Genomic DNA, 57274 nt, shown 5'->3' on the forward strand with positions numbered 1-57274 from the left:
CCCGGTGGAGCGGATGATGCGGGACGCGAAGATCACGCAGATCTACGAGGGCACCAACCAGGTCCAGCGGATCGTGATGGCCCGCAACCTGCCGTAACGGTCGCGGGCGGGGTGCCGCGGGCACCCCGCCGCACACCTGGCCCGGCTGTTCGAAGCCGGTGCTATGTTCCGGGAATGAGCGAGAAGGAAGAGCAGGACCAGCCCATGAACGACGGTCCGCCGAAGCCGGCGATGCGTGAAGCGCTCGTCGCCGCCGCCTTCGAACTCTTCCTGGAGCGGGGCTTCGAACAGACCACGATCGACGACATCGTCTCGCTCGCCGGAGTCGGCCGGCGCTCCTTCTTCCGCTACTTCCCGGCCAAGGAGGACGTGGTCTTCCCCGACCACGAACGCAGCCTCGCCGAGATGACGGAGTTCCTGGAGTCGGGCACCGGCGAGGAGGACCCGGTCCGGCACGCCTGCGACGCCGCCCGCCTCGTCCTGCGGATGTACGCCGAGCAGCCGTCCTTCTCCGTCCAGCGCTACCGGCTCACCCGCAAGGTGCCCGGCCTGCGGGCGTACGAGCTGTCGGTGGTCTGGCGCTACGAGCACATGCTCGCGCACTACCTGCGCGGGCGTTTCGCCGCGCGGGCCGACGGGGCCCTGCGCGCCGACGTGATCGCGGCCGCGGTGGTCTCCGCGCACAACCACGCGCTGCGCACCTGGCTGCGCTCCGGCGGCGAGAGCGACTGGACCACCGAGGTGGACGCGGCGATGGCCTTCGTCACCGGCACCTGGAGCGACCGGCCGGCCGAGGCGGTGCCGGACGGCGAGGCGGACGACGTCGTGGTGCTGGTCGCCAGTCGGCGGGCGCCGCTCTGGCGGATGGTGCAGGGCATCGAGAGCGCGCTGGAGGAGTCCCGGCAGGTCCCGCAGGCCTGACGGGCCGCGGCCGCGGCCCCGGCGCGCGGCGCCGACCGCGGACCGACCCGGGCGCCCGCTCGTCCGTACGGCGCCGACCCCGGGCGCCCGCTCGTCCGTACGGCGCAACCCGCTCGGGGCGCGCCGCGCCGGAACGCGGACCACCGCGCGGGCGCCGGTACCGCGGGCGAGACTCGGTCCCAGGACGGGACCGGGCAGCGGCCGGCTCCGGTGAGCGCGAAGGAGCGGGCATGCCCGAGCAGACCGGTCGGCCCGTCGGCGGACCCGAGGCCGTGCGCGCGGTACTGCTGAAGAAGGGCTACCTGGTCCTCCTGCTGATCTCGGCCGTCGTCGGCATCCCCGTCTCGCTCGCCGCGTTCGGCTTCGTCAGCCTGGAGCACGAACTCCAGCACTGGGTCTGGGAGAGCCTTCCGGACAGCCTCGGCCTGGACCGGGCGCCCTGGTGGTGGCCGCTGCCCGCGCTGCTGCTCGCCGGCCTGCTGCTCGCCCCGATCGTCACCCGGCTGCCCGGCCGCGGCGGCCACGTCCCGGTGGACGGACTCGGCGGTCCGCCCACCCTCCCGGTCGCCGTACCCGGCGTGGTGCTGGCGGCCCTGGCCTGTCTGCCGCTCGGCGTCGTGCTCGGTCCCGAGGCGCCGCTGATGGCCCTGGGCAGCGGCCTCGCCCTGCTCGCCGTCCGGCCCGCCTGGCTGACCGCCAAGCCCCAACTGGGGCCCGTGCTCGGCGCGGCCGGCTCGGCGGCGGCGATCTCCACCATCTTCGGCAGTCCGCTGGTCGCCGCCGTGATGATCATCGAGGGCGCCGGCCTCGGCGGGCCGCAGCTGACGGCGCTGATCCTGCCGTGCCTGCTGGCGAGCGGCATCGGCGCGCTGGTGTTCACCGGCTTCGGCCACTGGACGGGGCTGTCGATCGGGGCCCTCTCGCTGCCCTCGGAGCCGCCGTCCGGCGTCCCGGACCCGGGTGACTTCCTCTGGGGGGTCCCGCTCGCGGTCGGGGTGGCGGCGATCTGCGTGACCGGCCGGCTCCTCGGCACCCGGGTCAAGGGGTACGTCACCGGCCTCCCGGACCGGCCCGCGCCGACCCGGCGGGCGACGGCCGTCCGGACGGTGCTCTGCGCCGTCGCCGTCGGCGCCTGCATCACCGCGTACGCGCTGCTCACCGGGCGCTCGCCGGAGGAGGCCGCGCTCTCCGGACAGGCCACCCTCGGCGAGCTGGCCGCCGATCCGGCGTCCTGGCCGGTCGGCGCGCTGTTGGCGCTGCTGGTCTGCAAGGCGCTCGGCTGGGGCATCGCGCTGGGCAGCCTGCGCGGTGGTCCGATCTTCCCGGCGCTCCTGATCGGCGCGACCCTCGGGATCGCCTGCGGGCCGCTGCCCGGTTTCGGCTTCGCCCCGGGGCTGGCGGCCGGCCTCGCCGCCTCCGCTGCCGCGGTCACCCGACTGCCGGTCACCAGCACCGTGCTCGCGTCGGCACTGCTCGGGGCCGACTCGGCGAACTCGATGCCGCTGCTGATCGTCGCCGCGGTGACGGCCTTCGTGGTCGCCGAGACGATCCACCGGCTCGGCCGCCGCCGGGCCGGGGCCGCGCCCGCCGGCGGGGCCCCGCCGGAGCGGCCGGCCGAAGGCTGACGGGCGCCCGCCCGCGCCCCGGCGCCCGTCGTCCATCCGGGTGAGCCCCGGATTCACCGGCCGAGACCTGGGCAGTCTCGCTCCGTGACCACTTCTGCTCCCCGCCGCCGACGCCGCCGCTCGGCCGCCCCGCACCGGACGCCGGCTCCGGCGCACACCTTCGCCCCGAAGCACACCTCCGCCCCGGCCACCGTGCCGGGCCCGAGCGCGCCGGCCTCCTCGCGCGGGCCCGCGACCGCCACCGCGGCACCGCGCTGCTGCGCGGTCTCCACCACCGAGCACCGCTCCCTCGGCGGGACCATCATCCGCACCCACCGCCACCACCCGGCCTGCCCGGTCTGGGCGGCCCGTTGAGGCGACCGAATCCGGTCGGCCGGCCGGTGCCGTTTGCTTGAATGACAGGGTGACGAGCAGCGCCGGATTCACCGAGGACGACCTGAGCGGCCTGGCCGGGCCGCGCTCCTTCGAACGGGGCCGGGGCTACCGGGACGCGGTCGCCGAACTCGACGTCGGGGCGGAGCGGTTCACCGCGGTCGTGAGCGGCACCGAGGCCTACGAGGTGGTGCTCGAACTCGACGCGGAGTACGGGCTGTCGGGCGAGTGCGACTGCCCCTACGGACTCGACGGCAACTTCTGCAAGCACTGCGTCGCGGTGGGCCTGGTGGTGCTGGAGAAGTGGCACGAGCTGCCCCGGCTCAAGGCCGAGGCGACGGCGCGGGCCGGCAGCCTGGAGTCCTGGCTGGGCTCGCGCTCACGCGAGGACCTGCTGCTCCTGGTACGCGAGTTGATGGACGGCGACCGGACCCTGAGGCGTCGTCTGGAGCTCCGGGCCGCGACCGCGCAGGCCGATCCCGCCCAACTGCGCTCCCGGATCACCGATCTGCTCGCGGTGGGCCGCTTCAGCCGCTACGGGTACGTCGAGTACGCGGACGCGCAGGCGTACGCCCTCCAGGCCGGCGAGGCGGTGACCGCCGTCCGCGCGCTGACGGCGGAGGGGCAGGCCGGGCAGGCGATCGCCCTGGCGCGGGAGGCGATCCGGCTGCTCGGCCGGGCGTACGACCGGATCGACGACTCCGCCGGGTGCGTCGGCGGGGTCGCCGCCGATCTCGACGAGGCCCACTTGGAGGCCTGCCGGTCGGCGCCGCCGGACCGCGCCGAGCTGGCCGACTGGCTGGTCGACCGGCTGCTGGGCGGCCACGACCACCTGGTGGAGGCGGAGCTGGCGGACTACCGCGACCTGCTGGGCGGGCCCGGTCTGCGCCGGGTCCGGGAGCGGGCGGAGGAGGCAGCCCGGCGCAGTCCCGCCGGCCGGGCCGAGAAGGACCTGATGAAGCAGCTGGCCAAGGCCGAGCGTGCCCTCGCACGGGCGGCCGGCAAGGGCGTCCCGGGCCCGAGGCCGCCGGCCGGACCGGGCCCCGGCGACCCCGGCCGGCCCGGGGACGCCCTGGAGGGGTACCGCCGCGCGATCGAGCGGCTCGGTCCGCTCACCGGCGACGCCCGCTACCGCGAGCTGGCCCGGCTGCTGCTGGAGGTCCGCTCCTGCCACCGGGCCCTGGGGACGGAGCCGGCGTTCGCGGCCGAACTCGCGGCCCTGCGGGCCGACCACCGGCGCAAGCGCAACCTCCTGCGGATCCTGGACGAACACGGCCTCTGACCAGCCATGGCGGCCGCTCCGGTCCGGCGGCGCGGGCGAGGCCCGGCGGCGGACGCGGAAATCTCACGCGGTGACCGCCCCGCCGGGCCGGGGGGCCCACCGCGCTCGGGAAACGCAGAAGACCCCTGATCAACAGGGGTCTTCGTTGGTGTCCGAGGGGGGACTTGAACCCCCACGCCCGATAAAGGGCACTAGCACCTCAAGCTAGCGCGTCTGCCATTCCGCCACCCGGACCGGGTGTTGTCTCCGCGGCCTCGTCGGCCGCGCTGACAGATGTAACTGTAGCAAAGATCGGCTTGCGCTCCCAAAACGGCCCCGGATCGTTGGGCAGGGGCGGTGACCTGGGCAAGGGGTGCTCTGTGGCGGGGGTGTGACCAGCGGATTTCGCCTCGGTTCCCGGGGGCCCGCGGGGTGGATACGGCTGGGGGCCTGGGGGAGGATGGGCGGACGTGCTCGTACGCCCGGGTGCAGGTCCCGGGGGTAAGGCGCCGGTGCGTCGGTGCGGGCCAGAGACGAGGAGTGACCGTGAGCGAGCGGAGCGAGTCGACGGCGGGGCGGGCGGCGGCGCCGAAGGTGACGGCCGAGTCGGAGGTCGCCGGGATCTGTCGCGACCTGATCCGGATCGACACCAGCAACTACGGCGACGGCTCGGGCCCGGGGGAGCGCAAGGCCGCCGAGTACGTCGCGGAGCAGCTCGCGGAGTTCGGCATCGAGCCGCAGATCTTCGAGTCCGCCAAGGGGCGGGCCTCGACGGTCGTCCGGATCGAGGGCGAGGACCGTTCGCGTCCGGGCCTGCTGATCCACGGGCACACCGACGTCGTGCCCGCCAACGCGGCGGACTGGACGTACGACCCGTTCTCCGGCGAGATCGCGGACGGCTGCGTCTGGGGGCGCGGCGCGGTCGACATGAAGGACATGGACGCGATGACGCTGGCCGTCGTGCGCGACCGGCTGCGGACCGGGCGCAAGCCCCCGCGGGACCTGGTGCTGGCCTTCGTGGCGGACGAGGAGGCGGGCGGCACCTACGGCGCCCGGTACCTGGTCGACAAGCACCCGGACCTCTTCGAAGGGGTGACCGAGGGCATCGGCGAGGTCGGCGGCTTCTCGTTCACCGTCAACGACCAGGTCCGGCTCTACCTGGTGGAGACGGCGGAGAAGGGCATGCACTGGATGCGGCTCACGGTCGAGGGCCGGGCCGGGCACGGGTCGATGGAGAACGACGACAACGCCATCACCGAGCTGTGCGAGGCGGTGGCCCGGCTCGGGCGGCACACCTTCCCGCTGCGGATCACCAAGACCGTCCGCGCCTTCCTGGACGAGCTGTCCGACGCGCTCGGCGTGCGGCTCGACCCGGAGAACATGGACGAGACGCTGCGGGTGCTGGGCGGCATCGCCAAGATGATCGGCACCACGCTGCGCAACACCGCCCAGCCGACGATGCTCGGCGCCGGCTACAAGGTCAACGTGATCCCCGGGCAGGCCACCGCCCACGTGGACGGGCGCTTCCTGCCCGGCTACGAGGAGGAGTTCCTGGCCGAGCTGGACAGTGTGCTCGGCCCGCGCGTGAAGCGCGAGAGCCTGCACTCGGACAAGGCGATCGAGACCAGCTTCGACGGTGCGCTGGTCGAGGCGATGCAGAGCGCCCTGCAGGCGGAGGACCCGATCGCGCGGGCCGTGCCGTACTGCCTGTCCGGCGGGACGGACGCCAAGTCGTTCCAGGACCTCGGCATCCGCTGCTTCGGCTTCGCTCCGCTGCAGCTGCCGCCGGAGCTGGACTTCGCCGGGATGTTCCACGGCGTGGACGAGCGGGTGCCGGTGGACGGGCTCAAGTTCGGCGTGCGGGTGCTGGACCGCTTCATCGACGCCTGCTGAACGACCCTCCCGCCCGCGGGACGACGGCCCGCTCCCGGGGTTCCGGGGGCGGGCCGTCCGCATTGTCCGAGCTAATGATTTGGGACCGGGAAATGGAGATCGAGAGAAACGATTCTGCCGGTATCCACGGATCGATCATCCGTGCGGGTCATCACCGTTGCGGGTGAATGGGGAAAAGGTTCCGTACCCCGTTTGCCACACCGTCGTTCATTCCTATGCAGCCCGCCGAACGGGTTGCGCTGCTCATACAGGAGGAATGATGAAGGTCAAGAAGATCGCTGCCGTTGCCGCCGCCACCGGTGGCCTGGTGCTGGCCGCCGCCGGTGTCGCGTCCGCCCACGGCGGCGCCGCCGCCAACGGTGTGGCCGCTGGCTCCCCGGGCGTGGTCGCGGGCAACCAGGTTCAGATTCCCGTGCACATCCCGGTGAACCTCTGCGGCAACACCGTCAGCGTGATCGGCGTGCTGAACCCGGCGTTCGGCAACCACTGCGCCAACTTCTAAGGCGCCCGCGCGCTGAGCGCGCGATGACCGGATGACCGGATGACCGGTCGACGGGTCGACCGGCCGGTGGGGCACCGGCCGACAGGTCGACGGGCCGATCACCGGAACGACTCACTCGGCCCCCGGGTGGCGGACGCGCCACCCGGGGGCGCTTGTGCGTCCGGACACGGCCGGGAATCGGCGGGCCGTCAGCCTGTTGTCGCGCCTCACTCGATCGGGTGAATAGGGTTCTTTCGGCTCAACCTCGCCGCTTGCGCCTCGTTGTCTCCTGTGCACTCGAAGACCTTTCCCGTTCGTCGGAAATTCCGACTTTCGGATAGGTCATCACGTCGTCTCGATACGTCAGGGGAAAATATGAGGAATGTAGCCAAGAAGGGGCTCCTCACGGCCGTGGCCACCGGCAGTGTCCTGGCCTCGACCGCCGGCTACGCCTACGCGGGCGCCGAGGCGCAGGGGGGCGCCGCCGGTTCGCCGGGCGTGGCCTCCGGCAACTCGGTGCAGGTACCGGTCGAGGTGCCGATCAACGCCTGCGGCAACACCGTCGATGTGATCGGCGTGCTGAACCCGGCGTACGGCAACCACTGCGCCAACGTCAGCGGGCACCCCGGCGGCGGCCACAGCGCCTCGGGGTCGTCCGCCTCCGGTGCGGCGGCGGGCTCGCCCGGCGTGGTCTCCGGCAACAGCGTCCAGGCGCCTGTGCACGTCCCGGTCAACGCCTGCGGCAACTCGGTCGACGTGGTCGGCGTCGGCAACCCGGCCTTCGGGAACGCCTGTGGGAACGAGGGCTCGTCGGTGGCCACCACCCCGCCCGTCAAGCCGGACGAGGACTGCCCCGAGGAGCACGGCTCGCACAACCCGCCGCCGCCCACCGTTCAGCCGTCCACACCGCCGTCGCACCCGGGCGGCGGTGAGACCACGCCCGGCAACCCCCGGACGGGCAGCCCGTCCGCCACCACCCCGGCGGCGCCCGGTGCGACCACTCCCGCGATGACCACCGCGGCCGGCGGCGGCCAGAGCGGTCAGGCCGTGCCGGCATCGGCGCGCACCGCCGCTCCCGAGGCGGCCGGCAGCCAGCTGGCCTCGACCGGTGCGGGCGGCACCGAGCTGCTCGGCGCGGCCGGCCTCGCCCTGCTGCTCGGCGGCGGCGTGCTCTACCGCCGCGCCCGCGCCGGCGCGCGCTGAGCGTCGACCACGTGCCCGGCGTCGACCACGTGCCCGGCGGGTCGCTCCTGCCCGGGGCGGCGGGGCGGACGCCGGAGCGGGCTCCGGCCTGAGTGAGCGGCCGTGCCGCCGCGGCACCCCGGGTCGAACCCCGGGTGCGGCGGCGGTGGGCGCCGTGCGAGCCCGGGTGTGGACGCGTGGTGCCCGCGGCCGTCCGTGGTTCGGACGGCCGCGGGCACCACAGACGGACGGCTCCGGACCGGCGGGAGCGCACACGCCGACGACCCGCTCGGCCACGCAGCGTGAACGGCGGCACCAGGCCGGGTCGTGCGCGACGCCCCGGCCCGAGGAGGCGTGCGGAGGCGGCAGCCCGTACCGGTCAGCGGGAGGGGCCCGTCACCAGCTCCGCACCTGCCGGATGATTCGCCGCCGCAGCAGCACCGTCCGGCTACCGTCCGGGAACAGCCGCAGCCTGTCCAGCTCCCAATGCCCGTATTCGGCATGGTCGGTGAGCAGCTGGCGCGCCGCGTTGCGGGAGGTACCGCGCGGCATGCGCAACGACTGGTACTCGTACTCCGGCTGCCGGACCGGCTTCGGTGAAGTCAAAACGCTCCTCCTGAGGGTCACCTGCGAGCAAGCCTACGGCCTGCCTCCGACAACGGGCCCGGGTATTTTCGGCCGCCCTCCCGGCGGGGCCCCGCCCGTACGCCTGACAGCTCATCAGTTCCGTTTCCGCTGTGGACGGGATACCCCGATCAGGGCCCGTGGAAGCGGCACGCGGGCGGCCCCGCCGTGCCGGATCCGCGCGCTCCGCGCGGGCGTGCGCGGGTACAGAACCACGCGGATCGGACATCAGGGGGGAAGTTGCGGTGAAATCGCGGGTGTAGGTGACAACCGCTGTGCGTACCGACACCGAGGGGAGATAGCGTCTGCACCATGTCTGATGCCGCGCAGCCCACCATTGCCGAGGTACGCGCCGCCGCCGAGGCGGTCAAGGCCGCCATCGACCGTCATCTGGAAGCGGTGTCAAGCCCCAGCGCAGCGGACGATCCCGCTGTGTTCACCGCCTACGAGCAGCTCGCGACGGCGGCCATCGCCTACGACCAACTCCTCTACGAGGTCTACGACGAGGTCACCCCGTTCGAGGTCCCCGGCGACGAGGGACCGGGCGGGTACAACGGCCCCGAGCAGCCCGAGGCGATCAGCGTCCTGATCCGCCGCGACTACCACGTGGTCGATCCGAAGCGGCTGCGCGCCCAGGCCGAGCGGCTGGACGACTCGCTGACCCCGGGCGGGGGCGGGTCGGGCGAGGTGAACGCCGCGATCGGTGTGCTGTTCGGCGAGTACGAGCCGGACGAGATCGCCGCCCGGAGCGAGGAGTTCGGCCTGGAGGAGGGCGACTCCACGCTCTGGGTCGCCGCCGCCGAGCCGACCGAGCCGGGGGAGTGGCTGCCGGAGCCCTTCGAGCACGCGGACCCGCAGCTGCTGATCTGCCGGTTCGACGTCAGCGAGGTCTACGACGACGAGGACCCGGACGAGTGACCTGAGCTCCGCCACCGCCCGCTCCGCCGCCCCGCCTGCCCGGGGCGGCGGAGCGGGACGCCGGGGTGGGGAGGACGGCCCGGGCCCCGCAGCTCCCGGCCGGCTGCTCGAACGCTTCTGCGAGCGCATGGTTTCGGACATTCCCGTCGGCCCCCGGGGTCGGCACTCCGGGGGCTCTCCCGCCGCGTGGCGCGGCCCTCAGGACGTGGCGCCGAAATCGACGTCCTCGGTGCCCACCGTGCCGCCCGTCCGGCCGGGTGCCGTCTGGTACGTCCAGTACAGGTTGGTGTGGGCGATGACCTGGGCCGGCGGCGGCGCGCCCCAGGCGGTCTGGTCCTCGGTGGTGTGGGCATCCGCGACCAGGACCGCGTCGTAGCCCCGGACGAGGGCGCCGTGCAGCGTCGAGCGGATGCACTGGTCGGTCTGCGCGCCGGCGACGACGAGCCGGCCGACGCCGAGGCCCGCCAGGACGGTCTCCAGCTCGGTGTCCTCGAAGGAGTCGCCGTAGGTCTTCCCGACCAGCGGCTCGGTGTCGCCCGGCGTCAGCTCGGGGACGATCCGCCAGCCGTCGCTCCCCGGCTCCAGGTCCGGGTCGGAGTGCTGGACCCAGACGACGGGGACCTTCTCGTGGCGGGCCTTCGCGACCAGGCGGCCGATGTTGGCGACGACGGCGTCGCGCTCGTGCGCTTCCTCGACGACGCCGTTCTGCACGTCGACGACGAGCAGCGCGGTCCGCGGACGGCCTTCGAGTGTGGTCATGCTCTCCCCTTGCTCGTACCCGGCCACGGTGGTGGCCCCGGAGCACGCTAGACCCACCCTCCGACAGCGGACCGGCCCCGGCACCGAGGGGGGACCGGCCCGGTCCCCCCTCCGCGTCCGCGCGCTAGGGGGTGTTCGCCAAGTCCCGCCGGGTCCGCGCGCGACTTGGCGAACACCCCTCAGTACGCCTGGGCGGCGTTCTCCGCGAGGATCGCCCGCAGCCGGGTGGTGCGCGGCGCGGCCGGGCGTTCGGCGACGGCCTGGGGCAGGGCCGGGCCGGCCGCGTGGACCACGGAGAGGTGGCGCTCGCCGCGGCCGAACGCGGTGTAGACCCACTGGCGGGTGAGGGCCGCGCCCGCGTCCTCGGGGAGGACGACGACCGCGCCCGGCCAGCGGCGGCCGACCGCCTGGTGGACGGTCAGTGCCCAGCCGTGCCGCAGCCGGCCGGCCTCGGCCGGCGGGACGCTGCGGCGCGAGCCGTCCGGGTACTCCAGGTGCAGGCCGGTGGCGTCGCCGTCGAGCACGCGGGCGGGGCGGACGACGCCGGGGGCGGGGGAGTCCACCACGCGGTCGCCCGGGTCGAAGCCGCCGAAGCGGCCCGGGCCGGGGTTGAGGGCGGCCTTGGCGGCGGCGTTCAACGCCCGGGTGCCGGCCGAGCCGCCGTGGCCGGGGGTCAGCAGCACCACCTGCTCGGCGGGGATGCCGAGCGCGCGCGGGATGGAGTCGGTGAGCAGCTGGATGGCGCGGTGGACGGCCTCGCCGCCGTCCTTGGCGGTCAGGATGACCACCTCCTTGTCCGGCGCCTCGACCGGCTGCAGCTCGCCGATGCCGATGCCGGAGACCAGTTCGCCGATCGGACCGAAGTCCGGGGTGCGGGAGGCCACGGAGGGGCAGACCTTGGCGGTCAGCAGGTCGGCGAAGAACCGGCCCGGCCCGGCCGACCAGAGCTGGCCCGGGTCGCCGCTCAGGACCAGCCGGGTGCCGTCGGCGAGCGACTCCAGCAGGGTCGCGGCCAGCTCGACGTCCAGCAGCGGGGCGTCCAGCACGACGAGGACGTCGAGGGCGAGCGTGCCGTCCGAGGACCGGCCGGGGCCGGCCGTGCCGGACAGCAGCTCGGCCAGGGTGGCGGCGGGCAGCGGCTCGTCGGCCGGCCCGGCGAGGGCGTCCCGGCCCTGCTCGGTCCAGGTGGCGGCCCAGGCGCGCAGACCGAGGCCGGCGGCGGCGCGGACCAGCGCGACCGGCTCGGCGCGGGCGGCCTCGCCACCGGTGTGGGTGACCAGGGCGCTCTCCGCGGCGGCCCGGATCAGGGCGGTCGCCGAGGAGGACGGCGCCGCGGCGGCGGCCGCCTCCCAGGCGGCCGGGCCGGGGGCGGCGGGTGTACCGGGAGCGTCGGCGCCGTCGGCCGGGCCCTCGACGGCCGGGCTCTCGTCGACGCCCTCGGCGGAGGGGTCTTCGGTGGCGTCCTCGGCGCAGGGGTCCCCGGCCGGGTCTTCGGAGGCGTCCTCGGTGGCGTCCTCGGCGGCCGGCGCGTCCGCCGCCGGAGCGGGCTCGGCCTCCTCGCCGCTCCCGCCCTCGCCGCCGTCCGCCTCGGCCGCCTCGTTCACCTCGCCAGACCCGTCCACGCCGGGGACGAAGGTCGACATCAGCCGGACCAGGCCGTCGGCCAGGCTCTCCTCCGCCAGGGCCAGCCGCTCCAGCGCGAGCACGGTGCGGGTCGGCGGCTCGTCGTCCTCGTCGCCGCCGGCGGAGTGCGCCTCGGCGCCGGTCAGCTCCTCCTGGAAGGGCATCGCCCGGCCGTCGACCACGGCCGACTGCAGCGCGGCGGCGGCGTCCGGCAGGCCGAGGCGGTCCAGCCCGGCCGTCACCTCGCCGATCTCCACGGCGGAGTGGCCGCGCAGGGCGGCCTGCTCCAGCAGCCAGGGCACCAGCGCCTGGGCCCGGCGGGGGTCGCCCGGGCCGGCGGCGGGGCCGAGCAGCCCGCGGGCGAAGCCGTCGGCGTGCTCGGGGCGGACGCCGGGCAGGGTCAGCACGGCCCACGGGTCGGCGCGCAGCTCCTCGGCGGCGCCGTCACCGAAGGCGGCCACGGCGGCGGGCGCGAGGTCGGTGGGCGCACCGCCGGCGGCCAGCACCTCGGCGGTGGCCCGCAGGGCCTCCGCGCGCTGCTCGTCGGTCTCGGCCTGGTACCGGGAGGGGCGGGCGGCGGCCGGTGCCGCGGCCGGGGCGGCTTCACCCGCCGGGGCGTCTCCACCCGCCGGGGCGTCCGAACCGCCGGAGGCGCCCGGGACGCGCGGGGTGTTCCCGGAGGCCGGCGCGCCCGGGCGGGCCGACTGCTGCCCGACCACCCGGATCGCCTCCGCCAGCGCCGCGACGGCGGCCGCCTTGTCGGCGCCGTCCGTCCCCGCGGCCGCCGGGGACTCCTGCGGAGCGCCGTTCTCCGTGTCACTCATCGTTCGCTCCAAAAGATCACTCCACTGCTGGGGCGGCGGCCGCTCCGCGCCCGGAGCGGCCGCCGCTCGCGGCCGCCACCGGCGGCGCGCGGGGTCGGGCCCGACCGTGCCGGGGCCGAGCCGGCCCGCGTCGGGGCATCACGTCCGTCGTCGGCCGTCAACCCTCAGTGTGTCGGTCGTCGGTCGTCGAGATCCGGCCCGCCCGGCGGCGGCGCGAGCCCTAGAGCTCGGTCCACCCCTGGTCCGGATAGCGGTGGACCGGCGACGAGATGTCGTCGAGCGCACCACGGATCTCACCCGGAAGCGTAAGCGCCTCCACTGACAGCGCCGACTGCAGCTGTGCCACCGTGCGTGCCCCGACCAGCGCGCTCGCCACCCCCGGCCGGTCCCGCACCCAGGCGAGCGCCACCGCGAGCGGGCTGCTGGCCAGCCCGTCGGCGGCGGTGGCGACGGCGTCCACGATCCGCCGCGAGCGCTCTCCGAGGTAGGGCTGGACGAAGCCGGACAGGTAGGGCGAGGCGCCGCGCGAGTCCTGCGGGACGCCGTGCCGGTACTTGCCGGTGAGCACGCCGCGGCCGAGCGGCGAGGAGGCGAGCAGCCCGACGCCCGACTCCCGGGCGGCGGGCAGCGCCTCCCGTTCGAGGCCGCGCTGGAGCAGCGAGTACTCCAGCTGCGCACCGGCCAGCGGCACCCGGCCGTGGTGGGCGCGCTGCCAGGTGGCGGCGCGGGCGAGCTGCCAGCCGCTGTAGTCGCAGACGCCGACGTACCGGGCACGCCCGGAGGTGACGGCGATGTCCAGGGCGCTGAGCGTCTCCTCGACCGGGGTCGCCGGGTCGAAGGCGTGCACCTGCCAGAGGTCGACGTAGTCGGTGCCCAGCCGGCGCAGCGAGGCGTCGAGGGCGGCGAGCAGGTGGCCGCGCGAGCCGTCGAAGCGGCGGGCGGAGTCGGGGACGCTGCCCGCCTTGGTGGCGATGACCAGGTCGGAGCGGGGGATCAGGTTGTCGGTCAGCCGGGAGAGCAGGTACTCGGCGCCGCCGTCGCCGTAGACGTCGGCGGTGTCGACCAGGTTGCCGCCCGCGTCGACGAACTCCTTGAGCTGCTCGGCGGCCTCGTGCTCGTCGGTGTCGCGGCCCCAGGTCATGGTTCCGAGGCCGAGCCGGGAGACCTGCAGCCCGGTACGGCCGAGGTGACGCTTTTCCATCGGACGGGCCCTCCACTGGCCGACAACACCGCTGATACCGCTGATACCGCTGAAACCACTCGTCCTGCTGAACCCGCCGGAACCGCGCGCGCCCCCGGCGCCGCCGGTGCCGCCCGCGCCCGGGCCGCTCGCCCCGTCCGCGCGGGCCCGGCAAACGCGCAGGTGGGGAGAGGCGTCCCCACGTCGGCTGAGCGTAGCGGCCGGTGCCCGGGCAGATGCGCAGACCCGCAGAACGATCAGCACCCGGGTGGCGGGTCCGAATGTGGCCCAGCCCACAGCTACCGGCCAGTAGCATGTCCGCCGGACGTGCGGTTACCCTCACGGACAACCCGACTGGAAGGCATGGCAGATGCGACTCGGTATCAACCTCGGCTACTGGGGCCTCGGCATGGACGCCGACAACATCGCCGTCGCCCAGGAGGCGGACCGGCTCGGCTACTCGGTCTGCTGGGCCGCCGAGGCCTACGGCTCGGACGCGGCCACCGTGCTGTCGTACGTCGCCGCCAAGACCGAGCGGATCGACGTCGGCTCGGCCATCTTCCAGATCCCGGCCCGCACGCCGGCGATGACCGCGATGACGGCGGCCACCCTGGACACCCTCTCCGGCGGGCGGTTCCGGCTCGGGCTCGGGGTCTCCGGCCCGCAGGTCTCCGAGGGCTGGTACGGCGTGAAGTTCGACAAGCCGCTGGCCCGCACCCGCGAGTACGTGGAGATCATCCGAAAGGCGATGTCCCGCGAGCGGCTGGTCCACGAAGGAGCGAACTGGACGCTGCCGCTGCCCGGCGGGCCCGGCAAGCCGATCAAGCTCACCGTGCACCCGGTGCGCGAGCACATCCCGCTGTACATCGCCGCGATCGGGCCGAAGAACCTGGAGCAGACCGGCGAGATCGCCGACGGCTGGCTCGGCATCTTCTTCGCGCCCGAGCAGGCCGCGCTCTCCCTCGACCCGCTGCGGGCCGGCCGGGCCAAGGCCGGGAAGACCCTGGACGAGGGCTTCGACCTCTGCCCGACCGTCACCATCGCGGTCGGCGAGGACATCGAGGCCGGGGTCGACGCCCAGCGTTCCTACGCCGCGCTCTACATCGGCGGCATGGGCAGCAAGGAGAAGAACTTCTACAACCAGCTCGCCCGGCGGATGGGCTACGAGCAGGCGGCCGACGAGATCCAGGAGAAGTACCTGGCCAGGGACTACGAGGGTGCCGCGGCGGCCGTGCCGCACGACCTGATCGACGCCACCTCGCTGGTCGGCGACACCGCCCGGATCGCGGACCGGATGCAGGCGTACGCCGACGCGGGCGTCACCACGCTGACCCTGGCGCCGGCCGGCTTCAGCCTGGAGGAGCGGGTCCGGGCGCTGCGCACCGGCGTCGAGGCGATGGAGCGCGCCGGTCTGGCCTGATCCGGCGACGGGGCACGGGCCGGCCGCTCCGTGCCCCCCGCGCCCCGCGTACGGACGGACGGGCGGACGGGGTCTACAGCCAGTCGTGCCGCTTGAACACCCGGTGCAGCACCAGGCAGACCAGCACCATCAGCGCCACCGCCGCCGGGTACCCCCAGACCTGGTGGAGTTCGGGCATGTGGTCGAAGTTCATCCCGTACACGCCCGCGATCATGGTCGGCACGGCGGCCAGCGCGGCCCACGCCGAGATCTTCCGCATGTCGTTGTTCTGCTGCACGCTGACCTGCGCGAGGTTGGCGCTCAGGATGTCGGAGAGCAGCCGGTCCATGCCCTCGACCTGGTCGTTGGCCTTGGCGAGGTGGTCGGCGACGTCCCGCAGGTACGGCAGCGCCTCGGGGCGGACGAACGGCACGCCGCCGCGCTCCAGCCGCAGCATCGGGTCCAGCAGCGGGCCGGTGGCCCGGCGGACGGTCACCAGCTGGCGCTTGTAGCCGTAGATCCGGCCGGCGGTGTCACGGCCGACCCTGTTGGGGGCGAACACGTCGGCCTCCAGCTCGTCCAGGTCGGCCTGGAGCCCGACGGCGACGTCGACGTACCCGTCCACCACGGTGTCGCAGACCGAGTGCAGGACGGCGCTCGGCCCGTACCTCAGCACCTCCGGCCGGGCCTCCAGCTCCGCCCGGAGCTCGCCGAGCGGGCTGTCGGCGCCGTGCCGGACCGTCATCACGAAGTCCTCGCCGACGAACATCATCACCTCGCCGCTGGTCACCGCGTGCCCGCCCGGGTGGTAGCCCAGCGTCTTGAGCGAGACGAACAGCGAGCCCTGGTAGGCCTCCACCTTCGGGCGCTGACGGGCGCTGACGGCGTCCTCCACGGCCAGCGGGTGCAGCGAGAACTCCTCGCTGACCCGGTCGAGTTCCTCGACGCTGGGTTCGAAGAGGCCTATCCAGACGAAACTGCCCTTGCCGGCCGCCCGCGCGGCGGCGAGGGCGCCGGTGTGGTCCTCGGGCGCCTCGATCCGGCGGCCGTCGCGGTAGATGGCACAGTGGACGATCATCGGGCCATTGTGGCCCCTCGGCGGGAGCGGTGGCGGCACAACGCCTCGCTCTGCACGGGCGCTCCACACGACCCGGCCCCCTCCGCCGCGCCACCGGTCCGCCGCTCGCCCGCCACCCGCCGCCGCGACCCCCACCCCTCGCCCGCGACCCGGCCGGGAGGCCGTACGCTGGGCTCCATGCCCACGCTGCTGCTCGTCCGTCACGGCCGGTCCACCGCGAACACCGCCGGAATCCTGGCCGGTTGGACACCCGGCGTGGATCTCGACGACACCGGGCGCGAGCAGGCCGCCGCGCTGGCCGGCCGGCTCGCCGCGATCCCGGTGGCGCAGGTCGTCAGCAGCCCGCTGGAGCGCTGCCGGCAGACCGTGGAGCCGCTGCTCGCGGTCCGCCCCGAGCTCGGGGCGGCGGCCGAGGACGAGCGCCTCGGCGAGTGCCACTACGGCGACTGGACCGGCCGCCCGCTGTCCGAGCTGGCCAAGGAGCCGCTCTGGCGCACCGTCCAGGACCACGCGGCCGCCGCCGCCTTCCCCGGGGGCGAGTCGCTGCGCGAGCTGAGCCACCGCACGGTCGACGCGGTCCGCGAGTGGAACGCCAAGGTCGCCGCCGAGCACGGCGAGGACGCGGTCTGGGTCGCGTGCTCGCACGGTGACGTGATCAAGGCGGTGGTGGCCGACGCGCTCGGCCTGCACCTCGACCACTTCCAGCGGATCTCCGTCGAGCCCTGCTCGGTCACCGCGATCCGCTACACCCCGCAGCGCCCCTTCGTGCTGAGAATGGGCGACACCGGCGACCTCTCCTCGCTCGCGCCGAAGCCGGGCGCCGGCGGCCACGGCGACCGGGGCGGCGACGCGACCCCGGCCGGGGACGCGGTGGTCGGCGGCACCGCCTGACCGACCCGCCCCGGCGCCGGCACCCGCGCCGGCACCCGCGCCGGCCGCCGTCGCCGCGGACCGGCCCTGACCGGCGCGGACCCCGGCGGACCCGCCCCGGGTCACCGGCTCGGCTCCCCGGGCCGGGCCCGGAGGTCGTAGGGTGACTAGCGAGCCTGCCGGGACCGGCCCACCGGTGTCCGGGCGGGCGGTGGCGCCCGGACGGTCCGGCTGTCCGAGCGCCCCGCACCACAGGCAGACGACACACACCCGTCAGACGTACGACTACGCGACACCCACGCAACACCCGACATACGACGATCGAAACGATCCGGAGCGAGAGCGTGCCCCGTCAGGTCTTCTTCTACGACCAGCCCGAACGGTTCGTCGCCGGCACCGTCGGCCAGCCCGGCGCCCGGGCCTTCTACCTGCAGGCCAGCGCCCGGGGGCGGATCACCAGCGTGCTGCTGGAGAAGACCCAGGTCGCCGCGCTCGCCGAGCGGATCGAGGAGGTCCTCGACGAGGCCCTGCGGCGCAGCGGCGGCGACTCCGCGATCCCCGCCGCCGCCCCGGTGGACCTGCTCGACACCGCCCCGCTGGACCTGCCGCTGGAGCAGGAGTTCCGGGTCGGCACGATGGCCCTGGCCTGGGACAGCATCGACAGCTGCCTGGTGGTCGAGGCACAGGCGGTGATCGAGGAGGACGAGGGCGAGGACGCCGCCGAGGCGGTCTTCGAGGACGACGAGAACGGCCCGGACATGCTGCGGGTGCGGCTCTCCGGCGCGATGGCCCGGGTGTTCGCCAAGCGCGCGCTGGACCTCGTCTCGGCCGGTCGCAAGCCCTGCCCGTTCTGCAACCTGCCGCTCGACCCGGAGGGCCACCTGTGCCCGCGCGCGAACGGGTACCGGCGCTGAACACCGAGACCCCACCGCAGGCGGACCCGGTGGCCGGCGCCGCCCTGGCCGCCGACGTGCCGACCGCGCTGCGCCTGCTGCGCGAGGGCGGCCTGACCGTCCACGGCCGGCTGACCGACGCCTCCAACGCCGCGCTCTACTGCAGCGTCACGCTGGACGGCCCGCAGGGGCTGACCGCCCAGGCCGTCTACAAGCCGGTGGCCGGCGAGCGCCCGCTCTGGGACTTCCCGGACGGCACGCTGGCCGGCCGCGAGGTCGCCGCGTACGAGCTCGCCGCCGCCACCGGCTGGGCGCCGATCCCGCCCACCGTGCTGCGCGACGGTCCGCACGGGCCCGGCATGGTGCAGCTCTGGGTGGAGCCCGACCCGGAGGCGGACCCGCTGCTCGCCCTCCAGGACCCGCGCGGACCGGAGGACGGCTGGCTGCCGATCGTGCGCGCCGACGTCGGTGACGGGCGCACCGCGCTGCTGGTCCACCCGGACGACGAGCGGCTGCGCCGGCTCGCCGTGCTGGACGCGGTGCTCAACAACGCCGACCGCAAGGGCGGCCACCTGATCGCCGCCGCCGACGGCCGGATCTACGGCATCGACCACGGCGTCACCTTCAACACCGAGGGCAAGCTGCGCACGCTGCTCTGGGGCTGGGCCGGTCAGCCGCTGCCGCAGGACGCCCTGGCGGTGCTGGGCGGCCTCGCCGAGCAGCTGGACGGCGCGCTCGGCGAGCGGCTCGCCCCGCATCTGACCGCAGCCGAACTGGGTGCCACCCGCGCCCGGGTGGCCGAGCTGCTCGGCACCGGCCGCCACCCGCTGCCCTCGCAGGACTGGCCGTCCATCCCCTGGCCGCCGATCTGACCCGCACCGCCCCGCGCGGGGCCGGACCGGCGCCCGCCCGGGGCGCCGACCTGCCGACCCTGTAGCAATGGTCTGGACCGGTGCGGCGGTTCGGCCGCAGACTGCTCCGATGGACGAGCGACGGACCACCCCCCACCTGGACCTGCCGCTGCATCGCTTACAGGTCCCGCTGCCGCACCTGCTCCCGTTCGCGATCGGCAGCTTCGACGCCATCGGCCCGCTCTCCCGGGCCGCCTTCCCCCACCGGCACTCCTTCTACGAGATCGTCTACGTCACCGGCGGCCGCGGCGCCCACGTCCTGGACCTGGTCCACCGGACGCTGCAGCCGCCGCAGTTGTGCGTGATCGTGCCCGGACAGGTGCACTACTGGGCCGACGCCGACGATCTGACCGGGCAGGTGGTGCTCTTCAACGAGGACTTCCTGCTCTCCCGCCCCGACGACCTCGCCGCGCTCCGCGGCCTCTCCTCCCGGCCGGCCCTGTCCCTGGGCGAACACGCCGGGCCGATCGCCGCCTTGCTGGCCGACATGGAGCAGGAGTACCGGGCGCTGCCGTCCGGCTACCTGGGCGTGCTGCGGGCCAGCCTGCACATCCTGATCGTCCGGGCGCTGCGTGCCTGCGCCCCCGGCCCGGGTCCGGCGGTGCCCGGGCGGGGGAGCGAACTGGCCACCGCCTTCACCCGGTTGATCGCCGACCCGGGCGGGCTGCACCGCTCGGTGGCCTCCTGCGCCCAGGAGCTGGGCCTGTCGCCCGGCCATCTGCAGACGCTGGTGAAGCAGGCCACCGGGTGCACACCCGGCCGGCTGATCCGCCAGCAGCAGACGCTGGAGGCGAAACGGCTGCTGGCCTCCACTGACCTGACGATCCGTCAGGTCGCCCGGGAGGCCGGGTTCGCCGATCCGGCGTACTTCTGCCGCTTCTTCCGGCGGGAGACCGGGATGACGCCGGGGGAGTTCCGGGCCGGAGTCGGAGGAAATCACCACGATCCCCGGATCACGTCCATCGCGGCCGTCCCGGGCGCCCCGTAGGTTGGCTGCTGGCCGCCGGTGACCGGCCCGTACGGAACGGGTGGGCCGCCGGCCCGGTCCTTGTCATGCCCCCACCATGACAAGGGCCGCCCCCACTTCCCCCCACACCCCCCACTGAAGGAGTCGGCGCATGCCAGCGTCCCAAGAGCCCACCGGGCCGGAGGGCCTGATCGACCGCCGGATCAGCCGCAAGACCGTCCTCAAGGCGGCCGCCGTCCTCAGTGCCACCCCGCTGCTGATCGGCGGCGGTGTCGCACTGGCCCGCGACCGGGTCGGCACCGGCGAGGCACCCGGCCTCACCCCCGCCTGCCACGACGGCGACGAGCCGACGATCGAGCAGACCGAGGGCCCCTACTTCAAGCCGAACTCCCCGCTGCGGACGTCGCTGATCACCGACAGCACCCCCGGCACCCGGCTCACCGTGAGCGGCTACGTCTTCGGCCGGGCCTGCCTCCCGATCGCGAACGTCCTGCTCGACTTCTGGCAGGCCGACGTCAACGGCGCCTACGACAACACCGGCTTCGCCTTCCGCGGCCACCAGTTCACCAACGCCCAGGGCGCGTTCACCCTCACCACCATCGTGCCGGGCCTGTACCCGGGCCGCACCCGGCACATCCACGTCAAGCTCCAGGCGCCCGGCCGCCCGGTGCTCACCACTCAGCTCTACTTCCCCGGCGAGCCGCGCAACAGCACCGACACCATCTACGACGCGCGGCTGCTGATGAACGTCCGCCAGGTCGGCTCGGCGAAGGAGGGCACCTACGACTTCGTCCTGAACGTGCCGCAGACCCCCACCACGCCGCCGACCAGTCCGAACCCCACCACGCCCACCACCGCACCCCCGACCTCCCCGCCCGGCGGCTCCTGGACCGCCGGGACCCTCTACAACGCGGGCGACCGCGTCACCTACGCCGGCGCCTCCTACCGTTGCCTCCAGGGGCACACCGCCATCACCGGCTGGGAGCCGCCGAACGTGCCGGCCCTCTGGCAGCGGTCGTAGCGGCTCCGACCGCGTCCCCCAGGGGCCGGGCGCCCGGTCGGCGGCAGGGCCGACCGGGCGCTCATCCGCGCGCCCGGAAACCGCCCCCGTACCGGGCGGACCACGTCGGGAGCCGGTCCCTATCAGTCCGGAACCGCTCAGGCAACGTCGGAAACCGAATCCAGTCGATCTTGTGTACTGGTTAGGCTTTCAAATGTTCGCGCGGTTAAAGTGATTCCCATGCATGCCTGGCCCGCCTCCGAGGTTCCCGCCCTGCCTGGTCAGGGGCTCCCCCTTCGTATTCACGACACCGCCGCGGGCGGTATCCGCGAGGTCGTCCCGCAGGACGGCACCGCCCGGATCTACGTCTGCGGCATCACCCCCTACGACGCGACCCACATGGGCCACGCCGCCACGTACAACGCGTTCGACCTGGTGCAGCGCGTCTGGAAGGACGCCGGTCACGACGTCCTGTACGTCCAGAACGTCACCGACGTCGACGACCCGCTGCTGGCGCGGGCGATCGAGACCGGCCAGGACTGGGTGGCCCTCGCCGAGCGTGAGACCGCGCTCTTCCGCGAGGACATGACCGCCCTGCGGCTGCTCCCGCCGGCCCACTACATCGGCGCCGTCGAGTCGATCCCGTGGATCGTCCCGCTGGTCCAGAAGCTGCTGGCGAGCGGCGCCGCCTACAAGGTGGACGAGGACATCTACTTCTCGGTCGAGTCGGAGCCGCACTTCGGCGAGGTCTCCGGCCTGACCCGGGAGGCCATGCGCCCGCTCTTCGCCGAGCGCGGCGGCGACCCGGACCGCCCCGGCAAGCGCCACCCGCTGGACGCCCTGCTCTGGCTCGCGGCCCGCCCGGGCGAGCCCGCCTGGGACACCGAGCTCGGCCACGGCCGCCCCGGCTGGCACATCGAGTGCGTCGCGATCGCCCTGCGGTTCCTGGGCATGTCCTTCGACATCCAGGGCGGCGGCAGCGACCTCTCCTTCCCGCACCACGAGATGGGCGCCGCGCACGCCCAGGTCGCCACCGGCGGCCACCCGTACGCCCGGGCCTACGTGCACGCGGGCATGGTGGGGCTGGACGGGCACAAGATGTCCAAGTCCCGCGGCAACCTGGTCTTCGTCTCGGCGCTGCGCCGCGAGGGCGTCGACCCGGCGGCGATCCGCCTCGCGCTGCTCTCGCACCACTACCGCGAGGACTGGGAGTGGACCAAGGCCACCCTGGACGAGGCCGTCGAGCGCCTCGCCCGCTGGCGTGCCGCGGTCTCCCGCCCGGACGGCCCGCCGGCCGAGGCGCTGCTGGCCGAGGTCCGGGAGGCGCTCGCGCGCGACCTGGACGCGCCCGCGGCGCTCGCCGCGGTGGACCGCTGGGCGGCCGGCCAGGAGGCCGACGGCGGCACCGACATCGGTGCGCCCGGCCTGGTCTCCCGCACGGTGGACGCGCTGCTCGGCATCGCACTGTAGGACGGCGAACGCCGGAGGGCGCCGGGACCAGCTGGTCCCGGCGCCCTCCGGCGTTCCCGCTGCCGCGGGGTCAGTCCTCCTCGTTGCCGTCCTGGCTCTCCCGCGCGGCCGGCGGCTCGGGCTCGCTCGGCCGCTCCGCCGTGGCGTGCCCGGCGACCGGCTTCTCACCGGCCGGGCCGACGTTCTCCCGCCGCCGCAGGTAACGCTCGAACTCCCGGGCGATCGCGTCGCCCGAGGCCTCCGGCAGCTCGGCGGTGTCCTGCGCCTCCTCCAGCTGCTGGACGTACTCGGCCACCTCGGTGTCCTCGGCGGCCAGCTGGTCCACGCCGAGCTGCCAGGCCCGGGAGTCCTCACCGAGCTCGCCCGGCGGGATCCGCAGGTCCAGCAAGTCCTCCAGCTTGTTGATCAGCGCCAGCGTGGCCTTCGGGTTCGGCGGCTGCGCGACGTAGTGCGGCACCGCCGCCCAGAGCGTCACGGCGGGCACCCCGGCGTGCGTGCAGGCCTCCTGGAGCACCCCGACGATCCCGGTCGGGCCCTCGTAGCGGCTCTCCTCCAGGTCCAGCCGCTGGGCCAGCTCCGGGTCGGAGGTGACCCCGCTGACCGGGACGGGACGGCTGTGCGGGGTGTCCCCGAGCAGCGCGCCCAGGATCACCACCAGCTCGATGCCCAGCTCGTGCGCGAAGCCGAGCAGCTCGTTGCAGAACGAGCGCCAGCGCATGCTGGGCTCGATGCCGCGCACCAGGACGATGTCCCGGGTCGCGGGCTCCGTCACCCGGACCACCGAGAGCCGGGTCGTCGGCCAGGTGATCCGGCGGATGCCGCCGTCCAGCCAGACCGTGGGGCGGTTGACCTGGAAGTCGTAGTAGTCCTCGGCGTCCAGGGCGGCGAACACCTTGCCGCCCCAGGTGTCGTCCAGATGCGCCAGGGCCGCGGAGGCCGCGTCCCCGGCGTCGTTCCAGCCCTCGAAGGCGCAGACCATGACCGGGTCGATCAACTCGGGAACATCTTCCAGCTCGATCACCCAGCGTCTCCCTCCGGTCGGCGGTCGGACGTGCCCGCCCCGGCCGGCCTGCCGAGGCGCCGGCGGTCCGGCTGCCGACTGTCGAACCTCTCGTCACCCATGGAACGCCTCGCTCCATGGTTCCCTACCTGCCCAGCCTACGGGCTTTGATGCGCCTCCCGGCGGGGCACCGGGACAGTCTGGGGGAGCGGGGCGCCGGGATCCAGCGGTTATCGCCGCGCCGGGCCCTGGGCGCCCCGGAAAGGACCGCGGGGCGGCCGCCGGGCGCCGGGGGGTCAGCGCGGTCCGGTCGCGGCGGTGACGGCCGGCAGGTAGCCGAGGGACTGCCCCTCGGGCATGGGGTGGAAGGACTCCCAGAGCCGGGGGAGCACGATGCCGGTGATCCACTCCCGCCCCGCGCCCGCACAGACCCCGGCGGCGTAGGAGTCGCCCAGCGCGGCGTAGCGGGGCGGGGCGTCGGCGGGCGCGGCGGCGGCCGGCGCGGCGCAGAGCAGGAGCGGGACGGCGGCCAGGGCGGCGCGGAGCGGGTGGCGCTGCACGGCGGTTCTCGGGGGTCCGGTGGCCGGGCGCGGTCCGCCTCGGCCCATCGGGCACGGATCGTATCGGAGCGGGGACGCAGAGTCATGGCGCGCCCGCGCGGCGGGGCGGCGCGATGATGGGGGAAGGGGCCGGACAGGGCGTGAGGAGCCGGGCGGATGGACGGACGGTGGTGGATCGGCATCGGCGTGGTGGCGGCCGCCGGGGCCGGCGCGGTGGTGCTGGCGGCCCTGGCGGCGGGCCGGCGCCTGCCGGTGGAGCACGTGACCGAGGGCGGCCTGGAGCTCGACCAGCCGCCGGGTGCGGTGTGGGACGTCGTGACCGACGTCGACCTCTATCCGGCGTGGCGCCCGGGCCTGTCCCACGTCGAGCGGCTGCCGGAGGGCGCGGGCGGCCGGCCGCGCTGGCGCGAGTACGGCCCGCACGGCCACGCCACCTACGAGGTGCTGGAGAGCGAGGCCCCGCACCGGCTGGTGACCGGCGTGGCCGACCCGGACCTGCCCTACGGCGGCACCTGGACGCTCGTGCTGACGCCGGCCGGGCAGGGCTGCAGCCTGACGGTCACCGAGCGCGGCGAGGTCCACCGGCCGCTCCACCGCGCCGTCTCGCACTACGTGCTGGGCGAGGACGCCACCGTCCGGCGCTACCTGGGCGCCCTCGCGCACCGGATGGCGTGACGGCGGCGCCTCAGCGGACCCAGCCGCGCCGGTAGTCGGCCCAGTTCTGCTCGGTGGCGGCGAAGTCCACGTACAGCCCGACGCCGAAGTTCTCCCGCCGCAGGTCGTACCGGCCGAGGCCGAGCCGGATGCCCCGGATGCCGGCGTCCACCGTCTCGGCGTGCCCCCAGTGGCCCCACTTGTCCTCCCAGTAGAACGGCAGGCCCATCAGGAGGTCCACGTCCTCGGGGGTGGCCTCCAGGGCCAGCTCGGTCTGGTAGGCGTTGTAGCCCCCGTAGAGCGACGCGGTCGGCATGCTGGAGTCGTAGGTCATCACCGCGATCTGGTCGACCCGGCGGGCGGTCTCGGCGAAGTACGCCTGGTCCCACCACTTGCCGTGGTCGGTGAGCGCGATGGCGATGTCGTGCTGGAAGGGCAGCGGGTCGATCTGCGGCGCGGCCACCGAGAGCCGGGCGCCGCGGCCGGCGGTCACCGGGCGGACCTGGTCCAGCAGCGCGAGCCAGCCGGCCGAGCCGGGGCGGATCGGCTCCATGTCGAAGTGCACCCCGTCGAAGCCGAGGTCCAGCACCTGGCGGGCGGCGGCGGTGAGCCGGTCCCGGGTGGGCGCGTCCTCCAGGTCCAGGGCGTCCTTCTCGGGCTTGACCTCGTCGCCCAGCCAGCCCTGCACCCGGATGCCGGGCAGCGCGCGGTGCGCGGCCTCGGCGAACCACTGGGCCCGGGGGTGGACGGCGGGCGGCAGCGAGCCGTCGTGCTCCAGCGGGCCGGTGTGGACGTAGAGGTCGCGCACGCCCGTCCCGGCGAGCCGCCGGGCGAGGTCGGCGACGTCGGCGTCACCCTTTCGGCCGTCCACCCAGGCATGGCCCAGCCAGACCGCGTCCTTGCCGCGGGTCCGGGCCTCGGGGGAGGGCTCACCGGCGTACTGGAGCCGCAGGGCGAGCGCCGCGGAGCCGATCGGCAGCAGGGCGACGGCGAGGACGACCAGCGTCACGGCAAGGGTTCTGCGCCAACGGGACCACCCCCGCCAGCGCGTCCGCAGCGCCCGTGGCGCCGTCCCCAGGGCCCGTCCGAGCCGTCGTACCCGTGCGCTTCGACCCGCCATGCAGTCGCTCCCCCGTCGCGGCGAGTGCTCAGGATACGAAATGGTCACCCGATCCATGCCACCGGCCGGATACCCTGGCGACGTGCGTGCCCGATTCAGCGGGCGTGCAAAGCCGACAGCCGTCGCACCCAGGGAGAAGCCCCATGGCCACTGCAGCCGACCCGTCCGTCACCCAGCAGAGCCGCGCGAACGCGCTGCGTGAGTCGCTCGCCACCAGGGTGGTGGTGGCCGACGGGGCGATGGGAACCATGCTCCAGGCCCAGGACCCGAGCCTGGAGGACTTCCAGAACCTGGAAGGCTGCAACGAGGTCCTCAACATCACCCGGCCCGACATCGTCCGCTCGGTCCACGACGCGTACTTCGCGGTCGGCGTGGACTGCGTGGAGACCAACACCTTCGGCGCCAACTTCTCGGCGCTCGGCGAGTACGACATCCCCGAGCGGATCTTCGAGCTGTCCGAGGCGGGCGCCCGGATCGCCCGGGAAGCCGCCGACTCCTTCACGGACGGCCGCACCCGCTGGGTGCTCGGCTCGATCGGCCCCGGCACCAAGCTGCCCACCCTCGGCCACGCCCCGTACGAGGTGCTGCGCGACGGCTTCCAGCTGAACGCGGCCGGCCTGATCGCCGGCGGCGCCGACGCGCTGCTGGTGGAGACCAGCCAGGACCTGCTGCAGACCAAGGCCGCGATCCTCGGCTCCAAGCGCGCGCTCGCCGAGGCGGGGCTGGACCTGCCGGTCCTGGTCCAGGTGACGGTCGAGACCACCGGGACCATGCTGCTCGGCTCGGAGATCGGCGCGGCGCTGGCCGCGCTGGAGCCGCTGGGCGTCGACTACATCGGCCTGAACTGCGCCACCGGCCCGGCCGAGATGAGCGAGCACCTGCGCTACCTGGCCAAGAACGCGAAGATCGGCCTCTCCTGCATGCCGAACGCGGGCCTGCCGGTGCTGGGCAAGGACGGCGCCCACTACCCGCTGTCCCCGGCCGAGCTGGCCGAGGCGCACGACGTCTTCACCCGGGAGTACGGCCTCTCGCTGGTCGGCGGCTGCTGCGGCACCACGCCCGAGCACCTGCGCCAGGTGGTCGAGCGCGTCCAGGGCCGCCCGGTGGTCGCCCGCACCCCGCGCCCGGAGCCCTCGGCCGCCTCGCTGTACCAGGCGGTGCCGTTCCGCCAGGACACCTCCTACCTGGCGATCGGCGAGCGCACCAACGCCAACGGCTCGAAGAAGTTCCGCGACTCGATGCTGGCCGGTGACTGGCAGGCCTGCGTGGAGATCGCCCGCGAGCAGATCCGGGACGGCTCCCACCTGCTGGACCTCTGCGTGGACTACGTCGGCCGCGACGGCGTCGCCGACATGAAGGAGGTGGCCGGCCGGCTGGCCACCGCCTCGACCCTGCCGATCGTGCTCGACTCCACCGAGCCGGAGGTCCTGCGGGCCGGTCTGGAGGCGCTCGGCGGCCGAGCGGTGCTCAACTCGGTCAACTACGAGGACGGCGACGGCCCGGACACCCGGTTCGGCCGGATCGCCTCGCTGGCCCGCGAGCACGGCGCCGGCCTGATCGCCCTCACCATCGACGAGGACGGCCAGGCCCGCACCGCCGAGACCAAGGTCGCCATCGCCGAGCGGCTGATCACCCAGCTCACCACCGAGTACGGCATCGACGAGGGCTCGATCCTGGTCGACTGCCTGGCCTTCACCCTGGGCACCGGCCAGGAGGAGTCCCGCCGGGACGGCATCGAGACCATCGAGGCGATCCGCGAGCTCAAGCGCCGCCACCCGGACGTGCAGACCACCCTGGGCCTGTCCAACATCTCCTTCGGGCTGAGCCCGGCGGCCCGGATGGTGATCAACTCGGTCTTCCTGAACGAGTGCGTCGAGGCGGGCCTGGACTCCGCGATCGTGCACGCCTCGAAGATCCTGCCGATGGCCCGGATCCCGGAGGACCAGCGCGACGTCGCCCTGGACCTGGTCTACGACCGCCGCAGCGAGGGCTACGACCCGCTGCAGAAGCTGCTCCAGCTGTTCGAGGGCGTCTCCTCGACCTCGATGAGGGCGTCCAAGGCGGAGGAGCTGGCGGCGCTGCCGCTGGAGGAGCGCCTGCAGCGCCGGATCATCGACGGCGAGCGCAACGGCCTGGAGGCCGACCTGGACGAGGCGCTGGCGCAGCGCCCGGCGCTGGAGATCGTCAACAGCACGCTGCTGGCCGGCATGAAGGTGGTCGGCGAGCTGTTCGGCTCCGGCCAGATGCAGCTGCCGTTCGTGCTCCAGTCCGCCGAGGTGATGAAGACCGCGGTGGCCCACCTGGAGCCGCACATGGAGAAGTCCGACGACGAGGGCAAGGGCACCATCGTGCTGGCCACCGTCAAGGGCGACGTCCACGACATCGGCAAGAACCTGGTCGACATCATCCTGTCCAACAACGGCTACACCGTGGTCAACCTGGGCATCAAGCAGCCGGTCTCGGCGATCCTGGACGCCGCCCAGGAGCACCGGGCGGACGTCATCGGGATGTCCGGCCTGCTGGTGAAGTCCACCGTGATCATGAAGGAGAACCTGCAGGAGCTGAACCAGCGCAAGCTGGCGGCCGACTACCCGGTGATCCTCGGCGGCGCCGCGCTCACCCGGGCCTACGTCGAGCAGGACCTGCACGAGATCTACGAGGGCGAGGTCCGCTACGCCCGGGACGCCTTCGAGGGCCTGCGGCTGATGGACGCGCTGATCGCGGTCAAGCGCGGCGTGCCCGGGGCGGCCCTGCCGGAACTCAAGCAGCGCCGGCACGCCCGGGTCGAGGTCGAGGAGCCGGAGGAGGTCAACCTCGGCCAGGTCCGCTCGGACGTCTCGGTCGACAACACCGTGCCGGAGCCGCCGTTCTGGGGCGACCGGATCGTCAAGGGCGTGCCGTTCGCCGACTACGCCTCCTGGCTGGACGAGGACGCGCTGTTCAAGGGCCAGTGGGGCCTGAAGGCCGCGCGCACCGGGGAGGGCCCCTCGTACGAGGAGCTGGTGGAGACCGAGGGCCGGCCGCGGCTGCGGATGTGGCTGGACCGGCTGCAGACCGAGGGCTGGCTGGAGCCGGCCGTGGTCTACGGCTACTACCCGGCCAACTCCAAGGGCGACGACCTGATCGTCCACAACGAGGACGGCACCGAGCGGACCCGCTTTACCTTCCCGCGCCAGCGGCGCGGGCGCCGGCTCTGCCTGGCGGACTTCTTCCGCCCGGAGGAGTCGGGTGAGCGGGACGTGCTGGGCCTCCAGGTCGTCACCATGGGCAACCGGATCTCCGAGGCGGCGAACGAGCTGTTCGCCAACAACTCCTACCGCGACTACCTGGAGCTGCACGGCCTCTCGGTGCAGCTGGCCGAGGCGCTGGCCGAGTTCTGGCACGCCCGGGTCCGCTTCGAGCTGGGCTTCTCCGGCGAGGACCCGCAGGACGTCAAGGACATGTTCGCGCTGAAGTACCGGGGCGCCCGGTTCTCGCTCGGCTACGGGGCCTGCCCGGAGCTGGAGGACCGCGCGAAGATCACCGAGCTGCTGCGGCCCGAGCGGATCGGCGTGGTGCTCTCGGAGGAGTTCCAGCTGCACCCCGAGCAGTCCACGGACGCGATCGTGATCCACCACCCGGAGGCCAAGTACTTCAACGCGCGGTAACCCCCGCGTCGCGCACCGTTCGTTCCTTTCGGCGGAGCGGGGCGTATCCTGGATCATCCTGAACGGGCCGGTCCGCTCACCAGCGGGCCGGCCTGTGCCATCCCCAGGGGCAGCGCCCCGGGGCACGGACGGAAGGACCCGCGCCATGACCACCATCTCCACCGCCACCCGGACCCTCGACCACGGCGACGGCCGGGGCCTCCAGGCGGTGCTGCTGGACATGGACGGGACGCTGGTCGACACCGAGAACCTCTGGTGGCAGGCCGAGGCCTCGCTCTTCGCCGAGCTGGGCTACACGCTCGACGAGAACGACCGCGCCCACGTGGTCGGCGGCCCGATGAGCCGGGTGATCGACTACCTGGTGGCCGCCACCGGCGTGGACCTCGCGCCGGCCGATCTGACCGTCCTGATCAACCAGCGCTTCGTGGACCTGCTGGGCGGCGGCGTGCCACTCATGCCGGGCGCCGAGCGACTGCTCAACACCCTTGCCGCGCACGGCGTTCCGACCGCCCTGGTGTCCGCCTCGCACCGGCACGTGATCGACATCGTGCTGCGGTCGCTGGGCGCCCACCACTTCGCCTTCACGGTCGCCGGGGACGAGGTGCCGCGCACCAAGCCGCACCCGGACCCGTACCTGGAGGCGGCGCGGCGACTGGGGGCGGAGCCGGGCCGCTGCGTGGTGGTGGAGGACGCGCCGACCGGTGTCCGCGCGGCGGAGGCGGCCGGCTGCCCGGTGATCGCGGTGCCGTCGGTGGCGCCGATCGAGCCGGCCCCCGGGCGGCTGGTGCTGCCCTCGCTGGAGGGCGTCGATCTTGAACTGCTCCGCTCGCTCGTCGCCTCGCGAGTGTGATTGTCGTCTCATTGCGGAGACCGCTTACCGCCCGGTACGTGGTCGGCCCCGTCCGCTCACGGCGAGACCCCAGGGAGAAAACGGGCATTGCCTGACAACTCGTCGAATGGTCGCGCCCACACCGTCCCCTCGTGTCCCAACTGTCACCTGTACGGGTATCGGTGGGGTCTGTTCGATATGGCACGCTACTCCAGTTCGTTCCCCACCCCCGAGCCCTGCCATCGCCGCTGACGGGCAACCCCGTCCTGCCCGCGGTCGCACGGCGCCCGGTCCGTGCACGACCTCCACGACCCCGGAGGATCAACCGAGCGCGGGCCGCCGGCCCCCGGCCGGACCGCACCCGAAGGACGCGACCCGTGAAGACTTCAGCTGAACGACTGGCAGTGCTCGGCTGCGCCGGCCTGGTGGCCGTCTCGGTGGCCGGCTGCGGCTCGGTCACCGACGCCGTCAAGGGGGACGGCGACAAGGCGATCACGATGGGGACCACCTCGGTCACCAACACGCTGGACCCGGCCGGCGCGTACGATGCCGGCTCCTGGCTGCTGCTGCGCAACACCTTCCAGTCGCTGCTGTCCTACCCGGCCGCCTCCAGCACCCCCGGCCCGGACGCCGCGCAGTCCTGCGAGTTCACCGCGGGCGACGTCACCCAGTACCACTGCACGCTCAAGGGCGGCCTGAAGTTCTCCAACGGCCACGCGCTGACCGCCGCCGACGTCGCCTTCTCCATCGACCGGACGAAGAAGATCGCCGACCAGAGCGGCCCGGCGGGCCTGCTGGAGTCGATCAAGTCGGTCGAGGCCAAGGGCGACACCGAGGTGGTCTTCCACCTCTCGGCGCCGGACGCGACGCTCCCCGCGAAGCTCGCGGGCCCGGCGGGCGCCATCGTCGACCAGGAGGTCTTCCCGGCCGACAAGCTGCTCGGCAACGACAAGCTGGTCGGCTCCGGCCCGTACAAGATCGACTCGATCGAGACCACGACCATCGAGGGCGGCGCCAAGGTCCCCGGCAAGGTCGCGCTGTCCCCGAACGACAAGTACACCGGTGACGCCAAGCTCCGGAACAAGAAGTTCACCCTCCGGTACTTCGACAAGCCTGCCGAGCTGAAGGCCGCGCTCGACAAGGGCGACATCGACCTCGCCGACAACAGCCTGGAGCCCAACACCGCGGCCCAGGTCCTGTCCGACCAGCAGGGCGGCAAGAGCGACCTGCAGGTCGTCGAGGGCGACAGCAACGACACCCGCTACCTGGTCTTCAACACCAAGGACGCGACCGGCGGCAACGTCGCCGTCCGGCAGGCCGCCGCCCAGCTGATCGACCGCAAGTCGCTCGCCCGCGACGTCTTCGCGCGCACCGTCCAGCCGCTGTACTCGATGGTCCCGGCCGGTGTCGCCGGCCACAACACCGCCTTCTTCGACAAGTACGGCGACCAGGACGTCACCAAGGCCAAGGCGATCCTCACCGCGGCCAAGGTCCCGATGCCGGTCAAGCTGAACCTCACCTGGTCGCGCTCGCGCGCCGAGGGCGCCGAGGCCGACGCGCTGAAGAAGCAGCTGGAGGCCGGCGGCGTCTTCCAGGTGACCGTCCAGCACGAGGCGGACTGGGACGTCTACAAGAAGGGCTGGGTCGAGGGCAAGTACCAGGCCTACACCATCGGTTGGTTCGCCGACTACCCGGACGCCGACAACTACGTCGCGCCGCTGATCGTCGAGGGCGGGGCCTACCACCACGGCTGGGACGACCCGCGGATCAGCCAGAAGCTGGTGCCCGAGAGCCTCAAGCAGGCCGACCGCGCCGCCGCCGCCGCCACCTACGCGCAGATCCAGGGCATCGTCGCCGACAACGCGCCGCTGATCCCGCTGTTCCAGAACAAGGCCTTCTTCGCCTCGCGTTCGAACATCACCGGCGTGGAGTCGACCGTGGACACCACCGGCTTCTTCCGCTTCTGGGAGATCGGCCGGCTCGGCAAGTGACCCGTTCCACCGGGTGACCCTCAGCACGGTGGCCCGTCCCTCCCCCAGGGTGCAAGGGGAGCGGACGGGCCACCGTCATGTCCGGACCGGTCCGGGCTCAGAGCGCGCCGGGGCGCACCAGCCCGCTCTCGTACGCGTAGACCGCGGCCTGGACCCGGTCCCGCAGCTGAAGCTTGGTCAGCACATGGCCGACGTGCGTCTTCACCGTGGTCTCGCTGACGAACAGCTCCGCCGCGATCTCCGCGTTCGACAGGCCGCGCGCCACCAGCTTCAGCACCTCCAGCTCACGCTCGGTCAGCGCGTTTAGCGCCTGCGGCGGCGCCTCCTCGCCCGAGGGCAGCTTGGTGGCGTACATGTCCAGCAGCCGCCGGGTGATGCTCGGCGCGAGCATCGCCGCGCCGTCCGCGACCACCCGGATCGCCTGCACCAGCTCCTCGGCCGGCACGTCCTTCAGCAGGAAGCCGCTGGCGCCCGCGCGCAGCGCCTCGACCACGTACTCGTCGAGGTCGAAGGTGGTCAGCACCAGGACCTTCGCCGGGCCGTCGCGGCCCGGGCCGGCGATCCGGCGGGTCGCCTCCACGCCGTCCATCCGGGGCATCCGGATGTCCATCAGCACCACGTCGGGCTGCAGTGCCCGGACCTGGTCCAGCGCCTGCTGACCGTCGCCGGCCTCGCCGACCACCACCAGGTCGGCCTCGGCCTCCAGGATCATCCGGAAACCGGTGCGAAGCAGCGGCTGGTCGTCGACCAGCAGCACTCGGATCGTCACCTAGGACTCCTTGCTCATCGGATCCCCCGTGGGATCGTCCTCGTCAGACGTTCGTGCCGTCGGCAGCGCCAGCGGCAGCGGGTACGGCGGGGGAGTGCCGCCGAACTCCGGGCAACTGGCCTGGTGGTCGCACCAGTCGCAGAGCCGGTTGCGGGTCGCGGGGAAGTCGCCGGTGGCCACCGCCTCGCCGATCCGCTCCCAGAGCGCCTGCAGCTTGCGCTCCACCGCGAGCAGGTCGGCCTCGTCCGGGTCGTAGCTGACCACGTCCCCGCCCCCGCCGAGGTAGACCAGCTGCAGCCGCTTGGGGATCACGCCCTTCCACCGCCACACCACCAGCGCGTAGAACTTCATCTGGAACATCGCCTTGCCCTCGAAGTCCCGCGAGGGCGCCCGGCCGGTCTTGTAGTCCACCAGCCGCACCTCACCGGTGGGCGCGACGTCGACCCGGTCGATGTAGCCGCGCAGCAGCAGCCCCGACTCCAGGGCCGTCTCCACGTAGAGCTCCCGCTCCACCGGATGCAGCCGGGTCGGGTCCTCCAGCCGGAACCAGCGCTCGACGAGCTTCTCGGCGTCCGCCAGCCAGCGGGTCAGCGCCGCGCCGTCCGGGTCCTCCGGGAACAGCGAGACCAGCTCCGGGCGCTCGCCCAGCAGCCGCTCCCACTGCGGCCGCAGCAGCCCCAGGGCCCGCTCCGGCGTCCGGTCGGCCGCCGGGCTGTCGAACAGCCGCTCCAGCACCGCGTGCACCAGGGTGCCCCGGGTCGCCGCCGCGCTCGGGGGCTCCGGCAGCTTGTCGATCACCCGGAGCCGGTACAGCAGCGGGCAGGTCAGGAAGTCCCCCGCGCGGGACGGGGACAGGCCGGTCGGCGGCGCCGGTGGACGCGCCGGGGCCACGACGGCGCTGCTGGTGTCGGTCTGCTGCATACCCCGACCCTATTGCCCTGAGCTGTCATCCCGCTGCCACGGTGCTGCCACACCGGCCTCCCAGTGGGTATGAACCCTGCGAGAGGGGCGCGCGACGGTACCCGGCCCTGATCACGTAGCGTGGGCGCACCGGCGCACGGCGCACGACAGTGAACCGACCGAAGGGATCACGGTGAGCGACAGCAGGGGGCGTCAGACCTCCGACCGGCCCCCGCAGGACGGCGACTCACGGCCCGGTCCCCGACCGCCCGAGGAGCCGGAGGGCCGCAACGGCATCCTGATGGGCCGGCCCTTCGGCGTACCCGTCTACGTCACCCCCTCCTGGTTCGTCATCGCCGCGCTGATCACCTGGGTCTTCGGCGGCCAGCTGGAGAACGTCCTGCCCGGGCTCGGCGCCAACCGCTACCTGGTCGCGTTCTTCTTCGCGGTGGCGTTCTACGGCTCCGTCCTGATCCACGAGCTCGCCCACACCGTGGTCGCGCTCCGCTACCGGCTCGGGGTCCGCCGCATCCGGCTGCAGTTCCTCGGCGGCGTCTCCGAGATCGAGAAGGAGGCCGAGAGCCCCTGGCGGGAGTTCTGGCTGGCCTTCGTCGGTCCGCTGCTCTCGCTGCTCCTCGGCGGCGTCTTCTACCTCGCCGTCCAGGCCGTCGAGCTCTCCAGCGTCCCCGGGGTGCTGCTCACCGGCCTGATGGTCTCCAACCTCGTCGTCGCCGCCTTCAACCTGCTGCCCGGCCTCCCGCTGGACGGCGGACGGATGCTGCGCGCCGTCGTCTGGGCCGTCACCGGCCGGCCGATGACCGGCACCGTCGCCGCCGCCTGGGCCGGCCGCGTGCTGGCCGTCGCCGTCCTGATCGGCCTGCCGCTGCTCGGCGCCGCCCGCGGCGCCGACCGGACCACCACCGACACCCTGATCGACGCCGTGCTGGCCGCCGTCCTGGCCGTGATCATCTGGAACGGCGCCGGCGCCGGCGTGCAGCAGGCCCGGCTCAAGGAGGTGCTGCCCGACCTGCGGCTGCGCGACCTCGTCCGCCGGGGCGTCGAGGTCAGCGCGGACACCCCGCTGGGCGAGGCGCTGCGCCGGGTCCGCGAGCAGCAGGCCGGCGCCGTCGTCGTGGTCGACGGCCGCGGCGACCCGATCGGCCTGGTCCGCGAGTCCCAGGTCCGCGAGGTCCCCGAGCACCGCCGCCCCTGGATCGCCGTCGGCGCACTGGCCCGCGACCTCGAACCGGGCCTGCGGCTGCCCGTCGAACTCGCCGGCGAGGACCTGCTGCGCGCCCTGCGGGCCCACCCGGCCACCGAGTACCTGGTGGTGGAGGCCGACGGCCGGGTCTACGGCGTCGCCACGCTCAGCGACATCGAGCGGCGGCTGACCGCCGCGATCGCCGGCCGGTGATCATCGTGGTCGGCCGGAGCGCCTGCTTCCCTTAGGATTGTCCGCATGTCCGAACCGACCGGTGCCACCCGCCGACGCGGGCCCTTCCAGGTCGGGGACCAGGTCCAGCTGACCGACCCGAAGGGCCGCCACTACACGTTCACGCTCCAGGCCGGGAACCAGTTCCACACCCACAAGGGTGCGTTCCCGCACGACGAGCTGATCGGCGCCCCCGAGGGCACGGTCGTGCGCACCACGGGGAACGTCCCGTACCTCGCGCTGCGCCCCCTGCTCCCCGACTACGTCCTGTCCATGCCGCGCGGCGCCGCCGTGATCTACCCGAAGGACGCCGGGCAGATCCTCGCCATGGCCGACATCTTCGCCGGCGCCCGCGTGGTCGAGGCCGGCGTCGGCTCCGGCGCGCTCTCCACCTACCTGCTGCGCGCCGTCGGCGACACCGGCATGCTGGCCTCCTACGAGCGCCGGCAGGACTTCGCCGACATCGCCCAGAGCAACGTCGAGCGCTACTTCGGCGGGCCCCACCCGGCGTGGAAGCTCACCGTCGGCGACCTCCAGGACAACCTGGTGGAGTCCGACGTCGACCGCGTCATCCTCGACATGCTGGCCCCCTGGGAGTGCCTGGACGTCGCCTCCAAGGCGCTCGTCCCCGGCGGCCTCATCTGCTGCTACGTGGCCACCACCACGCAGATGTCGAAGACCGTCGAGGCGCTGCGCGAGCACGGCACCTTCACCGAGCCGCAGGCCTGGGAGACCATGGTCCGCACCTGGCACCTGGAGGGCCTGGCCGTCCGCCCGGACCACCGGATGATCGGCCACACCGGCTTCCTGCTCACCTCCCGCCGCCTCGCCGACGGCGTCGAGCCGCCGCTGCGCCGCCGCCGCCCGGCCAAGGGCGCGTACGGCGAGGACTACGACAACGGCTCGGCCGAGCCGAGCCTGCAGGAGCGCGCCGCCGCCCGGGCCGCCGCCCGCACCGGCGACGTCGAGCAGCCCGAGCAGCTCGGCTGACGGTACGTCCACCAGGGGTGGTACAGCGGGTTTCGCGCCCGCGTACCACCCCTTCGTGCTACCCCCGCACCCGCGCCACCCCCCGTCCACGCCGGTGTGGGACGATGCTCGCTCACACCGACCCACTGGAGGGGACGCCTGGTGGAGACCGCGGTCACGGCGAGGGTTGAGCAGCAGACACCGCAGGCCCGCAGCGGGCCCGGACACGCCCGATCGGCCCCCTGGCACTGGGCCCTCGCGATCGGCGGCTGCGCCGCCGTGGTGGCCACCGTGCTCGCCGCGGATCCGGCCACCGGGACGCCGAAACCGGCCCGCCCCACCGTTAAGGCCCTCCCGGCCGCCGCCGCGCCCGATCCGGCCAAGGCCGAACTCCCGCTGGACTGCGGCCCGTTCCCGGTCAAGATATCCGTCAGTTTCGCCGCCGACCTCGGCGACGGCCGGCCCGGTACCGTCGCCGCCGCGCACTGCGCGGCCGAGAACGGCACCCCGCCGGACGCCGTCTACCTGCTCGGCACCGGCCCCGACGGCCGGCCCGTCGTGGTGGCCACCCTGCTCTCCGAGCGCGAGAACCTCACCGTCGGAAGGCTCGGCCTGCGCAGCGACGGCACCATCACCGGCCACGCGCAGGGGTACTCCGGCGACGACGTGCCGCGGTTCAGCCCGGACATCTCACTCGACCTCACCTGGACGCGCAAGGACGCCGGCTGGGACCGCTCCCAGACCACCGCTCCACTGGCGCAGGCCTGACTGCTATTCGCCCGCTCGCCTCGGAGGCGCTTCGGCCCGGCGCCGACGGTCGGCGCTCCAACGCCCCTCGTTCCTCGGGGCGTCCTCGCTTCTCCCTTTCGGCACCGGCGCGCCCCTTCGGCTCGGGGCGGGATCGCGGTCGCCTCGGGGCGGGTGGCCGCCGGGCTCAGGGGCCCGCCGGCTGGGGCTACTCGGCGTCCGGGCCGTAGACCTCGGCCCGGTCGGAGACCCGGCGCACGTGGATGCAGTCGCCCGGGCAGTCCTTCACCGAGTCCACCACGTCCTGAAGCAGCGTCAGCGGCACCGGCACGGTCTCGCCGGGCTGCTGGCGCAACTCGTCGTCCGAGCCCTTCACGTAGGCGAGGCCGTCGATGTCCAGCTCGAAGACCTCGGGCGCGTACTGCGCGCAGATGCCGTCGCCGGTGCACAGATCCTGGTCGATCCACACCTCCAGCGCTTCGCCGGCCGTCGCCTCTTCGGTCACCGACATGGTTCCCCTGCCGTTTCTGTCCCGGGTCGCCCCCAATTGGGAGGCAATCCCGCCATTCGTACAACGATCTGACCGCGACCCTCGGTCGCGATCGGATATCGACTCGTTCGACGATACATCTGGTCGGCTTTGGGTGGTGCGCGCTGGGTATCCCCTAAGCAGAGGGGAAGCACGCGAGGGCGAAGATCGGACACGCCCGTTCCATCTTTCTTGATCTAGGGGTTTACGGACCCCTGGTCCCAGGTAGGGTCTGGAAGCGTCCAGCTCCCCGGAGGAGGTGAGGACCGTGGCAGCCCACGATGACGACTACAACCGCAGCACCGGCCGGCCCGCTCGTGGTTCCGACGAGGCCGCTCAGGTCTCGTACCTTGAGCAGGAAATCGCCGTGCTGCGCCGCAAGCTCGCCGACTCGCCGCGCAATTCGAGAATCCTCGAAGAGCGGATCGTCGAGCTCCAGACCAACCTGGCCGGCGTGTCCGCCCAGAACGAACGGCTCGCCTCCACCCTGCGAGAGGCCCGCGACCAGATCGTGGCCCTCAAGGAGGAAGTGGACCGGCTGGCACAGCCCCCGGCCGGATTCGGCACCTTCCTCAGCCAGAACGAGGACGGCACCGCCGACATCTTCACCGGGGGGCGCAAGCTCCGCGTGAACGTCAGCCCCAACGTCGACCTCGACGAGCTGCGGCGCGGCCAGGAGGTGATGCTCAACGAGGCCCTCAACATCGTGGACGCGATGGCCTTCGAGCGCATCGGCGACATCGTCACCCTCAAGGAGGTCCTGGAGGACGGCGAACGCGCCCTGGTCATCGGCCACACCGACGAGGAGCGGGTGGTGCGCCTCGCCGAACCGCTGCGCGAGCTCACCATCCGGGCGGGGGACGCCCTGCTGCTCGAACCCCGCTCGGGCTACGTCTACGAGGTCGTGCCCAAGTCCGAGGTCGAGGAGCTCGTCCTCGAAGAGGTCCCCGACATCGACTACCGCCAGATCGGCGGCCTCAGCAACCAGATCGAGCAGATCCGCGACGCGGTCGAGCTGCCCTACCTGCACGCCGAGCTCTTCAAGGAGTACGAGCTGCGCCCGCCCAAGGGCGTCCTGCTCTACGGCCCGCCCGGCTGCGGCAAGACGCTGATCGCCAAGGCGGTGGCCAACTCGCTCGCCAAGAAGGTCGCCGAGGTCACCGGCCGGCCCCAGGGCAAGAGCTACTTCCTCAACATCAAGGGTCCCGAGCTCCTCAACAAGTACGTCGGCGAGACCGAGCGGCAGATCCGCCTGGTCTTCCAGCGGGCCCGGGAGAAGGCGAGCGAGGGCACCCCCGTCATCGTCTTCTTCGACGAGATGGAGTCGCTCTTCCGCACCCGCGGTTCGGGCGTCAGCTCGGACGTGGAGAACACCATCGTCCCCCAGCTCCTCGCCGAGATCGACGGCGTGGAGGGCCTGGAGAACGTCATCGTCATCGGCGCCTCGAACCGCGAGGACATGATCGACCCGGCGATCCTGCGGCCCGGCCGCCTGGACGTCAAGATCAAGATCGAGCGCCCGGACGCCGAGGCCGCGAAGGACATCTTCTCCAAGTACCTCAAGGGCTCGCTGCCGTTCCACCCGGACGACCTCAAGGAGCACGACGGCTCCGTCGAGGCCACCGTGGTGGCGATGATCCAGGCGGTCGTCGAGCGGATGTACACCGAGACCGAGGAGAACCGCTTCCTGGAGGTCACCTACGCCAACGGTGACAAGGAGGTCCTGTACTTCAAGGACTTCAACTCCGGCGCGATGATCCAGAACATCGTCGACCGTGCGAAGAAGATGGCCATCAAGGACTTCCTCGACCACGGCCAGCGCGGTCTGCGCGTCTCCCACCTGCTCGCCGCCTGCGTGGACGAGTTCAAGGAGAACGAGGACCTGCCCAACACCACCAACCCGGACGACTGGGCCCGGATCTCCGGCAAGAAGGGCGAGCGGATCGTCTTCATCCGCACGCTCGTCACCGGCAAGCAGGGCGCCGAGTCCGGCCGCTCCATCGACACCGTCGCCAACACCGGGCAGTACCTGTAACCGCACCACTCCGGGCCGCCGGCAGCGGACCCCGGACCAGCACGCACCCCGTCCGGCTGTGGCGCCTCGCGGCCCCGCAGCCGGACGGCGCGTCTCGGGGCCCGCCTGTCGGTGCCGCGTTCTAGGCTCGACCCACCGTTCGCGGGCACACGGCCCGCGTCGGTGTTGTTCAGCGGTACGTCAGCGTGTTCCGCCCGTGGGGGGCGGTACACCGGGCAAGGAGGGCCGCATGACCGTACGGCGCGTGATGGGCATCGAGACCGAGTACGGGATCTCCGTACCCGGGCACCCCAACGCCAACGCCATGCTCACCTCGTCCCAGATCGTCAACGCGTACGCGGCGGCGATGCACCGGGCACGGCGGGCCCGTTGGGACTTCGAGGAGGAGAATCCGCTGCGCGACGCCCGGGGCTTCGACCTCGCGCGCGACGTGGCGGACGCCAGCCAGCTGACCGACGAGGACATCGGCCTCGCGAACATCATCCTCACCAACGGCGCGCGGTTCTACGTGGACCACGCGCACCCCGAGTACAGCTCGCCCGAGGTGACCAACCCGCGCGACGCCGTGCTCTGGGACAAGGCCGGCGAGCGGGTCATGGCGGCCGCCGCCCAGCGCGCCCTGGAACTGCCCAACGGGCAGACGATCCACCTGTACAAGAACAACACCGACAACAAGGGCGCCTCCTACGGCACCCACGAGAACTACCTGATGAAGCGGGCGACGCCGTTCGCCGACATCGTCCGCCACCTCACCCCGTTCTTCGTCTCCCGCCAGGTGGTCACCGGCGCCGGCCGCGTCGGCATCGGCCAGGACGGCTCGGCGAACGGCTTCCAGATCAGCCAGCGCGCCGACTACTTCGAGGTCGAGGTCGGCCTGGAGACGACGCTCAAGCGGCCGATCATCAACACCCGCGACGAACCGCACGCCGACGCCGAGAAGTACCGCCGGCTGCACGTGATCATCGGGGACGCCAACCTCTCCGAGATCTCCACCTACCTCAAGCTCGGGACCACCTCCCTGGTACTGGCGATGATCGAGGACTCCTTCATCGCCGCCGACCTCGCCGTCGACCAGCCGGTGCGCACCCTCCACCGGATCTCCCACGACCCGTCGCTGAAGCACCTCATCACGCTGCGCAACGGGCGCCGGCTCACCGCCGTCCAGCTCCAGCTGGAGTACTTCGAGCTGGCCCGCAAGTACGTCGAGGACCGCTTCGGCACCGACGCCGACGAGCAGACGGTGGACGTCCTCGCGCGCTGGGAGGATGTGCTGGGGCGGCTGGAGCGCGATCCGATGTCGCTCTCCCGGCAGCTGGACTGGATCGCCAAGCGGGAGATCCTGGAGGGCTACCGCAGCCGCGACGCGCTGGAGTGGGACAACTCCCGGCTGCACCTGGTCGACCTGCAGTACAGCGACGTACGGCCCGAGAAGGGCCTCTACAACCGTCTGGTGGCCCGTGGGCGGTTCGAGCGGCTGCTGACCGACGAGGAGGTCGAGCGGGCCGTCTCCAAGCCTCCGGAGGACACCAGGGCCTACTTCCGCGGGCGCTGTCTGGAGCAGTACGCGGACCACGTGGCAGCCGCCTCGTGGGACTCGGTGATCTTCGACCTACCCGGCCGCGACTCGCTCCAGCGGGTCCCGACGCTGGAGCCGCTGCGCGGCACCCGCAACCACGTCAAGGAGCTGCTGGACCGCTGCCGCACGGCCGAGGACCTGCTCCGGGTGCTGGCCGGCGGGTAACTTTTCGATCACCACGGGTGAACGTCCGCCGAATGGGAATCATCCGGGGTGACAGCGGGTGTTGGACAGGAAGCGCCACGGCAAACCGGAAGCGGTAGCCGCGCCCTGTGTATAGGGTCGGTGCAGCAAGCAGCGACCAAACCGTGCCAGACAGATCGAGCGGGGTGAGGGAAATGGCGAGCAAGGACACCGACGGCGGCCAGCAGCGGGCGAACCGCTCCTCCGAGGAGGTCGAGGAGCAGGCCGCGGAAGCGCAGAATTCCGACGACCTCAAGGAGCGCCAGGAAAAGCTCGGCGACGACGTCGACGCGGTTCTCGACGAAATCGACGAGGTCCTCGAGTCGAATGCCGAGGATTTTGTACGCCAATTCGTGCAAAAGGGCGGCGAGTAGCCCCGTTCGGGCATTCAGGGAATTCACGGTCGCGACCGCCGAGGGCGGACGGGCGGCAACGGCCGCCCGTCCGCCCCGGTCCGGCCCACCACGCATGGACGGTGATCGTCGGCGGGTAGGGTGCGGGCAGCGTGCGCTTCAAGCTACCTGGAAGGAATCGTGTGGAAGCCAACACTCGTGGCACCGGGCGTCTACCGGCTGCCTTCCTGACCCCGGGGTCCTCGTCGTTCCTCGACTTCCTGGCCGACCACCAGCCGGAGCTGATTCCCGGGCGCCGCGAGCTGCCCATGGGAGCGGTCGTCGAGGCCCCGCACGGGACGACGATCGTCGCGGCGGTGTTCGACGGCGGTGTGGTCATCGCCGGTGACCGCCGGGCGACCATGGGCAACGTGATCGCCCAGCGTGACATCGAGAAGGTCTTCCCGGCCGACGAGTACAGCGCGGTGGGCATCGCCGGCACCGCCGGCCTCGCCGTCGAGATGGTCCGGCTGTTCCAGCTGGAGCTGGAGCACTACGAGAAGATCGAGGGCACCGTGCTCTCGCTGGAGGGCAAGGCCAACCGCCTCACCACCATGATCCGGGGCAACCTCGGCATGGCGATGCAGGGCCTCGCGGTCGTCCCGCTCTTCGCCGGTTACGACCTCGACCTCGGTCGCGGCCGGATCTTCACCTACGACGTCACCGGCGGCCGCTCCGAGGAGCGCGGGTTCGCCGCCACCGGCTCCGGTTCGGTGTTCGCCCGCGGCTCGATGAAGAAGCTCTACCGCGCGGACCTGACCGCCGAGCAGGCCGCCACCCTGGTCGTCCAGGCGCTCTACGACGCGGCCGACGACGACTCCGCCACCGGCGGTCCGGACCTCGCCCGGAAGATCTTCCCGATCGTCTCGCTGATCACCGAGGACGGCTTCCGCCGGCTCACCGAGGCCGAGGTCTCCGCGATCGCGGTCTCGATCACCGACGAGCGCCTGATCCGTCCCAACGGCCCGCAGGCCCCGCTGCTCTAGCCACACCTACCAAGGAAGGGACGACCGCCGGTGTCGACACCGTTCTACGTCTCGCCCCAGCAGGCCATGGCGGACCGCGCGGAGTACGCCCGCAAGGGCATCGCGCGTGGTCGCAGCGTGGTCGTGCTCACCTACGCCGACGGCATCGTCTTCGTCGCGGAGAACACCTCGCGGGCGCTCCACAAGGTCTCCGAGATCTACGACAAGATCGCCTTCGCGGCGGTCGGCCGCTACAACGAGTTCGAGAACCTGCGGATCGGCGGCGTCCGCTACGCCGACCTGCGCGGCTACTCCTACGACCGGGCGGACGTCACCGCCCGGGGCCTGGCCAACGTCTACGCCCAGACGCTCGGCACCATCTTCTCCTCGGTCGGCGAGAAGCCGTACGAGGTCGAGCTGATCGTGGCCGAGGTCGGCCGCACCCCGGACGAGGACCAGATCTACCGGCTCACCCCGGACGGCTCGGTCGTCGACGAGAAGAACTACGTGGTGGTCGGCGGCAACGCCGACTCGATCGGCAACTACCTGGGCCAGCGGCACCGCAGCGGGCTGTCCCTGACCGACGCGATCAAGGTCGCGGTGGACTCGCTCGCCCGGGACCCCAACGGCGGCTCCCCGCGGACCATGACCCCCGAGCAGCTGGAGGTGGCGGTCCTGGACCGCCAGCGCTTCCAGCAGCGCAAGTTCAAGCGCATCCTGGGCGGGCAGCTCGCCCGGCTGCTCGACGGCGACGAGTCCGCCGAGGCGGACGAGGACGAGAAGCCGGCGGCCAAGCCGCCGGCCGACCGGGCGGACGCGTCGGACGTGTCGGACGTGTCGGACCAGTCCGACTAGCAGTGCGGAGGAGTCCCGTACGGCGGCCGTCACCCGCCGCCGTACGGGCCCCTCCGGTGGCCCACGCAGAGAACGGACGCCTCGTGACTCCTCCCCAGCGGTCGAGACCGTGGGGCTCCACGCCGACCTGACGGCCGGCGCCCCCGGACGAGCCCTGCCCGTTGCCGAAGCAGGGGATCGGCCTACAAGGCCAGCTGCGGCCCGGTGCCGCAGAGTTCAGGATCCCGATCCGCGCACCGGCCGAAACCGGTGATTCCTTCGAGAGAAGGTGCCATGGACCGTCGAATTTTCGGGCTGGAGAACGAGTACGGCGTCACCTGCACGTTCCGGGGTCAGCGACGGCTGTCACCGGACGAGGTGGCGCGCTACCTCTTCCGCCGCGTTGTCTCCTGGGGCCGCAGCAGCAACGTGTTCCTGCGCAACGGCGCCCGCCTCTACCTCGACGTGGGCTCCCACCCCGAGTACGCCACTCCCGAGTGCGACGACGTCGTCGAGCTGGTGACGCACGACAAGGCGGGCGAGCGCATCCTCGAAGGGCTGCTGGTGGACGCCGAGCGGCGGCTGCACGAGGAGGGCATCGCGGGGGACGTCTACCTGTTCAAGAACAACACCGACTCGGCCGGAAACTCCTACGGCTGCCACGAGAACTACCTGGTGGCCCGGCACGGCGAGTTCTCCCGGCTGGCCGACGTACTGATCCCGTTCCTGGTGACCCGCCAGCTGATCTGCGGCGCCGGCAAGGTGCTGCAGACCCCGCGCGGCGCGGTGTTCTGCGTCAGCCAGCGCGCCGAGCACATCTGGGAGGGCGTCAGCTCCGCGACCACCCGCTCCCGCCCGATCATCAACACCCGCGACGAGCCGCACGCCGACGCCGAGCGCTACCGCCGGCTGCACGTCATCGTCGGCGACTCCAACATGTCCGAGACCACCACGCTGCTCAAGGTCGGCGCCACCGACCTGGTGCTCCGGCTGATCGAGGCCGGCGTGGTGATGCGCGACCTCACCCTGGAGAACCCGATCCGGGCGATCCGCGAGGTCAGCCACGACCTCACCGGCACCCACCAGGTCCGGCTCGCCAACGGCCGGGAGGCCAGCGCGCTGGACATCCAGGAGGAGTACTACAGCAAGGCGCTGGAGTTCGCCGACCGCAAGGGCATCAACACCGGCACCATCGCCCTGGTGCTGGACCTCTGGGGCCGCACCCTGGAGGCGATCCGCACCGACCGGCTGGACGGGGTGGCCACCGAGATCGACTGGATCATGAAGTACAAGCTCATCGAGCGCTACCGCGAGAAGCACCAGATGAGCATGTCCAACCCGCGGGTGGCCCAGATCGACCTCGCGTACCACGACATCCACCGCCGGCGCGGCCTGTTCTACCTGCTCCAGGGCAAGGGCCAGGCGAAGCGGATGACCACCGACCTCAAGACCTTCGAGGCCAAGTCCGTGCCGCCGCAGACCACCCGGGCCCGGCTGCGCGGCGACTTCATCCGCCGGGCGCAGGAGCAGCGCCGGGACTTCACGGTCGACTGGGTGCACCTGAAGCTGAACGACCAGGCCCAGCGGACGGTGCTCTGCAAGGACCCGTTCCGTTCGGTGGACGAGCGAGTGGAGAAGCTGATCGCGGGCATGTGAGGGCCCGTCCCGATGTGATCTTTGCGGTGTCCGGCCCCGGTGGTGTCTACCGGGGCCGGACGACGTCGGGGAATACGCTGTCCGTCGAGTCCGGAGAACCGACTTTGACCGACAGTTAGGAACGCCGTGCGCCGCACCGCCGGTTTGCTTCTCACCCTGCCCCTGCTGTTGGCGGTCGCCTGCAGCAGCTCCACCAAGGCGACCAGCCCGGCGACGCCCACGGCGTCCAGCGCGGCCCCCACGGTGCCCGCGCCGGTGAACGAGGCCTCGCCGATGCCGACCCTGTCGGGCGGCGGGTTCGGGAGCAAGGCCACCATCACCATCCCGGACGGCGCGCCGAGCGGTCAGTTCGTGGTGAACACCGTCAGTGAGGGCGACCGCTCCACGGTCAACAAGGGCGACTGGGTGACGGTGAACTACTCGGCGAAGGACTGGACGACGGGCAAGGACCTGCCCAGCTCCTACGACGAGGGCGGCAAGCCGCAGCTGTACCAGGCGGGCAGCGGGCAGCTGGTGCCCGCCTTCGACCAGAGCGTGATCGGCAAGAAGGTCGGCAGCCGGCTGCTGGTGGTGGCCCCGCCGGCCGCGGCGTTCGGCACCCAGGGCAACAACCAGCTCGGGGTGGCGCCGGGCGACACCGTGGTGTTCGTACTGGACATCATGGAGAGCCTGCCGCAGGACTCCACGCTCTCCGGCACGATGACCCAGCCGCCGGCGAACCTCCCGCAGGTGAAGGACAACGGCAAGGCCGCTGTGACGATCACCATCCCGCCCGGCCAGGCCGCGCCCACCGACCTCCAGCAGGCCGTGCTGATCAAGGGCGAGGGCAAGCCGGTGAAGTCCGGCCAGACCCTGGTCGTGCAGTACACCGGGGTGCTCTGGAGCAACGGCCAGCAGTTCGACTCGTCCTGGAGCCACGGCGGCGCGCAGGCGCTGCAGATCGGCACCGGCAGCGTGATCGAGGGCTGGGACAAGGGGCTGGTCGGCCAGACCGTCGGCAGCCGGGTGGAGCTGGTGGTGCCGCCGGCCCTCGGGTACAAGGACCAGGCGCAGGGCTCCGTCCCGCCGAACTCGACGCTGGTCTTCGTGATCGACATCCTTGAGGCGGTCTGACCGGGCGCCCCGGCCGGCGCTGGGTGCCGGCAGACCCTAGGAAGTGACGGGTGGGGTCCGTACGCTTGGGCGGGCGCTCGCACACGGAAGCGTCCGCCCTCATCCTGACCTGTCATACTGCCCTCGCACTGTGGTAGGCGCCGTCGGCGTCCGGGTTCCGGGCGGCAGTGCGACAGCACTCCGGCGCTCACCACGCCGGCCGAAGACCTCGAAGACCTCGTGGCGAGATGGATGGGGAGTCATGTCTGAGAAAGCGTCGAGCCCGGGCGGGGCCGGCACCGCGAACGGAAACTCCGCCGGTGACCCGGCTGACTCGCGGCCCGGTGGCCCGTTGCCCGGCGACGGTGAGTCGATCGTCGTCCCGCCGTCGATCCTGAAGCACTCGCCCGGCTGGGTGCGGCCGGACGAGGCCCAGGCGAAGCGGGCCGCGGGCGGGACGAAGACCGACGAGGCCCCGCAGATCTTCGCCTCGAACGTGCGCCGCCAGGACACCTCGGAGGCCGGGTACGACGAGAACCCGCCCGGGGTCGGCAGGCTGGGCGTGGTGCTCGGCACCGTGCTGGCCCTGCTGCTGGTCGGCAGCGGCATCACGCTGTACGTGGTGAACCGCGACGGCGGGTCCAAGTCGGACACCACCACGCAGGCCGACGCGGCCAAGTCCGCGCCGCCGACGCCGTCCGCCGAGCCGGTGCCGCCGATCAAGGACACCGCCAAGGTGCTGCCGACCATCACCGGCGAGTTCGGCAAGAAGGCCGGCATCGAGGTGCCCGGCGACCAGGCCGACGGCAGCTTCGTGGTCAAGGTCCTCTCCGAGGGCACCGGCCCCAAGGTCGAGAAGAACTCCTGGACCTCGGTCGACTACACCGCCAAGGACTGGACGACGGGCAAGGACATCCCGAGCTCGTACGACGACGCGGGCAAGCCGCAGATCTTCCAGGCCGGCACCGACGCGCTGATCCCGGCGCTCGACCAGGCCGTGGTCGGCAAGAAGGCCGGCAGCCGGGTGCTCGTGGTGGCCCCGCCGGCCGCCGCGTTCGGCGCGCAGGGCAACCCGAACATGTCGATCGGGGCCAAGGACAACCTGGTCTTCGTCATCGACATCCGCAACAGCAACGCGCCCGACGCGGTGCTCAGCGGCACCGTGACCCCGCCGCCCGCGGACTTCCCGCAGGTGAAGGACAACGGCAAGAAGCCGGCCGACATCACCCCGGTCCCCGGCGCCGCCGACCCGACCGAGCTGAAGTCGCACGTCCTGATCAAGGGCACCGGCCCGAAGGTGGAGAAGGGCGAGAAGGTCGTCGTCCAGTACACCGGCGCGCTGTTCAAGGACGGCAAGGTCTTCGACTCCTCGCTGAGCAAGGGCCAGGCGTTCTCGTTCCCGGTCGGTGGCGGCCAGGTCATCGCGGGCTGGGACCAGGGTCTGGAGGGCCAGACCGTGGGCAGCCGCGTCGAGCTGGTCATCCCCGCCTCGCTGGGTTACAAGGACCAGGCGCAGGGCGACATCCCGGCCAACTCCACCCTGGTGTTCGTCGTCGACATTCTCGATGCGGGTCAGGGCTGATCCACTTTCGGGTGACAATGGTGGGTGTATGACCTTCGGGACCGGCCGCGTGGCCGAGCCCGCACGGGCGGCGGGCGCCCGTACCGTGGTCCGGGTAACGGACCGGGTACGGGTGCCCGCCGCCTGGTCATGAACCGAACCAACCGCGAGAAGAGGCAGATGTGAGCAACAAGACGAAGCCGGAGATCGACTTCCCGGGCGGCGACGCGCCCACCGAGCTGCAGATCCGCGACATCGAGGTCGGCACCGGCGAGGAGGCCAAGCCGGGCCAGGTCGTCGAGGTGCACTACGTCGGTGTCACGTTCGAGTCCGGTGAGGAGTTCGACGCCAGCTGGAACCGCGGCAGCAGCTTCAAGTTCCCGCTCGGCGCCGGCCGCGTCATCAAGGGCTGGGACCAGGGCGTCGTCGGCATGAAGGTCGGCGGCCGCCGCGAGCTGGTCATCCCGGCGCACCTGGCGTACGGCAACCAGTCGCCGTCCCCGCTCATCCCGGCGGGCTCGACCCTGATCTTCGTCGTCGACCTGCTGGGCGTCTGAGCCGGTCGTGACCGAGGGCCGCACCCCCACCCCGGGGGTGCGGCCCTCGCGCGTTCGCGGACTCGGCTTTTGCAGTGCGTACCGCTACCGGTACGGTCGGTCCCGCCGGGTCGACCACTGCCCGGCGGGCGCACCCCGCGCGCGGCGCGGCACACCGGAAGGGTCAGCGATGGCGATCGCCAAGGCAGAGCGGCTGATGAATCTCGCCCTGTGCCTGATGAACACCAGACGTCCGCTCTCCAAGAAGGAGCTGCGGGAATCCATCGAGGCGTACCGCGAGGCCTGGCAGAACAGCAGCGAGGACGCCTTCAACCGGATGTTCGAGCGGGACAAGGACGACCTGCGCGAACTCGGTCTGGTCATCGACGTCGACGAGAACGCCCTGGACGGCGAGCTCGGCTACCTCGCCCGCGCCGACCGCAACCGGCTGCCGGAGATCGCCCTCGACGCCGAGGAGGCCGCCGCGCTCACCCTCGCCGCCCGGGTCTGGCAGCAGGCCAAGATGTCCGGCGCGGCCAGCGGCGCCCTGCAGAAGCTGCGCGCCGCCGGCGTCCCGTTCACCGAGACCGAGAGCCGCAGCGCCCTCGAACCGCGCATCCCCGCCCGGGAGGCCGCGTTCGAACCGCTGCTCACCGCCGCCCGCGACCGCCGCCCGGTCACCTTCGAGTACCGCAAGGCCGGCGCCGCCGCCGCCGAGCAGCGCACCGTGGAGCCCTGGGCGCTGGAGTGCTGGCGCGGCCACTGGTACCTGGCGGGCTGGGACCGCGACCGCTCCGACGCCCGGGTCTTCCGGCTCAGCCGGATCACCGGCAAGGTCCGCACCCGCTCCGGGGCGTTCCTCGGCACCGTCCCCGAGCACGTCGACGTCCGCGCCACGGTCGCCAAGTTCGCCGGTGAGGGCGCCACCGCGACGGCGGTCGTCAGGGTCCGCCGCGGTGCCGGCTTCCCGCTGCGCACCAAGGCGCTGAGCACCCGGCCGCAGTCCGCGGCCGACGAGGGCTGGGACGAGCTGGAGATCCCGTACGGCAACGGGCTCGGCGCCGACCTCGCCGAGTTCGGGCCGGACGTGCTGGTGATCGGTCCCGAGGAGCTGCGCGCCGACGTGATCGAGCGGCTGCGCGCGGTGGCCGGGGCGGGTGGCGCCGAGGGCGCCGCGGTGGAGAGTGCTGAAGGAGTGCGGGCATGAGCAACGCGATCGACCAGACCCGGCGGATGCTCTCGCTGGTCACCTACCTGCGCGAGCGGCCCGGCGCCGAGGTCGCCGAGGTGGCCCGGGCCTTCGGGATCACCGAGCGCGAGCTGATCGGCGACCTCAACGTGCTGCCGATGTGCGGCACCAGCTTCCGCGGCGGTGACCTGCTCGACATCGACACCGACGGCGAGCGGATCTGGTGGCACAACGTCGACGACGTCGCCCAGCCGCTGCGGCTGGCCGCGGACGAGGCGACCGCGCTGCTGGTCGCCGCCCGCGCGGTGGCGGGCCTGCCCGGTCTGCGGGCCGGTGACCGGGAGGCGCTCACCCGGGCCGTCGCCAAGATCGAGAACGCCGCCGGGGACAGCGCCGAGGGCAGCGCCCGGGTCGGTGTCACCTTCGAGGCGGAGAGCCACGTCTTCGCGGACATCGACCGTGCGCTGAGCGAGGGCCGGCGGCTCTGGCTGCGGTACTACTCGCACGGGCGCGGCGGCATGACCGAGCGCGAGGTCGACCCGATCCGGCTGCTCACCGAGGGCCACACCTACCTGGAGGCCTGGTGCCGGACCTCCGAGGACCACCGGATGTTCCGGCTCGACCGGGTCGCCGAGATCAAGGTGCTGGACATCCCCTCCGACCCGCCCAAGCGGGAGCCGCGCGACCTCTCGGGCGGGCTGGTCAACCCGTCCGCGACCGACCCCGAGGTGGTGGTCGAGGTGTCCTCCGGCGGGCGCTGGGTGGCCGAGTACTACACCCACGACCGGGCCGAGGAACTGCCCGACGGCGGGCTGCGGATCACCCTGCGCAGCGCCGACCCGTCCCAGCTGCGCCCGCTGGCGCTGCGGCTCGGCCGGGACGGGCGGATCGTCTCGCCGCCGGCGCTCGCCGAGCAGGCGCGGTCGGCGGCGCTCGAGGCGCTGGCCGGCTACGGGGAGGGGCAGGTCTGAGCCGTGGAGCCGGGTACCAGATTCAAGGTCTACTGCTCGGAGTGCCGGGAGAAGGTGGAGCTGCCCGCCGAGGAGTTCCGCCTCACGCTGGGCCGGACGCCGGCCCAGGCGCACTACAGCTTTGGCTGCCCGCTCTGCGGCGCCTCGGTCCGTAAGCAGGCGGGGGAGAAGATCGTGTCGGCGCTGACCGGCGCCGGGGTGCGGACGATGCGTCTCGTCCCGGCCGGGGGGCCGGGTGCGGCGGGGGCCGTCCTGCCGTCGGGCGGGACGGGTCGGGCCGAAGCCGGCGGATAGGGTGGGGGCCATGTCCTGGATGCTCGTCGCCGCCGTCCTGCTCGCCACCGCCGGTCTGCTGGTCCTCGGTGTCCTCGCGATCCGGCTCTGGCTGGACGTGCGGACGCTGGCCAAGGGAGTGGACACCGCCTCCCGGGCGCTGGCCGAGGCGGCCGGCGACCTCGCCGCGGCGGTTCCGGGCCGCTGAGCGGCCGGCCGGCCCGGGCGGGCGGCCGGTAACGGTTGACCGTCGCGAGGACTTCGGGGGTACGGGGGCTGCTGCCCGGAGGTTCGGGCGGGTTACGCTCTCAGCAGGCTCCTGAAGTGCGACGGGGGCCGCTGTCCTGTTCGGGCGGCCGTCGTCAGGGCGTCACTCGCAGCGGTTACCATCCCCGCAGCGGTGGCCTGCCGGTGTGCCGCCATGACTGAAGGTGGTCGAACATGCGGATCTCGCCGACCGCGATCCTGGTGATCGTGGTTCTTGCCATTCTGCTCTTCGGCGCCAAGCGGCTGCCCGACCTGGCGCGCTCGCTCGGCCAGTCCATGCGGATCCTGAAGAGCGAGACCAAGGCGATGCGTTCGGACGGTGCGGCGGACGAGAGCGCGCCGGCCCAGCCCGCGCCCGCCGTCGCGGCCGACCCCGCGAAGACGATCCAGGCCGCGCCGGGGGCGTCCGGGACGGCCCGGCCGGTGGCCGACCAGCCCACCGGGACGGGAACGGACGGTGGCGGCCCGCGTTGAGCGGTCCGCGGCGCACGTGGTGCACGTGACGCAAGCGACTACGGAGGCCCGTCGACCGGCGGGGCTCGACGCACGAGTTGAGGACCGGGGTTGAGCAAGCTCTCGAAGGCGTCGAAGACGTCCAAGGATCCTGAGGGGCGGATGGCCCTCGCCGACCACCTGCGGGAACTGCGGAACCGGGTGGTCAAGTCGGTCCTGGCGATCGTGGTCATCACGATCGTCGCTGCGATCTACCACAAGCAGCTCGAGGACTTCCTGCTGAAGCCGCTGCCGCACTGCACCGTGGAGACCGCCGACCAGTACCACGGCAAGTGCGCCCAGGTCTCCAACATCGGTCTGACCGCCGGTTTCACCTGGATGCTCAAGGTGTCGCTGACGGCCGGTGTGGTCGCGGCCGTGCCGGTCTGGCTCTACCAGGTCTGGGCCTTCGTCGCGCCGGGTCTGCACCGGCACGAGAAGAAGTACACGATCATCTTCATGGCCTGCGGGGCGCCGCTGTTCCTGGCCGGCGTGACCTGCGCCATCCTGGTGCTGCCGACCACGGTCGACGTACTGATCTCGTTCACCCCGAACAACACCACGCCGATCCTGCCGCCCGAGGACTACCTCGACATCGCGACCCGGATGGTGCTGGTCTTCGGCCTCGCCTTCGAGTTCCCGCTGCTGCTGGTGATGCTGAACATGGTCGGCATGGTCACCGGCAAGCGGCTGCTCGGCTGGTGGCGCGGCATGGTGCTGGCGATCACCGTCTTCGCCGCCTTCGCGACGCCGAGCGCCGAGCCCGTCAGCATGCTGGTGCTGGCCGCGCCGATCTGGGCGCTGTACTTCGTCGCGGTCGGGATCGCCATCGTGAACGACCGGCGCAAGGCCCGTCGCAACCCGGACCTCGGGCTGGACGACGAGGAGGCCTCGCACCTGGACCTCTCGGTGCAGCCGGTGGAGGGCACGGAGGCCGTCGAGGCCTCCAACGCGCCGGTGATCCCGGCGCCGGTGCCGGCCGCCCGGCACGAGCAGATGGACGACATCACGTGATGGGGTGACCCGCCTCGAAAGACCCCGGCCCCGCCGTTCCCCGGTGGGGCCGGGGTCTTTCGCATGGGCCCCGTCGTCGGGGAAGCCGCCGGTGGGGCGCCGTGCACGGGGGTTCCGGGGCCGGCCTCTCGGCCCGGAGCCGACCGGTCGGCGGGGCGCTCTTGGCAGGCACGATGGCATGTGACATATTACTGCGGTGTCCACGCCTCAGAGACCTCCCCTGGATGTCGTCGTGGTCGGCGCCGGCGTGGTCGGTGCCGCCTGCGCCTACTACGCCGCCCGCGCCGGGCTCGCCGTCGCCGTCATCGACCGGGGCCCCGTCGCCGGTGGCACCACCGGCGCGGGCGAGGGCAATCTGCTGGTCTCCGACAAGGAGCCCGGGCCGGAACTCGACCTCGCGCTGCTGTCCACCCGGCTCTGGCGCGAGCTCGCCGAGGAGCTCGGCGCCGCCGTCGAGTACGAGCCCAAGGGCGGCCTGGTGGTCGCCGACACCCCGGCCCGCCAGGACGCCCTGCGCGCCTTCGCCGCCGAGCAGGGGACGGTCGGCGTCACCGCCGAGGAGATCCCCGGCGAGCGGCTGCGCGAACTCGAACCGCACCTCGCCCCCGGGCTGGCCGGCGGGTTCCTCTACCCCCAGGACGCCCAGGTCCAGCCCGCCCTGGCCGCCGCGCACCTGCTGCGCGCCGCCCGCCGCGCGGGCGCGGTCCTGCACACCGGCGAGACCGTCCGGGCGGTGACCACCGGGCCGGACGGCGCCGTACGCGGCGTCGTCACCGGCCGGCGCCGGCTGGCGGCGCCGGCCGTGATCAACGCCGCCGGCACCTGGGGCGGCGAGCTGGCCGCGCTGGCCGGCGTGCACCTGCCGGTGCTGCCCCGCCGGGGCTTCGTCCTGGTGACCGAGCCGCTGCCGCGGATCGTCCGGCGCAAGGTCTACGCGGCCGACTACGTCGCGGACGTGGCCAGCGGTTCGGCCGCGTTGCAGACCTCGGCGGTGGTCGAGGGCACCCCCGGCGGTCCGGTGCTGATCGGCGCGAGCCGGGAGCGGGTCGGCTTCGACCGGACCCTCTCGGTGGAGGTGCTGCACCGGCTCGCCGCGCAGGCCGCCGCGCTCTTCCCGGTGCTCGCCGACGTCAGCGTGGTCCGCGCTTACCGGGGTTTCCGCCCGTACCTGCCGGACCACCTGCCCGCGATCGGCGCCGACCCGAGGGTGCCGGGGCTCCATCACGCCTGCGGCCACGAAGGGGCGGGCATCGGGCTCGCCCCGGCGACCGGGCTGCTGATCAGCGAGCAGCTCACCGGCAAGCGGCCGGAGCTGGACCTCGCGCCGTTCCGGGCGGACCGCTTCCCGGCCGGGGCGTGAACCCGTCCGCGGGCGGGCGGGCTCAGGGACGGACGGGCCGGGTGGGGCGGCCGCGCGGCGCAGGACCGCGCGGGCGGATCAGAGGAACTTCGGAATGGAGAACGTGCGGATGAACCCGCCGATGCGACGCCGGACCCCGGCCGCGCTGGTCGGGGCGGAGCCGGGGCCCGCCCACACCATCGACTTCGACGGCCGGCCGGTGCCGGCCCTGCCCGGCCAGTCGATCGCCGCCGCGCTCTGGGCGGACGGCGTGCTGGCCTGGCGCACCACCCGGGTCGGCGGCAGGCCGCGCGGGGCGTTCTGCGGGATCGGCGCCTGCTTCGACTGCCTGGCCGTCGTGGACGGCCGCCCCAACCAGCGCACCTGTCTGGTGCCGGCCGAGCCCGGTACCGTCGTCACCACCCAGGAGGGCAACGGCCGTGCCGACCTCGCCGTCTGAACCGTCCGAAGCGTCCGAGCCGTCCGAGCCGTCCGGGCTGTCCGCGGCGTCCGGGCCGGCCGAGCGGGGCGGTTACGACCTCGCCGTGATCGGTGCGGGCCCGGCGGGCCTCGCCGCGGCCGTGGCCGCCGCCGACCTCGGCCTGCGCTGCGCCCTGCTCGACGCCGGCCCGCGCACCGGCGGCCAGTACTACCGCCACCCCGCGCCCGGGCTGGGCGCCACCCGGCCCGACCGGCTGCACCACGGCTGGTCCGTCTACACCGGGCTGGCCGACCGGCTCGCGGCGCACCGCCGCACCGGCCGGGTGGACCTCCTGGGCGGTCACCAGGTCTGGGCCCTGGAGCGCCCGGCCGACACCGGCTGGGCGGTGCACGCCACCCTCGGGCCGGCCGCCGGCGAGCGGGCCACCGTCCGGGCCGCCGCCGTCCTGCTGGCCACCGGCGCGTACGAGCGGCAGCTGCCGTTCCCCGGCTGGACGCTGCCCGGGGTGGTCACCGCCGGTGGGGCGCAGGCCATGCTCAAGGCGGGCCTGGTGCTGCCGGGCCGGAGGATCGTGGTGGCCGGCAGCGGGCCGCTGCTGCTCGCGGCGGCGTCCTCGCTGGTCACCGCCGGGGCCGAGGTGCCCGAGGTGGTCGAGGCCACCGGCTACCTCGGTTATGCGCGGCGCCCCGACGTGCTGGCCGCCGTCCCGGCCAAGCTCGTCGAGGGCGCCGGTCACGGCGCCGCGCTGCTGCGCCACGGCGTCCGGCTGCGCCGGCGCAGCGCCGTCGTCGAGGCGCACGGCACCGACCGGGTCACGGCCGTCACCGTCGCCCGGCTGGACGCCGACTGGCGGCCGGTGCCCGGCACCGAGCGCCGGATCGCCTGCGACGCACTCGCCGTCGGCCACGGGCTGCTGCCGCAGATCGAGCTGGCCACCGAGCTGGGCGCCGCGACCAGGACGACACCCGACGGGGCCGTCGCCCTCGCGGTGGACGCCCGGTTGCGGACCACCCTCCCCGGCCTCTGGGCGGCCGGCGAGACCTGCGGGGTCGGCGGCGCCGACCTGGCGATCGCCGAGGGGGAGCTGGCGGCCCACGCGGTCGCCGGGGCCCCGGCCCCGACGGCGCTGCTGCGCCGCCGTGCCCGGCTGCGCGCCTTCGCCGAGCTGATGGCGGCGGCGCACCGGCCCGGCCCCGGCTGGACGGGGTGGCTGCGTCCGGACACCGACGTCTGCCGCTGCGAGGAGGTGCCGGTGGCCCGGATCACCGAGGCGGTGGAGGAGCTCGGCGCGGGCGACGCGCGGACCGTCAAGCTGCTCACCCGGGCCGGGATGGGCTGGTGCCAGGGTCGGATGTGCGGTCCGGCGGTGGCCTGCCTCTCCGGCGCCGGCGAGTCGCGGGCGGACAGCCGCCCGCTGTCCTGCCCCGTCCCGCTCTCGCAGCTCGCGGCCGGTCCGCCGGCCTCCTGAACACGTGGCGCGGGGCTCTTGTCTCCGCCTGCGACGTCTAATAAAATGTCACACCTCACCAAGGAGTCAGCTGTGTCCCACACCCCGCACGACACCACCCGTCCCTGGCGCGGCATCATGGTCGCCACCACGATCCCGCTGCGCCCGGACCACTCCGTCGACTACGACGCCTACGCCGAGCACGTCCGCTGGCTGATCGACTCGGGCTGCGACGGCGTCGTCCCCAACGGCTCCCTGGGGGAGTACCAGACGCTCACCGCCGAGGAGCGGGCCAAGGTCGTCGAGGTCGCCGTCGAGGCGGCCGGCGACGGCTCCCGGGTGATGCCCGGGGTGGCCGCGTACGGCAGTGCCGAGTCCCGCCGCTGGACCGAGCAGGCCGCCGAGGCGGGCGCCGGCTCCGTCCTGCTGCTGCCGCCGAACGCCTACCGCGCCGACCACGACGCCGTCCGGGCCCACTACGCCGAGGTGGCCAAGGCCGGCCTGCCGGTCGTCGCCTACAACAACCCGTACGACACCAAGGTCGACCTCGTCCCCGCGCTGCTGGCGCGGCTGCACGGCGAGGGCTCGATCGTCGCCGTCAAGGAGTTCAGCGGCGACGTCCGCCGGGCGTACGAGATCGCCGAGCTGGCCCCCGGGCTCGACCTGCTGATCGGCGCCGACGACGTGCTGCTGGAGCTGGCCCTGGCCGGCGCGGTCGGCTGGATCGCCGGGTACCCGAACGCCCTGCCGGCCGCGAGCGTCGCCCTGTACCAGGCCGCCGTCGCCCACGACCTGGACGTCGCGCTGCCGCTCTACAAGGCCCTGCACCCGCTGCTGCGCTGGGACTCCAAGACCGAGTTCGTCCAGGCGATCAAGCTCTCGATGGACATCGTCGGCCGCCCCGGCGGTCCCACCCGCGAGCCGCGGCTGCCGCTCGGCCCGGAGATCGAGGCGGCCGTCCGCGCGGCCACCGAGAAGGCACTGGCCGAGGGGCTCGGGTAGTCGACCCCCGCTGCCACCGGGTGCGGCCGGCTGCTGGGGCAGCCGGCCCGGCCCACCACCCCACCCACCCCCGACGGGAGTCGCCACCAGATGCGCAGCCGCCACGTGTTCCACGCCGTCGACTCGCACACCGAGGGCATGCCGACCCGGGTCGTCACCGGCGGCTTCGGTGTCATCCCCGGTGCCACCATGGCCGAGCGCCGGGTGCACTTCCAGCAGCACCTCGACCACTTCCGGACGCTGCTGATGTACGAGCCGCGCGGCCACGCCGCGATGAGCGGCGCCGTCCTCCAGCCGCCGACCCGCCCGGACGCCGACTTCGGGGTGCTCTACATCGAGGTCTCCGGCCTGCTGCCGATGTGCGGCCACGGCACCATCGGCGTGGCCACCGTCCTGGTCGAGACCGGCATGGTGCCGGTGGTCGAGCCGGTCACCACCGTGCGGCTGGACACCCCGGCCGGGCTGGTGACCGCCGACGTGCGGGTCGAGGACGGCGCCGCCACCGCGGTGACGATCCGCAACGTGCCCTCGTACGCGGTCGCCCTGGACCGCAAGATCGAGGTGCCCGGGTACGGCACGGTCGGCTACGACCTCGCGTACGGCGGCAACT

54 protein-coding genes and 1 tRNA gene (1 of these 55 cut by a window edge) are annotated in these 57274 nt (G+C 73.2%); 43 read left to right on the top strand and 12 right to left on the bottom strand.

Annotated elements, in window-relative coordinates:
- The 5 genes from ACIF6L_RS33530 to ACIF6L_RS33550 all read left to right on the top strand — a co-directional run.
- A partial coding sequence (locus ACIF6L_RS33530) for an acyl-CoA dehydrogenase family protein (RefSeq protein ID WP_157849844.1) occupies nucleotides 1–97 on the top strand: 97 nt, incomplete at its 5' end.
- A 77-nt stretch (nucleotides 98–174) separates the two neighbouring features.
- Entirely contained in the window at nucleotides 175–921 is a 747-nt protein-coding gene (locus ACIF6L_RS33535) for a TetR family transcriptional regulator (protein ID WP_329486967.1), read from the top strand.
- 230 nt (nucleotides 922–1151) lie between these two features.
- Nucleotides 1152–2546, top strand: a complete 1395-nt coding sequence (locus tag ACIF6L_RS33540) for a chloride channel protein (RefSeq protein ID WP_396489487.1) — start codon at nucleotides 1152–1154, stop codon at nucleotides 2544–2546.
- Nucleotides 2547–2630: 84 nt separating this feature from the next.
- Entirely contained in the window at nucleotides 2631–2900 is a 270-nt protein-coding gene (locus ACIF6L_RS33545) for a hypothetical protein (RefSeq protein WP_359811348.1), read from the top strand.
- Between the two features lie 49 nt (nucleotides 2901–2949).
- Complete coding sequence (locus ACIF6L_RS33550; protein ID WP_396489489.1) at nucleotides 2950–4200, top strand: SWIM zinc finger domain-containing protein; 1251 nt, start codon at nucleotides 2950–2952, stop codon at nucleotides 4198–4200.
- 146 nt (nucleotides 4201–4346) lie between these two features.
- On the opposite strand, the gene ACIF6L_RS33555 is transcribed toward ACIF6L_RS33550, so the two are convergent.
- Nucleotides 4347–4434, bottom strand: a tRNA-Leu gene (locus tag ACIF6L_RS33555).
- A gap of 291 nt (nucleotides 4435–4725) precedes the next feature.
- Between ACIF6L_RS33555 and ACIF6L_RS33560 the strand changes: the two genes are divergently transcribed.
- The 3 genes from ACIF6L_RS33560 (at nucleotide 4726) to ACIF6L_RS33570 (ending at nucleotide 7756) form a co-directional block, all read left to right on the top strand.
- The gene (locus tag ACIF6L_RS33560) at nucleotides 4726–6072 is read left to right on the top strand and encodes a M20/M25/M40 family metallo-hydrolase (RefSeq protein WP_329486963.1); all 1347 of its coding nucleotides are present in this window, start codon (nucleotides 4726–4728) and stop codon (nucleotides 6070–6072) included.
- A gap of 259 nt (nucleotides 6073–6331) precedes the next feature.
- On the top strand, nucleotides 6332–6574 hold the full coding sequence (locus tag ACIF6L_RS33565; RefSeq protein WP_396489491.1) for a chaplin: 243 nt from the start codon (nucleotides 6332–6334) through the stop codon (nucleotides 6572–6574).
- Between the two features lie 354 nt (nucleotides 6575–6928).
- Complete coding sequence (locus ACIF6L_RS33570) at nucleotides 6929–7756, top strand: chaplin family protein (protein WP_396489493.1); 828 nt, start codon at nucleotides 6929–6931, stop codon at nucleotides 7754–7756.
- Between the two features lie 375 nt (nucleotides 7757–8131).
- On the opposite strand, the gene ACIF6L_RS33575 is transcribed toward ACIF6L_RS33570, so the two are convergent.
- Nucleotides 8132–8341 carry a DUF5703 family protein gene (locus ACIF6L_RS33575; RefSeq protein ID WP_329486960.1) on the bottom strand — a complete coding sequence of 70 codons (210 nt, stop codon included), beginning with the start codon at nucleotides 8339–8341 and terminating at the stop codon, nucleotides 8132–8134.
- A 330-nt stretch (nucleotides 8342–8671) separates the two neighbouring features.
- Here ACIF6L_RS33575 and ACIF6L_RS33580 point away from each other — a divergent pair, with 330 nt between their 5' ends.
- The gene (locus ACIF6L_RS33580; RefSeq protein ID WP_329486959.1) at nucleotides 8672–9277 is read left to right on the top strand and encodes a hypothetical protein; all 606 of its coding nucleotides are present in this window, start codon (nucleotides 8672–8674) and stop codon (nucleotides 9275–9277) included.
- A gap of 198 nt (nucleotides 9278–9475) precedes the next feature.
- On the opposite strand, the gene ACIF6L_RS33585 is transcribed toward ACIF6L_RS33580, so the two are convergent.
- From ACIF6L_RS33585 to ACIF6L_RS33595, 3 genes are all read right to left on the bottom strand, one after another.
- Nucleotides 9476–10036 (bottom strand): cysteine hydrolase family protein, encoded by a 561-nt coding sequence (locus tag ACIF6L_RS33585; RefSeq protein WP_396489495.1) that lies wholly within the window; start codon nucleotides 10034–10036, stop codon nucleotides 9476–9478.
- 179 nt (nucleotides 10037–10215) lie between these two features.
- Nucleotides 10216–12483: a helix-hairpin-helix domain-containing protein gene (locus ACIF6L_RS33590; RefSeq protein ID WP_396489497.1), complete on the bottom strand. Its 2268-nt coding sequence runs from the start codon at nucleotides 12481–12483 to the stop codon at nucleotides 10216–10218.
- Nucleotides 12484–12703: 220 nt separating this feature from the next.
- Nucleotides 12704–13684 carry an aldo/keto reductase gene (locus ACIF6L_RS33595; RefSeq protein WP_352297226.1) on the bottom strand — a complete coding sequence of 327 codons (981 nt, stop codon included), beginning with the start codon at nucleotides 13682–13684 and terminating at the stop codon, nucleotides 12704–12706.
- A 349-nt stretch (nucleotides 13685–14033) separates the two neighbouring features.
- Between ACIF6L_RS33595 and ACIF6L_RS33600 the strand changes: the two genes are divergently transcribed.
- Entirely contained in the window at nucleotides 14034–15083 is a 1050-nt protein-coding gene (locus tag ACIF6L_RS33600; protein WP_352297224.1) for an LLM class F420-dependent oxidoreductase, read from the top strand.
- Nucleotides 15084–15156: 73 nt separating this feature from the next.
- Here ACIF6L_RS33600 and ACIF6L_RS33605 read toward each other — a convergent pair whose 3' ends face one another.
- Nucleotides 15157–16140, bottom strand: a complete 984-nt coding sequence (locus ACIF6L_RS33605; RefSeq protein WP_396489500.1) for a magnesium and cobalt transport protein CorA — start codon at nucleotides 16138–16140, stop codon at nucleotides 15157–15159.
- A 177-nt stretch (nucleotides 16141–16317) separates the two neighbouring features.
- Between ACIF6L_RS33605 and ACIF6L_RS33610 the strand changes: the two genes are divergently transcribed.
- The 6 genes from ACIF6L_RS33610 to mshC all read left to right on the top strand — a co-directional run bounded on the left by ACIF6L_RS33610 (nucleotide 16318) and on the right by mshC (nucleotide 22251).
- Nucleotides 16318–17031 (top strand): histidine phosphatase family protein, encoded by a 714-nt coding sequence (locus ACIF6L_RS33610; protein ID WP_359811332.1) that lies wholly within the window; start codon nucleotides 16318–16320, stop codon nucleotides 17029–17031.
- Between the two features lie 323 nt (nucleotides 17032–17354).
- Complete coding sequence (locus ACIF6L_RS33615; RefSeq protein WP_329486951.1) at nucleotides 17355–17924, top strand: DUF3090 domain-containing protein; 570 nt, start codon at nucleotides 17355–17357, stop codon at nucleotides 17922–17924.
- Nucleotides 17894–18775: an SCO1664 family protein gene (locus ACIF6L_RS33620; RefSeq protein ID WP_396489502.1), complete on the top strand. Its 882-nt coding sequence runs from the start codon at nucleotides 17894–17896 to the stop codon at nucleotides 18773–18775. Before ACIF6L_RS33615 ends, ACIF6L_RS33620 begins: the two co-directional genes overlap by 31 nt.
- 109 nt (nucleotides 18776–18884) lie before the next feature.
- A complete protein-coding gene (locus ACIF6L_RS33625) occupies nucleotides 18885–19802 on the top strand; it encodes a helix-turn-helix domain-containing protein (RefSeq protein ID WP_396489504.1) in 918 nt (305 codons plus the stop codon).
- 130 nt (nucleotides 19803–19932) lie between these two features.
- The gene (locus ACIF6L_RS33630) at nucleotides 19933–20802 is read left to right on the top strand and encodes a carbohydrate-binding protein (RefSeq protein ID WP_329486949.1); all 870 of its coding nucleotides are present in this window, start codon (nucleotides 19933–19935) and stop codon (nucleotides 20800–20802) included.
- Nucleotides 20803–21021: 219 nt separating this feature from the next.
- On the top strand, nucleotides 21022–22251 hold the full coding sequence (mshC, locus tag ACIF6L_RS33635; protein ID WP_396489507.1) for a cysteine--1-D-myo-inosityl 2-amino-2-deoxy-alpha-D-glucopyranoside ligase: 1230 nt from the start codon (nucleotides 21022–21024) through the stop codon (nucleotides 22249–22251).
- Between the two features lie 70 nt (nucleotides 22252–22321).
- Here mshC and ACIF6L_RS33640 read toward each other — a convergent pair whose 3' ends face one another.
- Both ACIF6L_RS33640 and ACIF6L_RS33645 read right to left on the bottom strand, forming a co-directional pair.
- Entirely contained in the window at nucleotides 22322–23272 is a 951-nt protein-coding gene (locus ACIF6L_RS33640) for a PAC2 family protein (RefSeq protein WP_329486947.1), read from the bottom strand.
- 275 nt (nucleotides 23273–23547) lie between these two features.
- The gene (locus ACIF6L_RS33645) at nucleotides 23548–23811 is read right to left on the bottom strand and encodes a hypothetical protein (protein WP_396489509.1); all 264 of its coding nucleotides are present in this window, start codon (nucleotides 23809–23811) and stop codon (nucleotides 23548–23550) included.
- 156 nt (nucleotides 23812–23967) lie between these two features.
- Between ACIF6L_RS33645 and ACIF6L_RS33650 the strand changes: the two genes are divergently transcribed.
- Nucleotides 23968–24486, top strand: a complete 519-nt coding sequence (locus tag ACIF6L_RS33650; RefSeq protein ID WP_329486945.1) for an SRPBCC family protein — start codon at nucleotides 23968–23970, stop codon at nucleotides 24484–24486.
- Between the two features lie 10 nt (nucleotides 24487–24496).
- Here ACIF6L_RS33650 and ACIF6L_RS33655 read toward each other — a convergent pair whose 3' ends face one another.
- Complete coding sequence (locus ACIF6L_RS33655; protein WP_396489511.1) at nucleotides 24497–25474, bottom strand: hypothetical protein; 978 nt, start codon at nucleotides 25472–25474, stop codon at nucleotides 24497–24499.
- A gap of 254 nt (nucleotides 25475–25728) precedes the next feature.
- On the opposite strand from ACIF6L_RS33655, the gene metH reads away from it, so the two are divergent.
- From metH to ACIF6L_RS33670, 3 genes are all read left to right on the top strand, one after another.
- Nucleotides 25729–29232 carry a methionine synthase gene (gene metH / locus ACIF6L_RS33660; RefSeq protein ID WP_329486943.1) on the top strand — a complete coding sequence of 1168 codons (3504 nt, stop codon included), beginning with the start codon at nucleotides 25729–25731 and terminating at the stop codon, nucleotides 29230–29232.
- Nucleotides 29233–29377: 145 nt separating this feature from the next.
- Nucleotides 29378–30082 carry an HAD family phosphatase gene (locus tag ACIF6L_RS33665; protein WP_359807191.1) on the top strand — a complete coding sequence of 235 codons (705 nt, stop codon included), beginning with the start codon at nucleotides 29378–29380 and terminating at the stop codon, nucleotides 30080–30082.
- Between the two features lie 356 nt (nucleotides 30083–30438).
- A complete protein-coding gene (locus tag ACIF6L_RS33670) occupies nucleotides 30439–32052 on the top strand; it encodes an ABC transporter substrate-binding protein (protein WP_396489513.1) in 1614 nt (537 codons plus the stop codon).
- Nucleotides 32053–32149: 97 nt separating this feature from the next.
- Here ACIF6L_RS33670 and ACIF6L_RS33675 read toward each other — a convergent pair whose 3' ends face one another.
- On the bottom strand, nucleotides 32150–32821 hold the full coding sequence (locus ACIF6L_RS33675; protein WP_329486940.1) for a response regulator transcription factor: 672 nt from the start codon (nucleotides 32819–32821) through the stop codon (nucleotides 32150–32152).
- Entirely contained in the window at nucleotides 32822–33742 is a 921-nt protein-coding gene (locus tag ACIF6L_RS33680) for a RecB family exonuclease (protein ID WP_352290948.1), read from the bottom strand.
- 172 nt (nucleotides 33743–33914) lie between these two features.
- Here ACIF6L_RS33680 and ACIF6L_RS33685 point away from each other — a divergent pair, with 172 nt between their 5' ends.
- The 3 genes from ACIF6L_RS33685 (at nucleotide 33915) to ACIF6L_RS33695 (ending at nucleotide 36890) form a co-directional block, all read left to right on the top strand.
- A complete protein-coding gene (locus tag ACIF6L_RS33685; protein ID WP_352290949.1) occupies nucleotides 33915–35135 on the top strand; it encodes a site-2 protease family protein in 1221 nt (406 codons plus the stop codon).
- Nucleotides 35136–35180: 45 nt separating this feature from the next.
- On the top strand, nucleotides 35181–36143 hold the full coding sequence (locus ACIF6L_RS33690; RefSeq protein WP_352290950.1) for a tRNA (adenine-N1)-methyltransferase: 963 nt from the start codon (nucleotides 35181–35183) through the stop codon (nucleotides 36141–36143).
- A gap of 141 nt (nucleotides 36144–36284) precedes the next feature.
- Nucleotides 36285–36890, top strand: a complete 606-nt coding sequence (locus tag ACIF6L_RS33695; RefSeq protein ID WP_396489516.1) for a hypothetical protein — start codon at nucleotides 36285–36287, stop codon at nucleotides 36888–36890.
- Nucleotides 36891–37077: 187 nt separating this feature from the next.
- Here the strand turns inward: ACIF6L_RS33695 and ACIF6L_RS33700 are convergent, their stop codons facing one another.
- Complete coding sequence (locus ACIF6L_RS33700) at nucleotides 37078–37380, bottom strand: ferredoxin (protein WP_359807195.1); 303 nt, start codon at nucleotides 37378–37380, stop codon at nucleotides 37078–37080.
- A gap of 286 nt (nucleotides 37381–37666) precedes the next feature.
- On the opposite strand from ACIF6L_RS33700, the gene arc reads away from it, so the two are divergent.
- The 20 genes from arc to ACIF6L_RS33800 form a co-directional block, all read left to right on the top strand.
- The gene (arc, locus tag ACIF6L_RS33705; RefSeq protein WP_329486934.1) at nucleotides 37667–39433 is read left to right on the top strand and encodes a proteasome ATPase; all 1767 of its coding nucleotides are present in this window, start codon (nucleotides 37667–37669) and stop codon (nucleotides 39431–39433) included.
- 229 nt (nucleotides 39434–39662) lie between these two features.
- On the top strand, nucleotides 39663–41174 hold the full coding sequence (dop, locus tag ACIF6L_RS33710) for a depupylase/deamidase Dop (RefSeq protein WP_359807198.1): 1512 nt from the start codon (nucleotides 39663–39665) through the stop codon (nucleotides 41172–41174).
- Between the two features lie 173 nt (nucleotides 41175–41347).
- Nucleotides 41348–41566 (top strand): ubiquitin-like protein Pup, encoded by a 219-nt coding sequence (locus ACIF6L_RS33715; RefSeq protein WP_329486932.1) that lies wholly within the window; start codon nucleotides 41348–41350, stop codon nucleotides 41564–41566.
- Nucleotides 41567–41727: 161 nt separating this feature from the next.
- Entirely contained in the window at nucleotides 41728–42570 is an 843-nt protein-coding gene (prcB, locus tag ACIF6L_RS33720) for a proteasome subunit beta (protein WP_329486931.1), read from the top strand.
- Between the two features lie 30 nt (nucleotides 42571–42600).
- A complete protein-coding gene (gene prcA / locus ACIF6L_RS33725) occupies nucleotides 42601–43404 on the top strand; it encodes a proteasome subunit alpha (protein WP_396489520.1) in 804 nt (267 codons plus the stop codon).
- A 273-nt stretch (nucleotides 43405–43677) separates the two neighbouring features.
- Nucleotides 43678–45039: a Pup--protein ligase gene (gene pafA, locus ACIF6L_RS33730; protein ID WP_329486929.1), complete on the top strand. Its 1362-nt coding sequence runs from the start codon at nucleotides 43678–43680 to the stop codon at nucleotides 45037–45039.
- A gap of 126 nt (nucleotides 45040–45165) precedes the next feature.
- Complete coding sequence (locus ACIF6L_RS33735) at nucleotides 45166–46152, top strand: FKBP-type peptidyl-prolyl cis-trans isomerase (protein WP_329486928.1); 987 nt, start codon at nucleotides 45166–45168, stop codon at nucleotides 46150–46152.
- A 331-nt stretch (nucleotides 46153–46483) separates the two neighbouring features.
- Complete coding sequence (locus ACIF6L_RS33740) at nucleotides 46484–47713, top strand: FKBP-type peptidyl-prolyl cis-trans isomerase (RefSeq protein WP_359839432.1); 1230 nt, start codon at nucleotides 46484–46486, stop codon at nucleotides 47711–47713.
- A gap of 161 nt (nucleotides 47714–47874) precedes the next feature.
- Nucleotides 47875–48249 (top strand): FKBP-type peptidyl-prolyl cis-trans isomerase, encoded by a 375-nt coding sequence (locus ACIF6L_RS33745; protein ID WP_329486926.1) that lies wholly within the window; start codon nucleotides 47875–47877, stop codon nucleotides 48247–48249.
- 169 nt (nucleotides 48250–48418) lie between these two features.
- Nucleotides 48419–49435, top strand: a complete 1017-nt coding sequence (locus ACIF6L_RS33750) for a WYL domain-containing protein (protein ID WP_329486925.1) — start codon at nucleotides 48419–48421, stop codon at nucleotides 49433–49435.
- Nucleotides 49432–50388 (top strand): WYL domain-containing protein, encoded by a 957-nt coding sequence (locus ACIF6L_RS33755; RefSeq protein ID WP_329486924.1) that lies wholly within the window; start codon nucleotides 49432–49434, stop codon nucleotides 50386–50388. Before ACIF6L_RS33750 ends, ACIF6L_RS33755 begins: the two co-directional genes overlap by 4 nt.
- A gap of 3 nt (nucleotides 50389–50391) precedes the next feature.
- Nucleotides 50392–50682: a hypothetical protein gene (locus ACIF6L_RS33760; RefSeq protein ID WP_329486923.1), complete on the top strand. Its 291-nt coding sequence runs from the start codon at nucleotides 50392–50394 to the stop codon at nucleotides 50680–50682.
- A gap of 10 nt (nucleotides 50683–50692) precedes the next feature.
- Complete coding sequence (locus ACIF6L_RS33765; protein WP_329486922.1) at nucleotides 50693–50869, top strand: hypothetical protein; 177 nt, start codon at nucleotides 50693–50695, stop codon at nucleotides 50867–50869.
- 233 nt (nucleotides 50870–51102) lie between these two features.
- Nucleotides 51103–51402, top strand: a complete 300-nt coding sequence (gene tatA, locus ACIF6L_RS33770) for a Sec-independent protein translocase subunit TatA (protein WP_396489523.1) — start codon at nucleotides 51103–51105, stop codon at nucleotides 51400–51402.
- A 141-nt stretch (nucleotides 51403–51543) separates the two neighbouring features.
- Nucleotides 51544–52434: a twin-arginine translocase subunit TatC gene (gene tatC / locus ACIF6L_RS33775; RefSeq protein WP_396489830.1), complete on the top strand. Its 891-nt coding sequence runs from the start codon at nucleotides 51544–51546 to the stop codon at nucleotides 52432–52434.
- Nucleotides 52435–52630: 196 nt separating this feature from the next.
- Nucleotides 52631–53794: an NAD(P)/FAD-dependent oxidoreductase gene (locus ACIF6L_RS33780; protein WP_396489525.1), complete on the top strand. Its 1164-nt coding sequence runs from the start codon at nucleotides 52631–52633 to the stop codon at nucleotides 53792–53794.
- 94 nt (nucleotides 53795–53888) lie between these two features.
- The gene (locus ACIF6L_RS33785) at nucleotides 53889–54233 is read left to right on the top strand and encodes a (2Fe-2S)-binding protein (protein ID WP_396489527.1); all 345 of its coding nucleotides are present in this window, start codon (nucleotides 53889–53891) and stop codon (nucleotides 54231–54233) included.
- Nucleotides 54214–55683, top strand: coding sequence for an NAD(P)/FAD-dependent oxidoreductase (locus tag ACIF6L_RS33790; RefSeq protein WP_396489529.1), 1470 nt, complete (start codon nucleotides 54214–54216; stop codon nucleotides 55681–55683). The genes ACIF6L_RS33785 and ACIF6L_RS33790 overlap by 20 nt, the downstream gene beginning before the upstream one ends.
- A gap of 117 nt (nucleotides 55684–55800) precedes the next feature.
- Nucleotides 55801–56664 (top strand): dihydrodipicolinate synthase family protein, encoded by an 864-nt coding sequence (locus ACIF6L_RS33795; RefSeq protein ID WP_380387401.1) that lies wholly within the window; start codon nucleotides 55801–55803, stop codon nucleotides 56662–56664.
- Nucleotides 56665–56754: 90 nt separating this feature from the next.
- Nucleotides 56755–57274: the 5' portion of a proline racemase family protein gene (locus ACIF6L_RS33800; protein ID WP_329486915.1), read on the top strand. Its footprint extends 485 nt past the window's final position; the window shows 520 of its 1005 coding nt (coding positions 1–520); it begins with the start codon at nucleotides 56755–56757; its stop codon lies off the right edge, out of view.

It is taken from the genome of Kitasatospora sp. NPDC086009 (genome assembly GCF_044540385.1).
Lineage (GTDB): Bacteria > Actinomycetota > Actinomycetes > Streptomycetales > Streptomycetaceae > Kitasatospora.

Coding starts and splice junctions, on each gene's coding strand:
- ACIF6L_RS33535 (WP_329486967.1), top strand. CDS start 175: ATGAGCGAGAAGGAAGAGCAGGACCAGCCCATGAACGACGGTCCGCCG.
- ACIF6L_RS33540 (WP_396489487.1), top strand. CDS start 1,152: ATGCCCGAGCAGACCGGTCGGCCCGTCGGCGGACCCGAGGCCGTGCGC.
- ACIF6L_RS33565 (WP_396489491.1), top strand. CDS start 6,332: ATGAAGGTCAAGAAGATCGCTGCCGTTGCCGCCGCCACCGGTGGCCTG.
- ACIF6L_RS33570 (WP_396489493.1), top strand. CDS start 6,929: ATGAGGAATGTAGCCAAGAAGGGGCTCCTCACGGCCGTGGCCACCGGC.
- ACIF6L_RS33580 (WP_329486959.1), top strand. CDS start 8,672: ATGTCTGATGCCGCGCAGCCCACCATTGCCGAGGTACGCGCCGCCGCC.
- ACIF6L_RS33585 (WP_396489495.1), bottom strand. CDS start 10,036: ATGACCACACTCGAAGGCCGTCCGCGGACCGCGCTGCTCGTCGTCGAC.
- ACIF6L_RS33590 (WP_396489497.1), bottom strand. CDS start 12,483: ATGAGTGACACGGAGAACGGCGCTCCGCAGGAGTCCCCGGCGGCCGCG.
- ACIF6L_RS33595 (WP_352297226.1), bottom strand. CDS start 13,684: ATGGAAAAGCGTCACCTCGGCCGTACCGGGCTGCAGGTCTCCCGGCTC.
- ACIF6L_RS33600 (WP_352297224.1), top strand. CDS start 14,034: ATGCGACTCGGTATCAACCTCGGCTACTGGGGCCTCGGCATGGACGCC.
- ACIF6L_RS33605 (WP_396489500.1), bottom strand. CDS start 16,140: ATGATCGTCCACTGTGCCATCTACCGCGACGGCCGCCGGATCGAGGCG.
- ACIF6L_RS33610 (WP_359811332.1), top strand. CDS start 16,318: ATGCCCACGCTGCTGCTCGTCCGTCACGGCCGGTCCACCGCGAACACC.
- ACIF6L_RS33625 (WP_396489504.1), top strand. CDS start 18,885: ATGGACGAGCGACGGACCACCCCCCACCTGGACCTGCCGCTGCATCGC.
- ACIF6L_RS33630 (WP_329486949.1), top strand. CDS start 19,933: ATGCCAGCGTCCCAAGAGCCCACCGGGCCGGAGGGCCTGATCGACCGC.
- mshC (WP_396489507.1), top strand. CDS start 21,022: ATGCATGCCTGGCCCGCCTCCGAGGTTCCCGCCCTGCCTGGTCAGGGG.
- ACIF6L_RS33650 (WP_329486945.1), top strand. CDS start 23,968: ATGGACGGACGGTGGTGGATCGGCATCGGCGTGGTGGCGGCCGCCGGG.
- metH (WP_329486943.1), top strand. CDS start 25,729: ATGGCCACTGCAGCCGACCCGTCCGTCACCCAGCAGAGCCGCGCGAAC.
- ACIF6L_RS33665 (WP_359807191.1), top strand. CDS start 29,378: ATGACCACCATCTCCACCGCCACCCGGACCCTCGACCACGGCGACGGC.
- ACIF6L_RS33680 (WP_352290948.1), bottom strand. CDS start 33,742: ATGCAGCAGACCGACACCAGCAGCGCCGTCGTGGCCCCGGCGCGTCCA.
- ACIF6L_RS33690 (WP_352290950.1), top strand. CDS start 35,181: ATGTCCGAACCGACCGGTGCCACCCGCCGACGCGGGCCCTTCCAGGTC.
- ACIF6L_RS33700 (WP_359807195.1), bottom strand. CDS start 37,380: ATGTCGGTGACCGAAGAGGCGACGGCCGGCGAAGCGCTGGAGGTGTGG.
- dop (WP_359807198.1), top strand. CDS start 39,663: ATGACCGTACGGCGCGTGATGGGCATCGAGACCGAGTACGGGATCTCC.
- ACIF6L_RS33715 (WP_329486932.1), top strand. CDS start 41,348: ATGGCGAGCAAGGACACCGACGGCGGCCAGCAGCGGGCGAACCGCTCC.
- pafA (WP_329486929.1), top strand. CDS start 43,678: ATGGACCGTCGAATTTTCGGGCTGGAGAACGAGTACGGCGTCACCTGC.
- ACIF6L_RS33750 (WP_329486925.1), top strand. CDS start 48,419: ATGGCGATCGCCAAGGCAGAGCGGCTGATGAATCTCGCCCTGTGCCTG.
- ACIF6L_RS33755 (WP_329486924.1), top strand. CDS start 49,432: ATGAGCAACGCGATCGACCAGACCCGGCGGATGCTCTCGCTGGTCACC.
- ACIF6L_RS33765 (WP_329486922.1), top strand. CDS start 50,693: ATGTCCTGGATGCTCGTCGCCGCCGTCCTGCTCGCCACCGCCGGTCTG.
- tatA (WP_396489523.1), top strand. CDS start 51,103: ATGCGGATCTCGCCGACCGCGATCCTGGTGATCGTGGTTCTTGCCATT.
- tatC (WP_396489830.1), top strand. CDS start 51,544: ATGGCCCTCGCCGACCACCTGCGGGAACTGCGGAACCGGGTGGTCAAG.
- ACIF6L_RS33785 (WP_396489527.1), top strand. CDS start 53,889: ATGGAGAACGTGCGGATGAACCCGCCGATGCGACGCCGGACCCCGGCC.
- ACIF6L_RS33795 (WP_380387401.1), top strand. CDS start 55,801: ATGGTCGCCACCACGATCCCGCTGCGCCCGGACCACTCCGTCGACTAC.